The 57671-nt window shown below is 46.2% G+C and carries 61 protein-coding genes (2 of these 61 running past the window's edge); 36 read left to right on the top strand and 25 right to left on the bottom strand.

The annotated features are described in order from the left end of the window. Positions 1–358: the 3' portion of a phosphate-starvation-inducible PsiE family protein gene (locus B2W60_RS04275; protein WP_292362457.1), read on the top strand. Its footprint begins 47 nt before the window's first position; the window shows 358 of its 405 coding nt (coding positions 48–405); its start codon lies beyond the left edge, outside the window; it ends in the stop codon at positions 356–358. Between the two features lie 8 nt (positions 359–366). Here the strand turns inward: B2W60_RS04275 and B2W60_RS04270 are convergent, their stop codons facing one another. Genes B2W60_RS04270 through B2W60_RS04260 form a run of 3 tightly spaced genes read right to left on the bottom strand, consistent with a single transcriptional unit; the run spans position 367 to position 2704 of the window. Continuing rightward, complete coding sequence (locus tag B2W60_RS04270) at positions 367–702, bottom strand: DUF3325 domain-containing protein (RefSeq protein ID WP_292362458.1); 336 nt, start codon at positions 700–702, stop codon at positions 367–369. Beyond that, positions 695–2395, bottom strand: a complete 1701-nt coding sequence (locus tag B2W60_RS04265; protein WP_292362459.1) for a PepSY-associated TM helix domain-containing protein — start codon at positions 2393–2395, stop codon at positions 695–697. Before B2W60_RS04265 ends, B2W60_RS04270 begins: the two co-directional genes overlap by 8 nt. 3 nt (positions 2396–2398) lie before the next feature. Then, positions 2399–2704: an iron uptake protein gene (locus B2W60_RS04260; RefSeq protein ID WP_292362460.1), complete on the bottom strand. Its 306-nt coding sequence runs from the start codon at positions 2702–2704 to the stop codon at positions 2399–2401. A gap of 312 nt (positions 2705–3016) precedes the next feature. Between B2W60_RS04260 and B2W60_RS04255 the strand changes: the two genes are divergently transcribed. The 13 genes from B2W60_RS04255 (at position 3017) to B2W60_RS04195 (ending at position 12256) form a co-directional block, all read left to right on the top strand. Beyond that, the gene (locus B2W60_RS04255) at positions 3017–4072 is read left to right on the top strand and encodes a succinylglutamate desuccinylase/aspartoacylase family protein (RefSeq protein ID WP_292362462.1); all 1056 of its coding nucleotides are present in this window, start codon (positions 3017–3019) and stop codon (positions 4070–4072) included. A 109-nt stretch (positions 4073–4181) separates the two neighbouring features. After that, positions 4182–4649, top strand: coding sequence for a GNAT family N-acetyltransferase (locus B2W60_RS04250; RefSeq protein ID WP_292362463.1), 468 nt, complete (start codon positions 4182–4184; stop codon positions 4647–4649). 157 nt (positions 4650–4806) lie between these two features. After that, positions 4807–5085 (top strand): type II toxin-antitoxin system RelB/DinJ family antitoxin, encoded by a 279-nt coding sequence (locus tag B2W60_RS04245; protein WP_292362464.1) that lies wholly within the window; start codon positions 4807–4809, stop codon positions 5083–5085. Continuing rightward, the gene (locus tag B2W60_RS04240; protein ID WP_292362465.1) at positions 5078–5350 is read left to right on the top strand and encodes a type II toxin-antitoxin system YafQ family toxin; all 273 of its coding nucleotides are present in this window, start codon (positions 5078–5080) and stop codon (positions 5348–5350) included. Before B2W60_RS04245 ends, B2W60_RS04240 begins: the two co-directional genes overlap by 8 nt. Positions 5351–5707: 357 nt before the next feature. Further along, positions 5708–6328 (top strand): DUF7424 family protein, encoded by a 621-nt coding sequence (locus tag B2W60_RS04235; protein ID WP_292362466.1) that lies wholly within the window; start codon positions 5708–5710, stop codon positions 6326–6328. A gap of 185 nt (positions 6329–6513) precedes the next feature. Then, positions 6514–7413 carry a lipid kinase gene (locus tag B2W60_RS04230; RefSeq protein WP_292362467.1) on the top strand — a complete coding sequence of 300 codons (900 nt, stop codon included), beginning with the start codon at positions 6514–6516 and terminating at the stop codon, positions 7411–7413. A gap of 1 nt (position 7414) precedes the next feature. After that, entirely contained in the window at positions 7415–7849 is a 435-nt protein-coding gene (locus B2W60_RS04225) for a hypothetical protein (RefSeq protein ID WP_292362468.1), read from the top strand. Positions 7850–7978: 129 nt separating this feature from the next. After that, the gene (locus tag B2W60_RS04220; protein ID WP_292362469.1) at positions 7979–8911 is read left to right on the top strand and encodes an aldo/keto reductase; all 933 of its coding nucleotides are present in this window, start codon (positions 7979–7981) and stop codon (positions 8909–8911) included. Continuing rightward, the gene (locus B2W60_RS04215) at positions 8908–9579 is read left to right on the top strand and encodes an MFS transporter permease (protein WP_292362470.1); all 672 of its coding nucleotides are present in this window, start codon (positions 8908–8910) and stop codon (positions 9577–9579) included. The genes B2W60_RS04220 and B2W60_RS04215 overlap by 4 nt, the downstream gene beginning before the upstream one ends. 179 nt (positions 9580–9758) lie before the next feature. Beyond that, a complete protein-coding gene (locus B2W60_RS04210) occupies positions 9759–10067 on the top strand; it encodes a hypothetical protein (protein ID WP_292362471.1) in 309 nt (102 codons plus the stop codon). Positions 10068–10154: 87 nt separating this feature from the next. Continuing rightward, positions 10155–10517 carry a DoxX family protein gene (locus tag B2W60_RS04205; RefSeq protein WP_292362472.1) on the top strand — a complete coding sequence of 121 codons (363 nt, stop codon included), beginning with the start codon at positions 10155–10157 and terminating at the stop codon, positions 10515–10517. Positions 10518–10753: 236 nt separating this feature from the next. Continuing rightward, on the top strand, positions 10754–11338 hold the full coding sequence (locus tag B2W60_RS04200) for a GNAT family N-acetyltransferase (RefSeq protein ID WP_292363960.1): 585 nt from the start codon (positions 10754–10756) through the stop codon (positions 11336–11338). A gap of 141 nt (positions 11339–11479) precedes the next feature. Continuing rightward, positions 11480–12256, top strand: a complete 777-nt coding sequence (locus B2W60_RS04195) for a zinc-dependent peptidase (protein WP_292362474.1) — start codon at positions 11480–11482, stop codon at positions 12254–12256. 35 nt (positions 12257–12291) lie between these two features. On the opposite strand, the gene B2W60_RS04190 is transcribed toward B2W60_RS04195, so the two are convergent. Continuing rightward, entirely contained in the window at positions 12292–13614 is a 1323-nt protein-coding gene (locus B2W60_RS04190) for an MFS transporter (protein WP_292362475.1), read from the bottom strand. Positions 13615–13730: 116 nt separating this feature from the next. On the opposite strand from B2W60_RS04190, the gene B2W60_RS04185 reads away from it, so the two are divergent. Then, a complete protein-coding gene (locus B2W60_RS04185; RefSeq protein WP_292362476.1) occupies positions 13731–14150 on the top strand; it encodes a cysteine peptidase family C39 domain-containing protein in 420 nt (139 codons plus the stop codon). 20 nt (positions 14151–14170) lie between these two features. Then, positions 14171–14521, top strand: a complete 351-nt coding sequence (locus B2W60_RS04180; protein ID WP_292362477.1) for a VOC family protein — start codon at positions 14171–14173, stop codon at positions 14519–14521. Positions 14522–14596: 75 nt separating this feature from the next. Here the strand turns inward: B2W60_RS04180 and B2W60_RS04175 are convergent, their stop codons facing one another. The 8 genes from B2W60_RS04175 to B2W60_RS04140 form a co-directional block, all read right to left on the bottom strand. Further along, the gene (locus B2W60_RS04175) at positions 14597–14944 is read right to left on the bottom strand and encodes a hypothetical protein (RefSeq protein WP_292362478.1); all 348 of its coding nucleotides are present in this window, start codon (positions 14942–14944) and stop codon (positions 14597–14599) included. 15 nt (positions 14945–14959) lie between these two features. Beyond that, positions 14960–15295 (bottom strand): ArsR/SmtB family transcription factor, encoded by a 336-nt coding sequence (locus B2W60_RS04170; protein WP_292362479.1) that lies wholly within the window; start codon positions 15293–15295, stop codon positions 14960–14962. A 349-nt stretch (positions 15296–15644) separates the two neighbouring features. Further along, entirely contained in the window at positions 15645–17870 is a 2226-nt protein-coding gene (locus B2W60_RS04165) for a TonB-dependent receptor plug domain-containing protein (protein ID WP_292362480.1), read from the bottom strand. Positions 17871–18046: 176 nt separating this feature from the next. Further along, a complete protein-coding gene (locus tag B2W60_RS04160) occupies positions 18047–21076 on the bottom strand; it encodes an autotransporter outer membrane beta-barrel domain-containing protein (RefSeq protein WP_292362481.1) in 3030 nt (1009 codons plus the stop codon). A 95-nt stretch (positions 21077–21171) separates the two neighbouring features. After that, positions 21172–22149 carry a helix-turn-helix domain-containing protein gene (locus B2W60_RS04155; protein WP_292362482.1) on the bottom strand — a complete coding sequence of 326 codons (978 nt, stop codon included), beginning with the start codon at positions 22147–22149 and terminating at the stop codon, positions 21172–21174. A 187-nt stretch (positions 22150–22336) separates the two neighbouring features. Next, positions 22337–23062, bottom strand: a complete 726-nt coding sequence (locus tag B2W60_RS04150; protein WP_292362483.1) for a copper resistance protein B — start codon at positions 23060–23062, stop codon at positions 22337–22339. After that, a complete protein-coding gene (locus B2W60_RS04145; protein ID WP_292362484.1) occupies positions 23049–24746 on the bottom strand; it encodes a copper resistance system multicopper oxidase in 1698 nt (565 codons plus the stop codon). The genes B2W60_RS04150 and B2W60_RS04145 overlap by 14 nt, the downstream gene beginning before the upstream one ends. 60 nt (positions 24747–24806) lie before the next feature. After that, on the bottom strand, positions 24807–25157 hold the full coding sequence (locus B2W60_RS04140; protein ID WP_292362485.1) for a hypothetical protein: 351 nt from the start codon (positions 25155–25157) through the stop codon (positions 24807–24809). Between the two features lie 257 nt (positions 25158–25414). Between B2W60_RS04140 and B2W60_RS04135 the strand changes: the two genes are divergently transcribed. The 7 genes from B2W60_RS04135 to B2W60_RS04105 all read left to right on the top strand — a co-directional run bounded on the left by B2W60_RS04135 (position 25415) and on the right by B2W60_RS04105 (position 33931). Next, the gene (locus B2W60_RS04135; protein ID WP_292362486.1) at positions 25415–25714 is read left to right on the top strand and encodes a helix-turn-helix domain-containing protein; all 300 of its coding nucleotides are present in this window, start codon (positions 25415–25417) and stop codon (positions 25712–25714) included. Between the two features lie 660 nt (positions 25715–26374). Beyond that, positions 26375–27010 carry a hypothetical protein gene (locus B2W60_RS04130; RefSeq protein WP_292362487.1) on the top strand — a complete coding sequence of 212 codons (636 nt, stop codon included), beginning with the start codon at positions 26375–26377 and terminating at the stop codon, positions 27008–27010. 186 nt (positions 27011–27196) lie between these two features. After that, positions 27197–28288, top strand: a complete 1092-nt coding sequence (locus B2W60_RS04125) for a M23 family metallopeptidase (protein ID WP_292362488.1) — start codon at positions 27197–27199, stop codon at positions 28286–28288. A gap of 195 nt (positions 28289–28483) precedes the next feature. Next, entirely contained in the window at positions 28484–29146 is a 663-nt protein-coding gene (locus B2W60_RS04120) for a TorF family putative porin (RefSeq protein WP_292362489.1), read from the top strand. Positions 29147–29213: 67 nt separating this feature from the next. Then, positions 29214–30053, top strand: a complete 840-nt coding sequence (locus B2W60_RS04115; protein WP_292362490.1) for an alpha/beta hydrolase — start codon at positions 29214–29216, stop codon at positions 30051–30053. A gap of 437 nt (positions 30054–30490) precedes the next feature. Next, the gene (locus tag B2W60_RS04110) at positions 30491–31276 is read left to right on the top strand and encodes a hypothetical protein (RefSeq protein ID WP_292362491.1); all 786 of its coding nucleotides are present in this window, start codon (positions 30491–30493) and stop codon (positions 31274–31276) included. A gap of 225 nt (positions 31277–31501) precedes the next feature. Next, entirely contained in the window at positions 31502–33931 is a 2430-nt protein-coding gene (locus B2W60_RS04105; protein ID WP_292362492.1) for an SIR2 family NAD-dependent protein deacylase, read from the top strand. An 87-nt stretch (positions 33932–34018) separates the two neighbouring features. Here the strand turns inward: B2W60_RS04105 and B2W60_RS04100 are convergent, their stop codons facing one another. Together B2W60_RS04100 and B2W60_RS04095 are read right to left on the bottom strand one after the other, a co-directional pair. After that, entirely contained in the window at positions 34019–34585 is a 567-nt protein-coding gene (locus tag B2W60_RS04100) for a flavodoxin family protein (RefSeq protein WP_292362493.1), read from the bottom strand. Positions 34586–34646: 61 nt separating this feature from the next. Continuing rightward, the gene (locus B2W60_RS04095) at positions 34647–35048 is read right to left on the bottom strand and encodes a VOC family protein (RefSeq protein WP_292362494.1); all 402 of its coding nucleotides are present in this window, start codon (positions 35046–35048) and stop codon (positions 34647–34649) included. Positions 35049–35150: 102 nt separating this feature from the next. On the opposite strand from B2W60_RS04095, the gene soxR reads away from it, so the two are divergent. From soxR to B2W60_RS04075, 4 genes are all read left to right on the top strand, one after another. Continuing rightward, a complete protein-coding gene (gene soxR, locus B2W60_RS04090; protein WP_292362495.1) occupies positions 35151–35657 on the top strand; it encodes a redox-sensitive transcriptional activator SoxR in 507 nt (168 codons plus the stop codon). A gap of 98 nt (positions 35658–35755) precedes the next feature. Next, positions 35756–36460 (top strand): NYN domain-containing protein, encoded by a 705-nt coding sequence (locus tag B2W60_RS04085; protein ID WP_292362496.1) that lies wholly within the window; start codon positions 35756–35758, stop codon positions 36458–36460. 143 nt (positions 36461–36603) lie between these two features. Continuing rightward, positions 36604–38058, top strand: coding sequence for a hypothetical protein (locus B2W60_RS04080; protein ID WP_292362497.1), 1455 nt, complete (start codon positions 36604–36606; stop codon positions 38056–38058). 216 nt (positions 38059–38274) lie between these two features. After that, positions 38275–38850 (top strand): antibiotic biosynthesis monooxygenase, encoded by a 576-nt coding sequence (locus tag B2W60_RS04075; protein WP_292362498.1) that lies wholly within the window; start codon positions 38275–38277, stop codon positions 38848–38850. Positions 38851–38953: 103 nt separating this feature from the next. Here B2W60_RS04075 and B2W60_RS04070 read toward each other — a convergent pair whose 3' ends face one another. Beyond that, the gene (locus tag B2W60_RS04070; protein WP_292362499.1) at positions 38954–40573 is read right to left on the bottom strand and encodes a methyl-accepting chemotaxis protein; all 1620 of its coding nucleotides are present in this window, start codon (positions 40571–40573) and stop codon (positions 38954–38956) included. Positions 40574–40773: 200 nt separating this feature from the next. Here B2W60_RS04070 and B2W60_RS14315 point away from each other — a divergent pair, with 200 nt between their 5' ends. The 3 genes from B2W60_RS14315 (at position 40774) to B2W60_RS04060 (ending at position 42961) form a co-directional block, all read left to right on the top strand. Then, entirely contained in the window at positions 40774–40965 is a 192-nt protein-coding gene (locus B2W60_RS14315; RefSeq protein WP_363105316.1) for a DUF6653 family protein, read from the top strand. A gap of 254 nt (positions 40966–41219) precedes the next feature. Then, positions 41220–41600, top strand: a complete 381-nt coding sequence (locus tag B2W60_RS04065) for a DUF6653 family protein (protein WP_292362500.1) — start codon at positions 41220–41222, stop codon at positions 41598–41600. A gap of 491 nt (positions 41601–42091) precedes the next feature. Next, on the top strand, positions 42092–42961 hold the full coding sequence (locus B2W60_RS04060; protein ID WP_292362501.1) for a phosphoribulokinase: 870 nt from the start codon (positions 42092–42094) through the stop codon (positions 42959–42961). Positions 42962–43046: 85 nt separating this feature from the next. Here B2W60_RS04060 and B2W60_RS04055 read toward each other — a convergent pair whose 3' ends face one another. From B2W60_RS04055 to B2W60_RS04045, 3 genes are read right to left on the bottom strand one after another with little or no spacing between them, the layout of a single operon-like run. Beyond that, complete coding sequence (locus B2W60_RS04055) at positions 43047–43976, bottom strand: biotin-dependent carboxyltransferase family protein (protein WP_136552841.1); 930 nt, start codon at positions 43974–43976, stop codon at positions 43047–43049. After that, positions 43973–44656, bottom strand: coding sequence for a 5-oxoprolinase subunit PxpB (gene pxpB / locus B2W60_RS04050; RefSeq protein ID WP_292362502.1), 684 nt, complete (start codon positions 44654–44656; stop codon positions 43973–43975). The genes B2W60_RS04055 and pxpB overlap by 4 nt, the downstream gene beginning before the upstream one ends. Positions 44657–44658: 2 nt before the next feature. Continuing rightward, positions 44659–45432: a 5-oxoprolinase subunit PxpA gene (locus tag B2W60_RS04045; protein ID WP_136552845.1), complete on the bottom strand. Its 774-nt coding sequence runs from the start codon at positions 45430–45432 to the stop codon at positions 44659–44661. A 313-nt stretch (positions 45433–45745) separates the two neighbouring features. On the opposite strand from B2W60_RS04045, the gene B2W60_RS04040 reads away from it, so the two are divergent. After that, complete coding sequence (locus tag B2W60_RS04040) at positions 45746–46318, top strand: hypothetical protein (RefSeq protein WP_292362503.1); 573 nt, start codon at positions 45746–45748, stop codon at positions 46316–46318. A gap of 30 nt (positions 46319–46348) precedes the next feature. Further along, on the top strand, positions 46349–46891 hold the full coding sequence (locus B2W60_RS04035) for a cytochrome b (RefSeq protein ID WP_136552849.1): 543 nt from the start codon (positions 46349–46351) through the stop codon (positions 46889–46891). A gap of 72 nt (positions 46892–46963) precedes the next feature. On the opposite strand, the gene B2W60_RS04030 is transcribed toward B2W60_RS04035, so the two are convergent. From B2W60_RS04030 to B2W60_RS04020, 3 genes are all read right to left on the bottom strand, one after another. Then, entirely contained in the window at positions 46964–47956 is a 993-nt protein-coding gene (locus tag B2W60_RS04030) for an alpha/beta fold hydrolase (RefSeq protein WP_292362504.1), read from the bottom strand. A 107-nt stretch (positions 47957–48063) separates the two neighbouring features. Further along, positions 48064–48837: a type 1 glutamine amidotransferase domain-containing protein gene (locus tag B2W60_RS04025; RefSeq protein ID WP_292362505.1), complete on the bottom strand. Its 774-nt coding sequence runs from the start codon at positions 48835–48837 to the stop codon at positions 48064–48066. Positions 48838–48942: 105 nt separating this feature from the next. Continuing rightward, positions 48943–49398: a DUF4112 domain-containing protein gene (locus B2W60_RS04020; protein ID WP_136552855.1), complete on the bottom strand. Its 456-nt coding sequence runs from the start codon at positions 49396–49398 to the stop codon at positions 48943–48945. A 239-nt stretch (positions 49399–49637) separates the two neighbouring features. Between B2W60_RS04020 and B2W60_RS04015 the strand changes: the two genes are divergently transcribed. Continuing rightward, a complete protein-coding gene (locus tag B2W60_RS04015) occupies positions 49638–50420 on the top strand; it encodes a hypothetical protein (protein WP_136552857.1) in 783 nt (260 codons plus the stop codon). A gap of 11 nt (positions 50421–50431) precedes the next feature. Beyond that, a complete protein-coding gene (locus B2W60_RS04010) occupies positions 50432–50722 on the top strand; it encodes a hypothetical protein (protein ID WP_292362506.1) in 291 nt (96 codons plus the stop codon). Between the two features lie 179 nt (positions 50723–50901). Here the strand turns inward: B2W60_RS04010 and B2W60_RS04005 are convergent, their stop codons facing one another. Genes B2W60_RS04005 through B2W60_RS03990 form a run of 4 tightly spaced genes read right to left on the bottom strand, consistent with a single transcriptional unit; the run spans position 50902 to position 56658 of the window. Next, the gene (locus tag B2W60_RS04005) at positions 50902–51231 is read right to left on the bottom strand and encodes a DUF3240 family protein (protein ID WP_292362507.1); all 330 of its coding nucleotides are present in this window, start codon (positions 51229–51231) and stop codon (positions 50902–50904) included. Beyond that, positions 51228–54314: an efflux RND transporter permease subunit gene (locus tag B2W60_RS04000; protein WP_292362508.1), complete on the bottom strand. Its 3087-nt coding sequence runs from the start codon at positions 54312–54314 to the stop codon at positions 51228–51230. Before B2W60_RS04000 ends, B2W60_RS04005 begins: the two co-directional genes overlap by 4 nt. Then, complete coding sequence (locus B2W60_RS03995) at positions 54314–55405, bottom strand: efflux RND transporter periplasmic adaptor subunit (RefSeq protein ID WP_292362509.1); 1092 nt, start codon at positions 55403–55405, stop codon at positions 54314–54316. The genes B2W60_RS04000 and B2W60_RS03995 overlap by 1 nt, the downstream gene beginning before the upstream one ends. Continuing rightward, a complete protein-coding gene (locus tag B2W60_RS03990) occupies positions 55402–56658 on the bottom strand; it encodes a TolC family protein (protein ID WP_292362510.1) in 1257 nt (418 codons plus the stop codon). Before B2W60_RS03990 ends, B2W60_RS03995 begins: the two co-directional genes overlap by 4 nt. Positions 56659–56816: 158 nt before the next feature. On the opposite strand from B2W60_RS03990, the gene B2W60_RS03985 reads away from it, so the two are divergent. Both B2W60_RS03985 and B2W60_RS03980 read left to right on the top strand, forming a co-directional pair. Then, positions 56817–57500, top strand: a complete 684-nt coding sequence (locus B2W60_RS03985; protein WP_136552867.1) for a response regulator transcription factor — start codon at positions 56817–56819, stop codon at positions 57498–57500. Next, positions 57497–57671: the beginning of a sensor histidine kinase gene (locus B2W60_RS03980; RefSeq protein ID WP_292362511.1), read on the top strand. 1109 nt of this gene lie beyond the right edge of the window; only the first 175 of its 1284 coding nucleotides appear in the window; its start codon is at positions 57497–57499; its stop codon lies off the right edge, out of view. Before B2W60_RS03985 ends, B2W60_RS03980 begins: the two co-directional genes overlap by 4 nt.

Raw genomic sequence — 57671 nt, 5'->3', positions numbered from 1 at the left:
TCAGGATATCGGGCTGATCATCGTTGCCATCGCCACGCTGGTGGCCGTGGGAATTGAAATCAATTTTATGTTTGAAAACGGTACCGTCTTACTGACCGATTTATTGTTGCTGTTTATCTATCTGGAAGTGCTGACCATGGTGGCGGTTTATTACAAGTCAGGTGAGTTACCCATCAAGTTTCCATTATATATCGCCATTGTGGCTTTAGCGCGTTACCTGATTCTGGATATGAAAAACATTGATACCTGGCGAATTCTGGGTGTTACCGTTGCGATTCTTCTGCTGGGGTTATCAATAATCGTCATTCATTATTGTCAAACCAATCTGTTTGAGAAAAGCCGTGAATCCGTTGATTAGGCCGAACCTTAGTTGAGCCCGTTTCGGCTGAACATCAACAACAATGGTTTAAGCCAATGCTGACGCCAGGTCAGTATGCTGGCAATGCCTTTTCCAGCCAGGCTAAGCAGCATTACCCAGACTAATACCGCCATAGTGGGATGGTCGGCGGCCAGACAAAGTAGTAAACCGGCAACCAGACTGCAATAACCCACAATACGTAAACGAAGTTGTTCGACTGAAGAGGGCAGACTGGTTTCGTTACCAACCACCTGACGCCAGTGATTGGGCAGGCTGAGAGAAAGACAAGCCATACCCAATAGAGTGATAAAAATGGCGGCTAACCAACAAATGACTTCAACCACGGCTGGTCTCCAGTTTTTGTGCTGAAAATTCAATGGCTTTATTCACAGCAACATTCTCACGTTTTTTCAGGAATCTTGCGGCATAAATCGCGACAGCACTGCTGACCAGCAAGCTTAAATCCACCCCGGCAACCGGCCAGTAATGAAATGCTGTTTCCAATAAATGATCGCCTGTCGTCACCCAATTAAGGATCACGGCAGCAACGGCAAGCACAGCAAATAAAATGCTTTGTTCACGCCAGGCGGGTGAAATGTGCAGATGGCGAATCGCAGAACTGCGCCAGAAGGCGTGCAGTAACATCACACTCCAGCTTCCCCAGAACACCACCTGTTCCCAGTAACCTTTACCGATCATTTCAGCGGGTAATAAGCGGTTTGCCACCAACATGCTGACGGTAGCCACCAACATGCCAGTCACAGTCGTGACAGCCAGTGCATCAACTATCTGACTGCCGGAGCTGCCCTGCAATGTATGCTGACGTTTACGTTTTTCGACAAAGAAGATAAAGCCGGTAGCAATACAGATGGCTCCGACCAATCCGCCAAATACATACAACCAACGCAGCAGCCAATGTTCAAAATGCTGTAAATGCAGTCCGGTCAGAAATTCGTTGATTTCAGAAACCGCAGAGCGGGGTGGTTCTTCACGAATTAACTCACCGGTACTGGCATTAAAGTGCATGCCTTCACCTACCAGAGCAACCCGATCACTACCGGCACGATAAATACTGACAAAGCTGTTGGCATCATCCACATGCGTGATTTTCAAAAAGCCGACTTCACCCGGCATCTCTTTCTCAGCCCAGCGTTGTTTGGCATGCGCCACCATGGCATCCACAGAAGCTATCTCAGAGGCCACCCCGGCACGGTCATGCGGTAAACCGGTTTCGCTGGCCTCAACCATTTCATGGTAATCATGTAAGGGCTCCAGCTGAGTATGTGTCACCGGAAAGTAGAAAAAGCTGGCAAAGATCACCAGACCGGTAAAGGTAAAAAAGAAATGAAACGGCAATGCCACCATGCCGGTGAGATTATGCAAATCCAGCACACTGCGCTGCGTTTGTTTGTCTGGACGGAAGGTAAAAAACTCACGGAAACGCTTACGATGAATAATCACCCCACTGACTAAAGCCGCCATCATAATAAAGGCGGCAATACCGACGATATAAATGCCAATGTGATTCCAGTTCCAGTTCAGGCTGTAATGCATCGGATAGAAAAACTTGCTGCCGATTTTCAGCTGGTCATCTGGGAACGCCTTACCAGTACGTGGATCAATGGTGATATTGCCATGAATATGATTATGACCTTCAGGGTCGAGTGGCTGCGGCACCAGAAAGCCAACACCCATAATCAGCACCGGATCACGATGCGTGGTGTAAGCCCAGAATTCATCGGCTGGTAATTCTGTACGAGGAGTCATCGGCCCCTGACTCAAATCATGCAGCAGCGGCATGTTGGTGTTGTAATCCTGCTCATTGGGTTCAACCGAACGCAAAATCGGCAGCAACATCTCATCAAAGGATGGCATCACCTGTGGTTCAAAACGGCTTTCCGGTATTGACCAGCGATCAATTTCACGATCAAAAACGGACAGGCTGCCAAAAAAGAACACCACCATCAGAATAAAACCCAGGGTCAGACCAAACCAGGTATGCAGCCAGGCCATTGATTGTCGAAAGCTACTGAACATGGTTTAAATTCCTTGTAAAAATGACTGTTGCACAACACTGGCCAGCACGGTCATTACCACACCACCCCCAAACAGAATCAGCCATAACCGAATTAACTTATCTGTTGCCATTCCCCATAAAAACAGACTGAGATAGACCAGTAAGCCCAGCATCAACATGCCCATTTCAACATCATGAAATTCCACACCCAACGGAATCAAAGCCGCAATAGTGATGGCAATCAGGCCCCAGGTGAACAGATAGCCGCCCACCAGACTGGCAAAAATCCGGCTGGCAACTGGCCAGGCGGGAGAGGAAAAATTTGGCATGAAAACGGACCTGTCTGAAAAACGAAATGCATCACTGAGAGATAACACTCTGTGAATTGCTAAAATCTAATGCTAAATGATAATAATTAACATTCACATTGTATAGCGGTATGCTTTTTAATTAAAGGGGAAAAATTCATCCACAGCGCTTCTCCCTGGTAATCGAATCGCCACTGTTTGATAAGTACAACCAGCTTTGTAGTTCAATAATTTCAGCCTTTGTAAAACAACACCTATTGACAGCAATGCTATAAATTTAATGGATGCTTTAAAGCCCAACGATTTTTTAAACTTCAGGAAACATGAACCGACATGAATAACAATAAGCGAAGCCATTTCTTTGTAAAACAATGGATGTTGGTGTTATGGCTTTTAGCCAGTAGTTCGGCATTTGCTCAAGCTCCCTTCGAACTTGCCAAAGTGAAGACCGAAGCAGGGCAATCACATTCTTATATCGCCGAAGAACATGATATTAAAGTGCCCGTCACCGTGATACATGGCACACAACCCGGGCCGGTGTTATTACTCACAGCCGGAGTGCACGGGGATGAGTTTCCAGCCATTTTGGCTTTGCAACGTCTGCGCGAAGAGGTCGATGCAAAACAATTAAAAGGCACGTTAATAATGGTGCATCTGGCTAACTTGCCGGGGTTTCATGCCCGCCGGGTTGCTTTGCATCCTGCCGATAATAAAAATCTTAATCGCGAATTTCCCGGTGATAAAAACGGTACCCCCACCGAACAACTGGCCGAGTTTTTTACCCGTGAATTTATCAGCCGCATCGATTTTCTGATTGATATGCATTCCGGCAGCTGGAATCAGCAGTTATGGCCACACGTCTATTCACCGTTTGTCGGTGATCAACAACTGGACGATCTGACCTTTGAATTCGCCAAAGCCATCGGTATGCAACATATCGTAATGTATGGCGAACGTCCACGCGATCCGGCCAATTCGATTTCCTATCCGAATACCGCCATGACACGCGGCAAACCCGGCCTCACCACTGAAATAGGTCATCTTGGTCAACGTGATGAAGCATCAGTTGAAGACACGCTAACGCTGTCGCGAAATGCGCTGTACTTTCTGGAAATGCTGCCCGGCAAACCAATGCCGCATTCAGATCCGATCATCTATGACAAACTCAAATCCGTTGCCAGCCCGGCCGATGGTTTATTCACCCCACGCGTTGAAATCGGCAGTGCCGTAGAAAAGGGCACCATCGTCGGAGATATCAGAGATTATTTTGGCAATATCGTCGCCGAGTTAACCGCACCCGTAAGCGGAACTGTATTGATGATTAACGACACCCCGCCGGTTAAGGCAGGCGAAACACCTGTAACCATTGGAATTGAGCAGGAAAACTAAGAAATTAGCCTGAATACTATTGTCACTCGACAGGCAAATTCATAACTGCTTGCTGTAGCGACGTTATCAGGAATAAAGTTCATCAACAGCGCCTGGGAGCAAAAATGACATGAAGCTCGAGTTTAAATGGTCTCGTTTGGAATCTTTAACTACCATCGAGCTTTACGAGATCATCAAAGCGCGTGAATCGGTTTTTGTTGTCGAGCAACATTGTCCCTATCAGGAAACCGATGATTTGGACGTTCACGCCTGGCATCTATCTGCCCTGGTAAATGGTGAACTGGCCGCTTACGCCAGAGTTATTGAGCCGGGAATTAAAAGCAACCAGCCGTCGATTGGCCGCGTGATGAGCGTTAAAAAATTCAGGGCGCAAGGAATCGGTAGAGCACTGATGGAAGAAGCTATCAAATTCATTGAACTCAAATTTCCAGACAATGACATCAAAATCTCAGCACAGGTTTACTTACAACAGTTCTATACATCACTTGGTTTTCATGCTTCTGGAGAACCGTATGATGAAGATGGTCTACCGCATATCGACATGATTAAGTCAGTAAATCACACAGCTAAATACTGAGCGATTGTGCAAAGAGATTATATCGAATCATCTTTAAATGCTGCCGACAGGTAACCCGTTTTGCACGATCCAAATGGTAGCTCAGCTTGGACTTACTTCATACATTTGATACAATTTTTCAGGCTATGTAATACATAGTTATACAAATGGTGATGATATGAAAACAGAAATGCTGAGTACCCGAATTGACCACGAGACCAAGTTAGCTTTTACGAACGTTTGCGAGGATATGGGACTTAGCCCATCTCAAGCCATAAAGCTTTTTGCCAAGGCGGTAATCAATTATGGCGGTATACCGTTTGAGCTGAGAATGAAACAGCCTAATGCAACAACAGCCGCAGCTATCGCCGAGTTAGAGACGGGCAAGGCAAATTCTGCCAGCGATATTGAAACACTGTTCAAGGAACTGAACATTGGTAAATTGGATAATGCTTAAACTTGAGTACTCGACCCAGTTTAAAAAAGACTTTAAGAAAATAGTGAAACGGCCAATTGCCGATGTAATTGAGGTCGGCCACGTCATTAAACAACTACAACTCGGCGAAACGCTCCCGGAAAAGTATGTTGATCACCCACTGTCTGGCAATTGGCAAAATTATAGAGACTGCCACATAAAACCTGACTTGGTTTTAATTTATAAACTCGACAATACCTCGCTCAAGCTGGCCAGAATAGGCACCCATGCCGACTTGTTTCGATAGCAGGCTGGTGAACGGTATTAAACCTTACCCAACAATAAAATCTGTTAAATGCTTGCTGTAACGTTATAGCCGGGCGTAAAGTCTTTGCGTAGGCCTCACGGATTATGGACGCTAAGCCATGTATCAAAACATTATTTCCATAGTTGCCACCAGAGATATTTAGGAGCAGAGCAAAAACTAACGTGAAAATCAAGGTGTCAGCCAGCTTGATTATGCAAAATCAAGGGAAATCAAGGGGAAATCAAGGTGTCAGCCAGCTTGATTATGAAATCAAATTTATTCAAACAGAATGAAGCAGTGAAAACATAGTGTTAATCTGACCTTAAATTTAAAAACTTTGGGAAGGAAAACGACACAATGAAAAAAACGATTTTATTACCTATTTTTTTAATCCTTTCGGCATGCAAAGTAGACACCGTTATTGATGTTTCAACCGATCAGCTCAGAAATGAAACCCCCGAAAATTTAACAGCCAGCTTGTATCTTGAAATACCATCCTGCAATGATTATGAAGATTCACGCAGAGAATCTGATTCATTAGTCAACGCTAAAGCAAAAACACCGCAATTGTTTAAAGGTGCAGAATACGTTGAATGTTTTACTCAAAAAATGGACACATGGGCTCATTTCAAAATACCCGTTGCAATTATAAAAGACTCTCGCTCGCCTGTTACTGATTTGAATCTTGTAAGCAATGAATTCACTTTAATGGGTATGGCTGCGAAAGAAGATTTTGTTAAAAGGTTGGAAGATGAAAATAGTCGTTCCTATGTTTCTAACGATTATTACATTGAAATAAATTTAAAAACTAATGAAGAATTTGATATTAAAGTTATATCTGCATATTTACAGGATCATCCATACACAATTGGCACAGGTACCTTCAAAAAAGATGCAACTATCAAAATATCCCTTTCTGATGTCTCCATTGATCAGCTACTAACCGATCATCAAGTAGTAATACTTGAGTATCAGTGATATCTAGGTCAAGAATAAAAATTCAAATCAATGAAAATCAAGGGGCCATCCAAGCTGATTACACGCTCCCCTTTGATACCTTGTTAATCTCGATTAATGCTGTCGCTAATTCCATATGGTACTTATTGTTTTCTGACAGCGTTTTATCGTCGTATTAAGCTAAGCTCTTAACAAGAGAAAAATACTTGCAGCACGCATTGTTAATTATTAATCCGCATAGCCGAAATGGGCAAGCTGAGGCATTGGAAGAGGCCGTACAATTGCTTGAAGCCTCAGGCATTGAGGTCTGCGTTTATGAGTCTGAAAGCGAAGCCCATTTGATTTCGCTCATTGAAGCGTATGAACGAGAAGACGGAATCATTATTCTGGCCGGTGGTGATGGAACCATCAGCTCCGCTTTGGATGCTATCTATACCTGTCAACGCACATTGGCTATTTTCCCAATGGGAACGGCAAATGATCTTGCCCGATCCATTGGTGTCCCGGAGGATCTGTTATCCGCTGCACAGGTCATCGTTGATGGCAGGCGCGAACGCATCAGTTTAGGTAAAGTCAATAAACAGGCTTTTATTAATGTGGCTCACGTAGGTTTAGGGGTTGATGTAACACGCGAGCTTACCTCGGATAGCAAGAAGTTCTTTGGTGTGTTCGCGTATCTTGGCGCATTTTTAAGAGCAATTAAGCGTAACAAAAGCTTTAAAGTTCACATCAAAGCAGATGACTGGCAGTGCTCCACCAAGGCCATTCATCTGGCAATAGGCAATGGTCGGTTTTATGGTGGCGGGAATATCGTTGATCAACGATCAACGTTGCTGGATGGACAGCTGAATTTGTTTTTTATCAAGCCACAACGATGGTGGCAGCTTTTGTTGCTCGGACCTCAATTACGTAACGGTGATTTGCATACGACTGACCGCATAGTCCGTAAAACCGCTGAAAAGTTCAGTATTCAGACCACTAAACCAAAAGCGTTGGAAGCCGATGGTGAAGCTAAAACAACAACGCCCGCAGAATTTGACGTTATCCCTAAAGCCATCGAAGCCATTGTTGGCGATATGCCAACAGCCACCTCAGGAACAGTTTGATATGTTGATAATACGTACTGATGACCAGGCCGATGCTCTGGAGATTTTAAAATTAATCATCGAAACAGCCGACTTTTACCGGGCAATGGGTGAGTTATTAACGGAAGAAAATGTGAATCATCCGCTTTTTGACATTGCCAAACAACGGGAGTCGTATATAGAGTCGTTTCGAAAAGTCGTTAAACAGTTGCATGAACTTCCAGCGACACCCGATTCCGATAAAGAATGGGTTGATGAGCTTGGTGGCAGGATGACCAATTTGTTTTCTGCTGATTCCACCCAGGCGATTTTAGATAAATGTCTTAAAAAAGATGAAGTGCTGGCTGAACTAATCAACAATACGGCATTAGCAGAACAGTCGACAGAATTCAAAAAATTACTTGATTCTCTGTACAAGCATCTCGCTGAGACAAAACAACTCATATTAAATAATTAAGCAATATCAGCTGTCCGCCAAATAGATTGTGAATCAACTTTTTACCAAGACGCTTGTCCTCTTTCCTATGATTAAAGTGAAAACTGTCCATCTTTGACCAGCTTAATTGAATTCTAAGGAGCGCTTACCATGAACAAACGCTTCACTCGCAGACAGAGTCTCAAGTTGATCGGTGCCGGTCTGGCCGTTTCCATATTGCCTCCCATGCCGATTTTTGCTGCCGGCAATGAGCTGCTTCAAAAACGCTATTCGGGTGATAAAAAGCTGCCGGTCATTGGTATGGGCACCTGGCGTACTTTTAATGTCGGCAGTGATTCAAAGTTGCTCGATGCCCGGGCCGAAGTGGTAAGAACTTTTTTTGAGCTTGGCGGTGGCATGATTGATTCTTCGCCGATGTATGGTTCTGCACCGGATGTAATGGGCCATGCATTGCAGCAGCTTGGTATTCCTGACAGTTTGTTCTCAGCCGAAAAAGTCTGGAGCCCGGCCGGTGGTTCAGCTCACGAACAGGTTGCTGATTTGAAAGCACGCTGGCAGGTCGGTTATTTCGATCTGGTGCAAGTTCATAATCTGACAGACTGGCGGGAACACCTGGCGGCGCTGCGTGAAATGAAAGCTGAAGGCAGAATTGGCCATATCGGCATTACCACATCGCATGGTCGTCGTCACACAGAGTTCGAACAGATCATGGCTTCTGAAGACATCGACTTTATTCAGCTTACCTACAATATAGCCCAGCGTAAGGCAGAAAAACGGCTGCTGCCTTTGGCAGAAGAAAAAGGCATTGCGGTGATCGCCAACCGACCCTTTAATGGCGGCAGTCTGATTCAGGGTTTGAAGCGCCGTGACGCGCCACTGCCCGAATGGGCAGAGGCGGAATGTGGCTCGACGACCTGGGCAGAGTTTCTGTTGAAGTTTATTGTCAGTCACCCGGCCATGACCTGCGCCATTCCCGCGACAAGCAAGGTAGAGCATCTTCGTGAAAATATGCGTGCCGGTCTTGACCCGATGCCTTCGGCCAGCACCAGACAAAAGATGGCGCGTTATATCGAGGCGCTATGAACAGCTGGACCAGCTACGATCTTCACGATTTTATTCCCTTTACTGCCGATATCTATTTTCGCTTGCTTGAACGCATGAGTGAAAGTTTCTGGCCACTGCATCTGCTGACACTGATGCTAGGGGTGACAGCTGTTTGGCTGGCATTCAAAAATTACTCCCGATTAGTTTGTCTTTTGATCGCGCCTGTCTGGGCGTTTGTAGGGTATGCATTTTTTATACAACATTATGCCGAGCTCAACTGGGCAGGTGGCTATATTGGCTATGTTTTTTTCGCCCAGACCATCCTGTTGTTATTGGTTGCACTCACCGGTCTGGGATTTGACAATGTTTCGCGCAAAAAGCCAGCGGCTGTTATTGGTATAGCGATTGCCTTGGCGGGATTGATTGGCTTGCCGTTTATGGCGCCACTCATGGGTGGATCCTGGCTACAGGCCGAAGTGTTTGGTATCCATGCTGATCCGACTGCCGTAACCACGCTGGGACTTGCATTGATTATGTTCAGGGGATGGGGGTTGTGGCTGATCGCCATCATACCGGCATTCTGGTTATTAATTTCTGGTCTGACCTTATGGGTATTGGGTACGCCGGGAGCTATTGCACTGTTTACCATAGTGGCAACAGGACTGATCGGGCTGATTTGGAAAAGTGCTGAAAGTCGGTTTGTTTAAACTGGCGGATTAATTAAATAGTTTGAAGCGAAAGTCTCAACAGGCTTTCGTTAAATGCCTGTGAGCAGAAAGAAAACGCAAACTTGAGTTGGGTCTGGTCTTGGTGAAAATATCAATCCTCGATGATTGTGGTAATGGATTAATATGACTTTCAAGCTGATGATTGACGGAGCAACAGCATGTATACGAACAACTATCTGCGTAACCGCGGCATTTTTATTTTGATCATCCTGGCTGTGGCATTGTTGTCTGCCTGGCTAATAAGACCACACCCTGAACTTGAAACCTTTTATGTTGATGGGACAGTGGTTGAAATAACTGAAGGCCAACTCACCACCATGCTGGTGGAAATTGAAAATGGTGACAAAACAAGGCTGTTGGTCAGCCAGAAAGTACCCGACCTGGATAGCCCTATTCGTCTGATTGGCAAACGCTATGCTGACGGTAACGTACGTTATCAAATCCCTGCAAATGAAGACCTTGAGTAATTCACGTCTCTGACGTGTTTAACATGTTCTCTGTAACAGTCTGCGATTTCATTTGTCTTTGAGCTATATCTTGCTTAAGGAGTTTTTATGATGAATTTTTTCACTAAATATGGATTTGTGATTCTGGCAGCCATTTTTTTCCTGTCTGGTGCGGCAAAATTAGCTGGTTTGGCGTTTGAGATTCAGGCCTTTGAGCGTTGGGGATATCCACTGTGGTTTATGTACCTTACTGGTTTTATTGAAGTTTCAGGGGCCGTGGTATTACTGATTAAACCCGTGCGGGCACTGGCAGCTGCTGGGCTGAGCCTGTTTATGATTGGACCGGTCGTGACGCATGTTTTGCATGCCGAGTGGGGCATGATGATGGTTGCTTTGGCAATCATGTTGTTGGCAGGCTGGATGGCCTGGCAATGGCGGGAAAGTGTCTCACTGTCATTTTTAATCAAGTGAAATATGCTGACTCTGACGCCAAATATTCAGCCGCCAATGTAGAATTATGGTTCTCCAATTCGTCTATACAGTAAATACTTAAGTAGACGCCCTTGAAAATCGTGATTGTAACTCTGGTATAAGCCAATTTAAGTAACGTAAGGGAAGCATGGTGTAATAGAGTGAATATCCGGGCTAAATAAGCCCGATCAGTGGTTTTCATATTTGTTCGAATTTCTTAACCCACCAGGAATTCTATGATGAACAATACTATACGAACAGCCACACCGGCCGATGAACCTGTCATCATCAACACCATCATTCTGGCATTTGCAATGGACCCGATGGTGCGATGGACATGGCCCGACCCAAGTCTTTATCTTGCCAATATGCCCGAACTTATACATGCATTTGGAGGCGGGGCTTTTGTGCAGCGCAGTGCACATATTACGCATGACCAGCGAGGGGCAGCATTATGGCTACCGCCTGATACACATCCGGATGAAGAAAAATTAGGCTTACTGATTGAAAGCACCGTTGCCGGGCCTCAGCAGCAGGAAGTGTTCATGGTCTTAGAGCAAATGGGCGATTTCCGTCCAGATGTGCCTCACTGGTATTTACCCTTGATAGCTGTCGATCCGACACATCATGGAAAGGGGCATGGCTCATCTTTGATGAAACATGCGCTCGAGCAATGCGATAAGGATGGCTGTCAGGCTTACCTCGAGTCATCAAACCCGAGGAATATTTCGTTGTATCAGCGCCACGGATTTGAAGCTTTGGGTGAAATCCAGTGTGGTTCATCTCCTACGATGATTCCAATGTTGCGGTTACCGCATTGATAGTGCAGATATTTGTCGAATAAAATTCCTCGCCCAATGACAAAGATCAACAGACCCTAGTAATCTGATATCAAATATCCGGGCTTATTTATTGCTGAGCCGAGGGGGAGTCTTGTTGTAATTGGAAATGGTGCGATAAACATGTTTAAGCAATTGCGTGACTGGCGTGAAGCCCGAAAGATTAAAAAGATGGGGTTTACTGCAGAGCAGTGGGAGTCTGCAGTTGCTGACTGGTCGGTTATGGAGCGTTATCATGGTGCGGAGCGTGAGGCGTTGCGAAAGCTGACCTTTCGTTTGCTTGCTCGTAAAACCGTGCTTTCGGGGGCCGAATTTCAATTTACGGATGCGATGTGTCTCAAACTTGCGACTATGGCCTGTGTGCCCATTCTGCATCTTGGGCTTCATTGGTATGACCACTGGCAAACGATTATTCTTTATGAGGGGGATTTTGTGCCGAATCGTCCTTATCGCACAGATGATGGAGTGGTTCATCCAAGAAGCCCCGGCCTGAGTGGCGAAGCCTGGGAACAGGGACCAGTAATTTTATCGTGGCAGGCGATTAGCGAAAGTGGCGGCGATACCCGCCATGGTAAAGCCAGTAATGTGGTGATTCACGAGTTGGCACATAAGCTGGATATGCTGCGTGATGGGGCCAATGGTGCGCCGCCGATGCATCCCGATATGCGACCCGGTAAATGGCACGATATTTTTACAGCGGCGTGGGATAGATTGGAAAATGATCTTCAGCATCATCGCTCGTTACCGATTGATGACTATGCACTGACCAGTCCGGCAGAATTTTTTGCCGTGTGCAGTGAGGCTTTTTTTGAGGCACCCAAAACCATGAAACAGGAAATGCCCAAAGTCTATCGGCTGTTATGCCAGTTTTATCGTCAGCAGCCAGTACCATTGGATTAAGCTGCTCAGGCAAAGCCGCTCTTATCAATTGAACATCAGTCCCGCGGATATTGTCCTGCCTTGATCTGCCCACGTGATAAATTCACTTTAAGGCAGACAAGAAATGCCAGTGCAAAAAACACGGCACACAGCAAAATCGCATTCTGTAAACCGACCAGCGCCTGCATCAGGCCGACACCGACTAGACCAATGATGGCGGCCAGTTTATGAGATAACCCCCAGAAACCAAAGAATTCGGCTGCTCTGGGCAATGGGGTTAATTTGCCAACAATTGCACGGCTGGCCGATTGTGTGGCACCCAGACATAAACCAGCTGCCACTGCGACTACCAGAAAAATATCCTGCCGTTCGGCCTGATACCCCAGCGAATTAATACCGTCAGTTATATTAGGTGTTTGCCAGATCAGCAACACCGCGCCAATCCAGAACAGCAGGGTGAATTGATAGGTAAACTGACTGCCGCGCCGATCTTCGGCCCAGCCAAAAAATATGGCTCCCAGTGTGGCCGTCACTTGCACTGTGATAAAGGTGAGTACCCGCATTTTTTCATCCCACTGCACTACCTGTGCACCGTAGATAAAGGTAAAAGCGATAATGATATAAATGCCTGACATGGCAAACAAAGCCGACAGCAAAAAGATACTCAAGTCCTGATAACCACGCAGATGTTTGAGACTGCCTTCCAGCCGTTGCCAGCCCTGACGCCAGATACTGCTCTCTATCGTGTGACTTGATTTGCCACGTTCTTTCAGTAGCACAAAGGTCGGAATTGCTGCCAGCAGGAAAAAGCCCGCTGCAAAAGGTCCAACCCAGCGTACATTTTGAAAATTTTCCAGGCTGACTTCACCCAGAAACAACAAAGCCAGTCCGGTAGCGACCAAACCGCCTACATAACCCAGGGCCCAACCAAAACCCGAGATTTTGCCCAGATCTTCCGGCGGACCAAGATCCGGTAAAAAGCTGGCAATAAACGATTCACCAATGGAGTAGGCATAATTGGAAATTACTATCAGCAACATGCCGAGCAGAATGTAACCGGGGGCGACAAAATACAGCAGCGCCGTGGCGATGACGGTAACCAGATAGCTGATAAACAAAAACCGTTTGCGCCGGGCGGTCAGATCCATCACCGCGCCGAAAAACGGTGCCGTCAACACCACCAGTAAATAACCCGCTGCCAGTGACAGACTCCACAATAGATTGCCAAGCCGATAGGCATTTTCGGCATCACCGACAATCACCCGGGTAAATAAATCGCCAAACACCACGGTGATAATCAGCAATGTGTAGGCCTGATTGGCAAAATCGAACATTGCCCAGCCGAAAATTTCCTTTTTGTCAGCGCGTGGTTGGCTCATCGTCATTTCGTATGTTGGAAAAAAAGCCGACTATATCATCAATGAACCCGAAGGCGATTTACACAAGCTAAATAGAAATTGATTACACTGCTATAAAAAGCGAGGAGTAATAACGTTTGAAGCCAGTAATACAGGAAGAAACATCAGGATGTGGCATTGCTGCAGTGGCCAATATCTTGGGCAAGACGTATTTAGAAATCAAGGCTATTGCCAACGCAATGGGAATTTATGCTGAAGACCAATCACTTTGGTCTGATACGCAGTATGTCAGGCAGATGTTAAGCCGGAGCGGAGTTGAAACTTCTGCTGATGAAATTCCTTTCGAGGCTTGGGATAAATTGCCGGATTTAGCCTTATTGGCTATCAAATATCATCAGGAAAATGGCAAAAACTTCTGGCACTGGGTGGTTTTCAAACGTGATAATGGCCAAGCCGTGGTACTGGATTCAGCAAGCTACCTACCATGGAATACCAGGAATGACTTTGATGCCATGCAGCCCAAGTGGTTTATTGAGGTAAAGAATACGAGTTCATAATCAATTATCTGGACAAAATCATGAAACAAACCGGAAAAATTAATTACCTTGAAATGCCTTCGCGAAATCTCGACGTGACAAAGCAATTCTTCAGTGACGCATTTGACTGGTCGTTTGTGGATTATGGCCCTGAGTATGTCGCCATTGAGGATGCCGGGCTGGATGGGGGATTTTTTAAATCTGACAAAGTAGCGACAACTGAGAACGGAAGTATATTGGTTGTGTTTTATAGTTCAGAGTTGGAAAACACGGTCGAGAAAGTCAAAAACGCTGGTGGTCAAATTATTCAGGATATCTTTTCATTCCCCGGAGGGCGTCGGTTTCATTTCACCGATCCTAATGGTAATGAATATGCGGTTTGGTCTGAATAGAGTTCTTGCAGCTATTCAGACAGGGGCGTTCCCACGCGGAGCATGGGAACGAGTCATAAAAACACTTGTTTGGATCTAGCTGAGCACCTTAACAGGGCCGTGGTCATCACAATGATCGCCATGTGGATGGTGAAGATGACCATTGACCAGATAATCGGTGTGATCGCCGTGTGGTACAGCTTCATGTCCACAATCCGGGCCGTGAACGTGATCCGGATCGTGACCGGCACATTCATGATGCGGCGTGCAGTCATCCGGGTTTTTCGCTGTCACTTCAATTTTATGCTCATCAATATGCGCTTCGTGCACGTGATGCAAGTGCCCATCATGTAAAAAATCGGTATGGCCATTATGTTCAATTTGGGTATGGCCGCAGTCAGGGCCGTGTTTGTGCGAGTGGTTTTGATGAACGTTACAACTCATGTCAATCTCCTTAAATCAGTTACTTTCGTTGGCATGTGCAAGGGCGTTTTCTATCATTTCAACAACATGCTGATCAGCTAGTCGGTAATAAAGATGTCGGGCATCCCGTCTCCGGGTCACCAGATTCGCATTCAGTAATGTTTGTAAACGGGCTGAGACGGTAGATAGCTTGTTTTCAGTGGTGACCAAATCGCCTACGCAGAGTTCACCTTGCCGTAAACGATACAAAAGAGTCAGTCGCGATGGATCACCTAATGCCTTGAACAATGCAGCAGTGCGTTCCAGTTGCTGAACACTGGGTTCGTTGCTGCTGCAATTGCGTTGCTGATGTTCTTCACTACATGACTGCACTTGATATTCCAATATTCTATGGACTGTCATAACTTTAGGTCGAATAATCTATCAATGCAAGATCTAACCTCCATTTTTCAACAGAGGATGGAGAGTTTTCCCTCATTGAGAAAGTTAGCTTTTTGGGGGGAATTAATTTTAATAGAGCTATGGCAGGAGAGAACGGATACGTTTACATGCAGAGCTTTAGAACGAGCTTTAGCCTGATTCGCATAGTGCTAAATGGCTGAGAGCATAAAAATAAACACAAAGGTGGGGGCAGTGATTGCCCCCTTGTTTTATGGGTGAAAATATTTGTTTAGCAGGTCACATTTTTAGCTTTATTGATCTGCTTCCAGCTTGTTAAAAATCAGAATTTCAACGTCAAACCCGCATAAACTGATCTGCCCATGCCAGGCACCGTCACACCCCATGGAACCGATGTGTTCATGGTGGCACCCTGACCTACATACGCACCGGAAAGTGGGTGACTGTAGAGTCGGTCAAAGACGTTTTCCATACCAAAATCGACGCGCGCCTGTTTCCATTCATAACTGGTTCGCAGATTGACCAGACCATAACCGGCGGTTTCGATTTCGTTGCGTTCGTTGTTGACCTTGTCTTTGCCAGCGACCAGCACCCATTCGACATTATTACGCCAGCCGTTTTTGCTGTGCTCCAGCGATAAGGTGGAGTTCAGCGGCATGATGTTATAAAGATCATCGCCGGTATCACGGTTTTTACCTCTTACATAACTGAGGGTGGCAGTTCCGGTGATTTGTCCCCATTTTTCTGACTGATAAAGCGTTTTGAAACCTGATACATCCATACCATAGAGTTTGGCTGAGACATTCTGGTATTGAAGATAAACAAAATCATTATCGGTTGTGAGATTGGCTGCCGTACAAGCGCCACCGCCTGTGCTGCAGCGTTCTGCATCAATAAAATCATCGACATAGGAAATATAAGGTGTCAGTGACACATGCCAGTCATGTTGTTTCGCATCATGGAAATTGGCGGTGAAGCTCAAGGTATGGGCGATTTCAGGATCCAGATCAACATTGCCCACATAGCCATTGCCATCTCCGACCAGATTGACCATACGCATCGCCATGCCGTTGGTTGACCAGGCAAAGCGCTCGTATAAGTTGGGCGAACGGGTTTTCTGGGCGTAGCCGAATTCATAATCGTGGGTAGCCGAAGGTTTGAATCGCGCCAGCAAGGTCGCATCAATATTATGATCGGTGATATCACGGTCACTGGCATTAAACGCATCCGCCGCCGCCTGATACATCATCATATTGGTGTTGTAGCCTTGTACCTCATCGGTATTCATCTTGACGGTTTCATGGCGTATGCCCGCGACGGTAGTCCACTGGCTGTTCCAGGCGGCTTCCCATTCAGCAAATACACCATAGCGATCCCGCTCACCATTATTGATATTCCAGAAGGTATTCGGAGCCATCATCATGCCACCGGATGCTTCCCAGAAATCATCCAGACGATAGCGTTGTAATTCTGTTCCTACACGGAACAGATCGCGTTGATTGGCATTGATTTCGGCTTTAACCGATAGGCCGCGGTTATCACCTTCGGTTTCCATTGGCATACCATTGGCGATCATCATTCCTGAGCCATAGAGAAACTGTTTGTCATCACCAAACTGCATTTTGTGATGGGTTTTTTCACGGTAAAGCGAGGTTTCCAGTGAGCCCCAGTCAAACATGCCGTTGTAGATCAGGTTGATTTGATTGCTGCGGTTTTCGGTCATATCCATACGTTGATTTGGCCAGCCCTGATAGGGGATATCCTGATGGGCAAATTTAAGCTGCAGTTGGTGATTATCCAGTTTATAAGCGAAATCAATCGCATGATTCCGGCTTTCATAAGCAGAGGATCCGACTTCATCTGCATCCAAAGAACGGCCGTCGGTGGCAGCATTTCCCGCCTGTTTGAAATTGCCACCAGCATTATAGTTATTCGCTTTAGCGGTTGAGCCGGTATAAGTGATACTAAAGTCTTCTGATGCCAGCGTGGTGGAGAGATGACCACCGCGGGCATCGCCATTACTCCGATAGTAACTGCCAATTTCACCTTTGGTGATAGTCTGGCCATCTGCTGCAAATTCCGGTTGTTTTGACTTGGCGATAATGGTGCCACCGATACTGTCACCACCCAAGCTGACCGGGGCAATACCGGAATAAACCTGAATCTCTGAAACACGCGAGGGAGCAAGATAGGAGAGGGGCGGATTCATATGATTGGCACAGGCTGAAATCAAATCCATGCCATCAACCTTTATACGCAGGCGATCATCAGCAAAGCCACGCATAAACGGCAGTCCAGCGACGCCACCACCTGAATACATCGACATGCCCGCCACATCATTGAGAAATGCGGCGGTATCACTTTTATAAGCACGTTGAGCACTGATGTCATTTTCGCTCAATGTTGTGCTGTCCACCGTTGGAACAGAAGCAGCTGTGACCGTCACTCTGTCCAGCATCTCATCATCGTGTTCATGGGCGGCATACAAAGGAGCGCTTGCCAGTCCGGTCAAAATCATCATGGCTAAGGGAGAAAGACGTTTTTTCATGGTGCTGTGGTTCCGGTTTAAAAAGTTAAACCAAGAATAAGCAATATGTCAGCATAAAAAGTGTGGGATTTAGGGCAGGCGTGGGTGAAATCACGCAGTTTTGAATAGTTGAAGATTAGGTCTGGTAAACCGGCGTTCCCACGCGGAGCGTGGGAACGAGGTTTGAGGGGGAGGGGTTACCACACCATTCTGAAAGTTGCTGAGAGATCATGGCGCTGATCGGAACTGGCCCATTCGCCTTGGTACCCCAGTTGTATTGAAGTCAGCTCAGTCATCTGCATATCGAGACCCAGAGCTAGTCTGGCTCGATTACGGTCAAGCTCCGGGCCATCGACCTGAAAGTTAGCTAGCGAAGTAGCTGCAAAACCTGCACGCATCTGCGCTTCGTTATCCATGAGCTCATGCACCCAGGCCAGTTCGGCGGTGGGTTGGATGTGATAGCCTTTTTGTGTTTTCCATTGATGCGTAATACGCGCACCGAGAGCGGAGCGTAAAGAGTCCTGCTGGTCACGGCGTACATTTAGATTGGCTGCGTCGGCCTCTTTTTCAACAAAATCATCCCGATTGACAAGGGCATATTCCAGTCCGGCTAGTGGCGTAACGCTTGTGTTCTCACTAACTTCAATGAGTCGGCCAATTTCTACGGCGAGATTACTGGTCCAGGCATGGTAATCCGCTCGGGCAGTTGTATTGGATAAACCAACCGTCACGCGACGTTTGCTCTCAAAATCATGATAGCCAACACCAGCGATAGCACTCATGTAATAGTTGTCGGTAAATAATCTTTTGCCATACAAAGCAGCCTGATAACTGTCTACATCCAGACTGCCTTGTGACACGCTGGCATCAGTGCGGTTATAGCCAACAGCCAACCCGACCGTGAGTGCATCATCGACATAAATATCCCGGCCCGCGGCGGTACCAGCTGATTTGTAATAGGCACCGCTGGCATTGGATGTACCCTCGATATCAGCATAACTGCCAGTACCACGCAGCCACCAGCCAGGATTATCAGCTCGTTTGTTGCTCGATAAAGACGTTCCTGCATCCGTCATCGTGCCGGTGTCATTGTAGGCCAGCTGGATCTGCCCGTTATCGGCCAAAGTGGAGGAACGGCTTTGTAAGCGCCCAAGCAGCAAACCCTGGAACTGATTCAGTGATTGTAAAGCGATTAGATTGCTGTGGGTATGCTGCACACCACTAAGCGAGTCATAGGCTTGCTGAGCACCTTGGACCGTCAAATTACTCAGGTTATTAAGAATGTCATTGATGCCAGCGCTGTCGTTACCTAGAAAAAGCCTATCGAGTGTTGTACTGACAGCTTTCTGGTTGGCGGTATCCGCAACGGATGCGTAATCAGAAGAGTTACGTTCAAGGTTGAGAAAAACATTATTGGCATCATAAGTCAGTGTCGGCGTGAGAAAAGCGAGATTGGAGCTGATGCTATCAAATGTAGTACCACCTAAGCCGCCGGCTGCAGTGAGAATGGTGTAATCAGTGCTGAGCGAATAGTTGCCCGCCTCAGGTAAAACCAACACTGTGCCGTTAGTGAGGGTGGCCATGCCGGTGGCATTAATCAAGTCGGAATTGCCTGCGGCATCAACTTCCACCTCGTAAACACCGCCACCAGAGAAATCAACACTACCGGAGACGTTCATTGTGCCGATCGAGTTGCCTGGAGCGAGGGAGCCGCCATTCAGTGTGATACTACCGAAAGTACCACTACCACCCAGTGCACCTCCTGAATTAACTGTTATACCGGAGTTGGCAATGGAGCCATTCACGACAAGCAGTCCATCATTAACGATAGTGGCACCGTAATAAGGGTTGTTGCCAGTCATGGTAAGCGTTCCAGTTCCTGTTTTAGTTAAATTACTAAAGTCAATAATTGTGCCGCTAAAAACAGTGGACGTATTATCGCCGCCAACGGTCAGCCTATAACCAATCGAACCGGTATCCATATCAACAATACCATTACCTGCTAACGAGCCAATTGTCAGATCATATAATGATTCAAGCATGGCACCAGAGCCAACGGTCACCGCGCTGTTGTTTCCCAATGTTCCGCCGTTATACAACACTAACTTTCCGCTACTAATATTAGTGCTGCCGGTGTAAGTGTTGTTACCACTTAAATATGTTGTGCCGCTGCCAACAAAATTGACATCGGTGGTTCCAGTTATTCTGATGGTATCCCCACCCGAAGTACTGTCGTCGGTAAAAAAATAATTACTCTCATTATGGTTAAAATTGAGTGTGGCTGAACCTGATCCTCCATTGACCGCCGCTGCATTGAGAATGCCTGCCGCACCACCATTACCGATATTCAATGTGCCGCTGCCGCTACCATATCGTCCTAATAAAACAGTCCGCGAGCCGCTGTCGACATTGACCACCCCATCATTAATGATATTCAGTGTGCCGCTGCCTGACCCGCCTAGATATAATATTTGGATGGTATTATTCCAACTGGATCCAGCGCCATCCACGGTTACTGTTCCCTCACCGCCAGTAGACCCGCCGATAGAACCGAAGACGTTGCTGACCGTACCGCCATTAAGGATATTAAGCGTGCCGTTTCCCGAGTTGCCTACGGTTACACCGGACTGAATATTGGTAAAGTTAGAGCCCGCGCCATCTACGGTCACTGTGCCATTACTGCCAGCATTCTCCCCTATAGTAACGCCCAATGAGGAGTCAGCATTGAGCACTTCACCGCCATTGGTAATCGTAAGAGTACCTTCGCCTGAAGAGCCAACGTTTAAACGAGCAATGGGGCCAGAAAGCTGCCAGCTTGAGCCAATTCCGTCGACAGTCACTGCGCCACTGCTGCCAGCACCACCTCCGATCACATTACCGGCCGAGCTTTCCAATTGACCGCCGCCCAAAATATCGAGTGATCCATTGCTTAGATTAATCTCGAGCGCTGTGGCACCAGGCACCAGAACCTGCGCAGTGCCGCCATTATCGATAAAGACAAAACTATCATCATCTGGAACCATTGAACCGAATCCACTCGACCAGTTGCTGGCGTTTTCCCAGTCGCCAGTGCCAGCGACCCAATTTAAATCAGCAGATACAGCTGGCATTGTTGCTATGAACGTTGCCAAAAAGGTAATGGTTGCTTTATGAACAGATGATGACTTTGGCAATGAAATTAACGTAGTTGAAGCGGTTTTACGTATAAACCAGTAATGGCGAACCATGGATTATTCCTATTGAGCGAACAAATCCAGTTAACTTACGCAGTTGAATGCATTGCGGCTATCCGATTTTCGCAAACCGAAAATTTGCACAGAAATTAACTTAATGCACGACGCAGGGTCGCCGAGGGGAGCTCACCAAAAAGCTGAACATAATCACTGGAGAAACGGCCCAGATGCCAAAAATGCCAGTGAAAAGCGACTTCGGTGACAGTCACATCACTGTCTTTGGGTCTAAGCAATTGGGCACGTACCCGATTGAGTCTCAGCCGATAGAGATAGGCGTTAGGACTAATATCCAATACTTTTTTAAAGCAGTACTGCAAATTACGTTGACTGATTTTCAAGTCGGTACAAATATCGACGATACTAGGGCAAATGTGACTCTCAAGACCTGAATTGACATAGTCTATAGCCTGATTCACCAACTCACAGGCTCGCCGTCGGGCAATCACATCTGGTGATGCCGCTTCGTGTATCTCGGAAGAATCGATGGTTAATAACACCTTTTCCAAAATTAACGATGTGATGTTTTTTCCGTCTAAGAGCAAATTTTCAGTCAGATTAACTGCGGGATTGTCAAAAAGGTAATCGGTAAAATCTTCTAATGGCTTACGGTCAATGGCATCTAAAAGCAGCAGACTGTCGGGGGTGTTTTCCCAGCGTTGGGGGTTAATGATTCTGGCCGATTCCAGCAGGGCGGATTCTTCAAAACGAAAATAGAGGGTTTCCACATCGGCGCCGACCAGAATATCTACTTCGGCCTGACTGGGCAGAAAGAACAAGGCATTTTTAAACGCGTTATATTCAGAAAAACGCAAAGACTCGTTGGAAGATCGAACATAAGAAATAGTGCAGTGTTTTGCATTCATAGTGCCGCGTTTATGAACAGTGCAATTTTGCTGCTCAGAGACGACACTGACACCCTGATTGCCCAGTTCCTGATATCGTCCCTGATAATCACCAGAAGAAATCTGAGCCATCTCAAAAGAGGGTAACCAGTCCTGTGCTGCCAGCTGTTCTGAGACATCGCTTAGGGGCATGTCTCGATAGAAAGCATGTTGTTTTGACAGCATTATTTTTGGTTTCTCAACGTGATGCCTCTACTTGCAGAACAGAATTCATTTAACGATTTTTGAATGAATATACCGTACTTTTATCAAGTTTATGAATATTGGAACTGTTTTTTAGGTGAAAAGCTGCGTTCCCACGCGGAGCATGGGAACGAGTTTTGGATTAAAGCGAGCTTTGATTATGAGCGTTTTAGAAAAGCAGTTTGATGCCGACTGAAGCAATCCAGTCTTCTTCGCTTTCATGGGCATTTCTGGCGATAGACGCCGTTCGACCAAATTTACGTTCGTATTTCAGATCCAGATAAGGCACGATTTTACGGGTGATTTCATAAAACAGTTTGATACCCAATTCGCCCTGGCTTAAACCTCTGCCTAAATCCTGGCGTTCAACGTTCTGAGCAGTGAAGTCCAGTTGATAGTAGGGTTCAAAGCCAAAACGCTGGGTGAACAGCAGATGATTTTTCTGTTTCAACCGGGCAGTGACATCGCCATAATCACTGATAAACAGATGTGCCTGTGTTTCAAACAGATAGGGTGCCAGCCCATTAAAACCCAGCGTTAAATACCGGGTGGATTCAGGTTGGGTATCTACACGCAGACCAAGCTGAGCATCCCAGAAATTATGCACATTCCGGCTATATAACGCCCAGACTTCACTCTCTTCCAGCTTGCCTTTGTGGCCTTCCAGTTCACCTTTCAGCCAGAGTTTGTGGGTATCACCACCGATCCAGCCATCCCATTCAATATGGGTTTTATCACCTTTACTGCCACCGCCATGTTGTGCTTCAAACCATAAGGCATGGAACAACTGAGATTCATGGCCATGATCGCCATGCTGATGTTCTTCGGCATGGCTGGTAGAGATAAGCAGACTTAATACTAGCGTGAAAACCAGTTTGGATTTAGTGATGATCATGATGACCTCCCATGTCGTGATGTGCTGGATGAGAGGCGGGCAAATCGTCATCATCAAATTCGGCGACGACCACCGTAGACATCATACCTGCAGACATGTGATAAAGAAGATGACAATGAAACGCCCATTCGCCGGGTTCATCAGCGGTCAGGAGTACGGAATATTCGGTGCCTGGTGCCACATTTACGGTGTGTTTGTTGGGTAACTTTTCACCCGGTTGACCATTTTCCAGCTGCACAAACATGCCATGCAGATGCATCGGATGCGCCATCATCGTTTCATTTTTAAAGATCAGCCTGACCCGTTCACCATAATTGAGTTTGATCGGCTCAAACCCCGGATCACCGAATTTATGGCCATTTAAGGTCCAGATAAATCGCTCCATGGTGCCGCCCAAGGTCACCACAATTTCCCGTTCCGCAGGACGCAGATCGGTTTGTGTGCCAAGTGCTCTTAAATCACTATATTGCAACGCTTTATGACCTTCTGGCGTACTGGCATCCGCCCAGCCACTTTGCATTTCGGCGGATTTATCTTGCTGCATGGCTTGATGATCACCACCATGCATATCGTGACCGCTATGATCCATCGAATCATTCTGGTTCATCTGATGATCACCATGATCCATATCATGACCCATATCGGCCATGGTTAATAAGGAACGTGGTCGATGTGCAGGAATCAGTCCTTTCATGCCTTCTCGAGGAGCCAGAGTGCCCAAAGCGAAACCAGTTCGATCAATTGATTCAGCAGCGATGGTATAGGCCTGATCCGCCTGCGGCGTGACAATCACATCGTAGGTTTCAGCAACGGCAAAACGAAATTCATCAACCGTAACCGGCTCGATATATTGCCCATCAGCCTGAATAACGGTCATTTGCAGACCGGGTATCCGCACGTCATACATCGACATGGCCGAGGCGTTGATAAAGCGTAATCGAACACGTTCACCTGGTTGGAAAATGCCGGTCCAGTTTTGATCATTGGTTTGACCATTCACCAGAAACGCATCGTACCGAACATCCGCCAGATCGGTTGGTGACATTCGCATCTGTCCCCAGGCGCTTGCATCCTGCCAGGCGGAAGCTAAGCCGTGCTCGCGTACTTCACTGAAAAAATCCCCAACAGTACGTTGTGAATAATTGTAAAAATGCGGGCTTTTTTTCAGATTACCAAGAATTTTCTGACCGGTTTCATTACTGAAATCAGAAAGCAGCACCACATAATCCCGATCAGCTTGAACCACTGGTTCATCTTTGGGGTGAATAATCAGTGCGCCGTAATGACCATCCTGTTCCTGTAACGCACTATGCGCGTGATACCAATAGGTACCATTTTGACGAAGGGTAAACCGATAGGTGAAGGTTGCCCCGGCTTTGATGGCTTCATAACCACCCAGTCCCGGCACACCATCCATTTCAGGAGGCAGCAGTAATCCGTGCCAATGAACCGAAGTTGGCTCATCCAGTTTGTTCACCACATGGATAACCGCTTCATCCCCTTCGGTAAACTCCATAATCGGGCCGGGAATGCCACCATTCACGGTGATGCGTTCTACTGTTTTGCCAGTGATATTGACCAGTTCACGGTCTATGACCAGTGTGTATTCCGTCACGCCAGCAATGGCTGCGGTATGGAATATTGCAGCTGATAACAGCATCAGCCAGCGACTAAATTGTTTCATGAGATCTATCCTCAAAGTGTTTCGATTGGGTATCCGTAGATACCACTTACAACAGGAGGATTAGCTTCGCGGCGGACGTTCGAATTGGGGAGGGTTTTGACTCACAAGCTGCTCAGCAGTAATTGCCAAACGGCTTTGCGAATAAAGGGAGGCCATAAAAATCGGTTGAAAACCTAACACACCAGAAGCATGGCAGTTCGCTGCAGCACACTGACAATTGTCACTGGCGCAATGTGAATTGGTAGCGTGTTTTGCTTGAGGTTCAGCATCGGAATGACAATCATGCTGTTGCTCGCTCATCTCATGATGCACAGCCATATCATTATTTGCTGCATGCGCAGCAGGCATCAGCATCGACAGCATAAACAAGCCGATAAGCAAATAATGAAAAAGAGACTGTGGTTTTGTCATTAAACAATTACCAATAAATAACGTTTGGTTAGACACAGGATAAGCCAAAAGTTTTTGTTATGCCAAAACTCTAGAGATAAAACATTATAGTGAGAAACACATCCTAATACTTATTCAACTCTGCCTATTTTACCTAGCGGTTCAAATCAATTTTTTTCACTCAATAATCTTTTTTGCAATACTACGTCAATGACGTATATTTACCATTAAATTGAACATCCTCGCTCATATCTTGAAATCCACTCGTGAGGTAGAAAATGAGTAACGAAACCTTGAGTGCTGAAGAGCTTGGTAACAAGCTGCTCCAATCAGTCAAAGAAATGAAAGCGGGCAAAGCCGCGCGGGTCAGTCGTGTTAAGCCCAATGAAGTGGCAGAGGCGCGTAGTAAAACGGGCCTGACACAGTTAGAGTTTGCAGAAGTGCTTCATATTTCCCCACGGACTTTGCAGGAATGGGAGCAGGGGCGGCGTAAACCTTCGGGACCAGCAAAGGCGTTGATTGATATTGCATTTCGTCACCCGGAAGTGATCCGTGAAGACCTCGAAATGAGGGGGTAACACGAGTGTGTTGTCTGATTTACCTACATTTCGGTAGGCCTTATGCAGATCATTATTTATGACTGTTATAGACATGCGTGATCATTACGATTTTTCCGATTCAGTTAAGAATCCATACGCCAAGAAACTGTGAGGTAATGACCTCATAAACATGGTGTTTTGCAAGCAGGGAGGTAGCATTTTTGTTTCGTGAAGCTATAGCGAGCATTTTGGCTACGGTGCTTTTTTTCCTTATAAGTGTGCTCGCGTTGCATGCAGCATTGGATTAGGATGCCCATAACTCTTGGCATAGGGGCTTAGTCCTTTTGCCAGTTCTGTTCATTCTGGCTATTGTTATTACATGGGCGTGTGGGCGGTATCTTCTATCAAAGGGCTTAGCTAAACCAATGCACTTTATTGCTGGTGCTTTCGGGCTTACGGCAGGAGTCGTTGCGGTTCTCGTCACGCCAGCAATCGTTGTTGGTAGTGTTATTGGTTTTTTTCCTTTGGGATCGTCTATCCTCACCGATTTAGTCGTCCCCCTCATTGCAGCAGTGGCCAGTCTTCCATCCGCTTTAATCTGGTGGTGGATTGTGGCGCATAACCAGTGAATCAAGCCGACCAATTTTACTGCTGCCGCTCCAAACTTGGCAGGTTATTCAAGCGTAATTGGATATACAAATGCATAAAAGCATGATCTATGTACTACTTTTAGTTGCTGGTTCAAGCGTGGCTGAAGAGTGTCAGATGCGTGAATTTGATGTTTCTTCAGTCAAGCCTGGTCATATTTCAAGTTTAAAACACCTTGGGCACACCACCATTAGGGTGTATCACCGAACTAATGAAAATATTAACGAGCTAAATAAAAGTGCTCATATGGATTTACCTAAAAGTCTAGAGCCCTATAACACTGTTAGTTTTACTTGGCCTCAGAATTTGCCTGCTAGCAGAGCATCATGGGCATCAAAAGGGCTTAGATCGTTTAGTGATGAATATTTCGTTTATTGGGATGATTCACCTCATAATGACTGTGAATTAGGCTTGTTACATTTTCCTCCAAAATCACATCAACATCTTGCAGAATCAGAGCCAGACTATTTCGAGTTCTTGGGTGAGGATTGGCCGGGTGGATTTTTCGATGCTTGTTATGGTGTTGCTTATAATTACGCTGGTATACCCGTTTTTTCAGCTTTTTATGATTCACAAGAGCCTGATGTTCAGTTACAACTCGAAAAACGAGCCCAGTATTCCCTTCTGGTTCCAGAATATACGATTCAGAAAAACAGGCTATATTTGAAGACATGTAAATCTAACTAAGTACAACATCAGAAAGCAGATGCAGTTGCCACAATTAAATGAAATTCATATCGGGCTAATCTGTCTTGTGAATAGTCCTTTTATATAACCATGCAAACATGGCGTTTTAACCTCAATCATTTCGCCTACGACCATTCCACCTTAGAGTTGTCATATCAATAATCTATTAAAGAGATAAATGTTGGTATGAGTGATGAACCGACCAAAACAACTGATAGCGAAGAGGTGTCCGAGCCTGACAATGCCCAGACAGAAAACGAGAGCGTTGAGCAGTCGCCAGTAAATCCAAAGAAACGAATCCTACGACCCTGGTTACTGTTTGGTCTGTTTGCTTTATTAGTTGTTCTTCTGACTGTGCGTGATGACCTGCGGCAGAATGCAGCTGAAAGCAGTGAGAATGCAGTTCGTTATGTTACCTTCGATATTTTTGGTTGGTCACCAAGAGATCTTTTTATCTGGCGTTTGCGAGTGGCAGGATTGTTGGATAGCCCACTGGGGCAACGATGGACAAATGCAGTTGAGCGAGCTGGTGAGCAACCCGTGCAAGCAGCTGGTCAGTACCGTGCAACTGAAGCCTTTTCGAGTGATGAAGTTGAGGCACATGTTTATCAGGTCTCGCTTGAGCGAGGCGAAAAGCTGATATGGCAATTTTTACGTCTGGATACTGCTGATAGTCGACTTTACGCCAGCCTGGAGCGACGCGAACAAAATGCTCAAGAATGGTCAACCGTTACGGAGCTGGAAGAAGAGGACTCAACCAATAGTCAGGTAGTCTCCAAAGCGGGTGATTACCGCATCGTTCTACAACCAGAATTGTTTGCCGAAGTGGAATATTCACTGGCAATGGCCAATGGCGGTTCATTACCGTTTCCCGTAGAGGGAGCAGGGCAACGGGATATCGGCAGCCCTTTCGGTGTGGAGCGCGATGGAGGTGCCCGAAAACATCATGGCGTGGATATCTTTGCAGAAAAGGGAACACCAGTTACTGCAGTGATTGATGGCTATGTTCGAACCGGTACAGGTGCCAGAGGAGGCGAACACGTCTGGCTATCAGGCAGCATGATTGGATTCGGCAGTGCTCGTTATTATTACGCCCACCTGGATTCATTCGCGGTTGAATCCGGCGAAAGGGTTAAAAAAGGCGACATACTCGGGTATGTTGGCAACACTGGCAATGCGATTACCACACCACCGCATCTTCATTTCGGAATTTACTCAGGTGGACCGGTTGATCCAGCACCATTTCTGAAGCCAGAGCCTGTTTTACCTGATTCCTGAGCATCTGAACGGGCAGATCAAGGTGATGCTTAAACAGTATCAGTTGCATGCGGATAATACTGGGGTTGGTGAGCTAACTTTTTAAAGTGAAGCTCCCTGCTACTCGTCACAATTTGGGCGGATATGAAATTGGTTAAAAAACACGGACTACTGAGAGGATTCTGCTTACTCATTATCATGATAAGCGTGCCCGGAATGGCCCTGGCACAAATACAAGCCAACACCATCCTAAAATCGAAGTACATTTGGGGCGGTGTTCTGATGGGCGATGGTGCCGTCGTACAGGGTAATCTCAAATACACTGCTGAAAACGGTCTGTTTGTTGGTGGAATGTTCTCCACGCTGGATTTCAGTCATCTCGGTAATAACCAAATTGATGTTAAGGCGGGATACAGCGGTTCGTACGGTAGGCTTAATTACGAAACCGGGCTCGTCAGGCACGGTTTTACTGGTGATAGCCCCAACGATGAGGACGCTGGCGTGCTTAGAACTTTCTTTTCCGGTTCTCTCGGAAGCATGCATTTCATTGTGTTAAGTCCGCTTAACGATTCTAGTTGGACCTCAGCGGGTGATGTTTATGCCAATATCGGCTTTGTAAAACCCTTGCCAGCCGACTTTCGTGTTGCTGTCAGCGCAGGGGCCTATTATTTTAATGATGATGCGGTCTTTAGCGATGGCAGGGTCGCTTTTGAGAAGACGCAATCATTTGCCTTTCGCGATGCCACATTGAGTATTGAGCGTGCCATTCCTAGATTGCCATTGGATTTGGGGCTCCATTACTCAATCGGTGGCGAGCGCCAGAATGGCTTGGAACTGGACGACCATGTCTGGTTTAGCATTAACATTCGTCTGCCCTGAAACGGTTTATGTCACTTCTATGCTGAAGTGCATCCACTTTGAATGTGACTAACGGAGGATAAATCATATGTTTAACCTCAAAACGTATTTATTTGGTTTATTGGTTGTCCTGCCAAATCTCGCATTTTCAGCCGATCGTGAAGCTACCGTATGTGGATGGTTTAAAGAGCGGATGGTTTTTACAATGTGGAGTTCGATGGCTCCGAATCCAGATGCATCCAGGGTTGCCGGAAACGATCTTATCCAGAGAACAGAATTTACAACCGCTGATGACAAAGTTCTAAGAGGTTACAAATATCAGGCACAAGATGAAAACGGCCTGGCAACGCAACCTGAAGGCTACATTCTGGTGGCGTTGGGTAACGCCATGATAGCCGACCTGATGATTACCGCTTTAGAGCGCTTTTCTCAGCGAGGTTACGATGTCTATATTTATGATTACCGCGGCTACGGCGAGTCTCAAGGCAAACGCAGGATTAACGCCATCATCGAAGATTACAAAGAATTAGTGGCTCATCTGAACACACAGTATGAGAAACAGCTGCTTTATGGGATTTCGCTCGGCGGTGCTGTGATGGCTAATGTAATCGGAAGTGGAGCGCAGTTCGATCGCGCGGTGATTGACTCCAGCCCAAGCAGATTATCGCCTCACGGATGTCCAGAGCGTATCGATCCTTCAGAAAATATTCCAGTTGATGCGAATAATATCTTGGTCATAACAGGCGAAAAGGATTCTGTTCTTGGCCCCGAAATGACATCTGAGTTTAGAGATCGAGCAGAACAAAAAGGGGCTGCTGTTTTTAATGGTTCAAACTATGCACATCCTTTTATGGACAGCAGCTATGAGATACACAATGAGCGGTTAAATCGAGTTATTAATTTTCTGGATGGCAGTGAAGGCAATTGAAAGTTGATTACTTCTCTTCCTGTTTCTTAAACCAGAGTTAATGTTACCTGTTCGATAAGCATCCGAAATGGCAAATAATCTGATTTATCAACTCCTAATAACTTATTGAATTTGCCAGTAATACAAATCTGTGAAATATTCACTCCACTACATCCGCAATGGATTGGAGAAATGGAAATCACGTTATGGAAAACACACTGTCCCAAACAACATCAAATAAATCCAGCTTGATTTATCGAGTGTTATCTGAACAAGCTTCTTTTATTGAGAACATCATCCTAATACATAGAATAAATCACAACAAAACCAACCACCTATGTTGGAAAGTTTTGACTTGTCTCGCATTAAAAGTCCGTCGGCTAATAAGGGTCAACCTCACCATTAGCATGCATCTATGTTTTGGTGAAACTGAAAGTATTACTAAAAAGGGATGAGTTTTGGCTGAGCTAAAAGTTAAATTTCGATATCAACATGGTACTGCTGACACTGGCAGATTGGATTTATATAACGCTTCTGTTGCACTAAGTGGTATCGCTAGAGCAACATCTATAGTTACTCATGCATATTTAAACGGTGAGGTTAGGTCCCACGGTGAAGCAGCCCATGGCGCAGAGTTTTATATCAATACTCCCAAAAGAGGGAGCTTCACATATGAGGCTGTGATTTGGGTTGCAGGAGCAATCTCCGGAGGAGTTTTTTATGATTTTGTTAAATACTCCTTCAATGAGGCAGTGGGCAAAATTTCGCAAAATGATCAAATGTCTAGGCAATTAGCTCGGCGCATAGAGCCAACTATAGAAGAACTACCTGCTGTTCTTGAATCTCCACTATCGGATATGCATAGACCTATTCGAAAAGAACCTGTGATGGTAATGGATGTTACAAAACCACGTGGAGAAAAGATTGTTTCTTTTGATTCTGATACAGCTCTTTATTTACTGCCTCATACGGTACCTGCTCCGCATCAAATTATTGGGAACGTAACCAAATACAACAATATAACGGGCTGGGGTCGTTTTTTTGACAGGTTAGAAGCACGAACCATCTCTTTTAATATCAGCTTAAAGAGTCCAGAGGCTCAACGAGAATTGATAACGTGGTCTCAGCACGAGAATAACAGAGGCAATGAAGGGCTTCTTTATCTAAAAGCAGATGCAGTAATTACGCCGAATGACATAATTAAAAGGTACATAGTAAAAGAGGTGAGTCATACACCAATTTAAAAAACTAACAAGGCGCTCAAATTTGTTCCATGTAGGCCTGAGCATATTTGGAGCGAATGTAAAAACTAACAAGTTTTTAGTTTTTACACTGACACTAAATTACTTAGGGGCATTGTAAAACTAACCAATTTGAGTTTTTAGACTGATTCTAAATTATTTTTTGAAATGGATTAGAGAAATAGAAATCAAGTTGGCTGTCCCCTTGAATTTTAAAATAGGATTTATATGAGCATTTCATTATCAACCATGATTGAAGCGATTGACCCTGTAACTACAGTATTGTTTTTCGGTTCCGGTTCATCAATACCGTCGGGAGCGCCCAGCGTCAAAAAAATTATTGAGCGGGTTGGTCATGATTTTAATATTAATACTGAGGGATTCTCATTAACTGAAATTGCTAGTATCGCCGAAACGAGAAGATCCAGAAAAGAATTAATAGGTTGTTTAAGGACAATGTTTGGCAAAATTAACGTTACAGGCTCTATGTTGAATTTGCCGCTCTACAGTTGGAGAAATATCTACACCACTAACTACGATAAACTGGTTGAGCAGTCATATGAAAAGAAAGGGAAACCTTTATCAGTTATATCCTCAAATTATGATTTTAGAGAACAAAAATACCCTGAGGCAACCAAGTTATATAAATTGCATGGATGTATTGATAAGGATGTTTCAGACGGAAATCAAAGTAGGATAATAATATCCGAAGCTGACTATGATAATACTTCTGAATATAGAGAGTTCTTGTGGGATGCATTTAAGAACGATCTTAATGGTGGAAGTATAGTAATTATTGGCTATTCTCTCGCAGACCCGCATATTAAAGAAATTGTCGATAGAGCTATTTCAAATAACAATAAGTCATACTCTCCGGCCACCATCAACTTATTGTTATACACACAAGATGAAGATAGAGCTCTTCTGCTTGAGCGCAGAGGGGTTAAAGTTGCTTTTGGAAGTGTTGATGACTTTTTTATTGAGTTGCGTAAGAAATCAGCTCCTAGCTCTCTTGTTTATCAATCTACCGGTGACCCTCTTGATAATTACAGTGCTCTTCAGCCAGTAACGCTAAAGGTTGAAGACGAATTAAGAAATATTGATAAAAATGTAAGTGCAATGTTTCAGGGATGGCCAGCGACATATTCAGATATAAAAGCACAATTAACATTTGACCGAACAATTATTAAAAAATTGGAATCTTCAATCAATGATGATTCCAAATTAATAAATTGTCTATTGGGCGCAAGCGGGATGGGTAAAAGTACCTCAGCTAGGATGGTAGTGCTTAGGCTTAAAGATGTTGGGTATCACTGTTGGGAGCACAAGGGAATTCACAAATTACTTTTCGAAGAGTGGCGTTCAGTTGCAAATATTTTAAAGGATAGGAAGGAGCGGGGAATACTGTTTGTTGATGATGCTCATAATCATTTATTTGAAATAAATAATTTAATTGATTTACTGTCTACAGATGAAAATTTTCATCTGAAAATTCTTGTTACATCCACAAGAAATCATTGGTATCCAAGAATTAAAACCCCGAATATGTTTCTCAAAGGTAAGGATTTTATACTAAAGAAATTGGAAGAAGTTGAAGTTGAAGGTCTTTTATCCCTAGTAGAGTCACATGCTGAATTACAACCTTTAATCGAAAACAGTTTCTCAGGATTCTCAAGAACAGAGCGTAAGAGAAGGCTTGTTGCAAAGTGTGAGTCGGACACATTTGTATGTTTAAAGAACATCTTTGCTTCAGAGCAATTTGACGATATTGTTCTGAGGGAATACGCCGAGCTAGATAAAAATTTGCAAAATATATACAGACTAGTATCGGCAATGGAAAGCGCTGGTGTAAATGTTCATAGACAACTAGTAATAAGGCTTCTAGGAATATCGTCTCAGGCGGTATCAGCTTCTCTTGTAAACTTGGTTGACATTATTCACGAATATACGATAAGCGAACGCGAAGGAATATATGGCTGGCGGGGGCGGCATCCCGTAATCACTGACATTATTGCTAAGTACAAAATGTCTGATGAGGCGGAATACTTTAAATTATTTGAACTGGTTATCGACAATATAATTCCAACCTACGATGTTGAGATTAGAACAATAAAACAATTATGCTCATTTGATGTAGGCATAAGCCGTTTCCCAGATAAGCACATGAGAAATAAGCTTTTAAGAAAGATGATTTCAAAAGCTCCAGGAGAGCGTGTTCCAAGGCATCGGCTAATACGTTATTTAATTGATGTAAATGAGCTGGAAAAAGCAGAAACAGAAATTAGATTGTTTGAAAATGATTTCAAAACCGATGGGCCTCTTGAGAGATTTAAAATTGTTCTTTTATTGGCTCGGGCTGAAAAGGCTAGTGGAATACTTAGTGAAGATCGCATAGCTATTCTTGAGATGGCAAGGGAGAAAGCAGTTAAGGCTATTGATAGATATAAAAATAACAAAAATATATTAAAAACTTATTGTGATGTTGGTTTAGAAATATACAAAAAGACTAATGATTCAAGTGTATTTGACGATTCTATGCAGCAACTTAGAGACGCAGAGAAACGTATTGGTGACCCTGAAATTACGAACTCATTAATACAGTTCGAGCGGCAATACTCTTATCTTCAGTCACAAATATCAGAAGATGTTGATGGCTAAAAGGAAATCAAGGGGTCAGCCAACTTGATCTCCGAATTTGAAGTGCATTAGCCAAAAGGCATTAAAAACCCAAGACGTAAACGCCTGCTATCGTTTTGCTGTAAATCGTTTCGCAAGGCTGGCGACCCTTTGACCAAGATAGTGCGCTGTGATCAAATCTGTTTGGTGGACGTTACTATCCATAGAGTGAGCAATTAAGCCCGATTGAGCACCTAGGCGATTACGTTGTTCTGCATCGAAGTTACCAGGAATATCCAAGCTTACCCATAGCATGCCATGCTGACTCGCAAATACTTGCAGGTACTGAATTGTACTCAGTTGATCTCCACTCAAACTTGCCCCAATGGTAAAGCCAGCAGCGAGCTTGTCAGCCCAACGTTTCTCGGCCCACAGATCACCAGTTGCATCTGTGAAGGCCTTAAATTGCGAGGATACGCAGCCCATATACGTTGGTGAGCCAAAAACTATTGCATCTGCGGTGTCTAATTGCTGGAGTAGATGGCTGTTGCGATAACGTCCTTCAACAATGTCTGTACCAACAATCTCTGCCTGAATAACTTCTACATCTGACAGTGTTGACGCACCTGCAGCCACGGCCTGGGCAAGTTGCTTAGTTGTGCCAGTAGCTGAATGAAATACTATGACGATTTTCATCACACCACCTCCTGTTGTTGTTGGGCTTCACGGTTTAAATTTTGCTCGACTTGGATATCACTTAGATACATAACAAACTCCATTGATACTCAACGAATTCCACTTCAAAGCCTGCGGGGTCGATAAAGTAGACATTCTTACGAAATGGTTCGGTGACGCCTGGATTAGAAATGGCATAGCCAGCGTTAGTTAATCGGTCTATCACGGCAGCAAGATCATTGGTGACATAAGCAAAATGTGCCAGTCCCACGCTATGGCCTGTCAGATCACGGTTGGCACCTTCGCCGTTATCGCAGAAGGCAATATAGTGTTCATCGTCACCAAAGTGCAGCCATTTGCGTGGCTTGCCATACCAATCACTAAAGCCTTCATCACGTACATACCAGTGGGGAAATGCCGCGCGGTAAAACTTCAACATGGCATTAATATCAGTGACCACCAGATTTACATGCTCCAAGTACATAAAACATCTCCTTGCAATAATCGAGTCGACAGGTTAAAACCTCAACAAAGGTTGAGGTAAAGCTTTTTTTTCAAATTAAGCGAAAAAATTCAGGAGCAAAAGATGTCAGAGGCAAACTGGAGTGTCGGGGCGGTAGCAAAACGCTGCGGAGTAAAAATCAGTACCTTGCATTTTTATGAGCAACAAGGCCTCATCCAAAGCTGGCGTAATGATGGCAATCAGCGTCGCTATAAACCCGAAGTGCTAAGGCGAATCTCGGTGATAAAAGCTGCACAGAAAGTCGGTGTTAGCCTGGAAGATATTAGACAGGCATTCTTGTCATTACCGAATAAACGCACACCAACGGTTGAGGACTGGCAACAGCTTTCAAAAAACTGGCAACGCATGCTGGATGGCCGAATTGCGTATCTGCAAACATTGCGTAATAACTTGGCTGGTTGTATTGGTTGCGGCTGTCTTAGCATGACTAATTGCCCACTCTATAACCCTGATGACACACTGGCCGCATCAGGTAGCGGCCCCGTCATACTGGATCAGGCAGAGCAGGAGGCAATGACGGATACAACTGCTTTGGATAAATCGCTTGGCGATCTTGAATGTCAGAGCTAAATGAAATTTATCCGGCTATCAGTGATAAAGTCGTCATAAAAAACGAGTATCAATACATCGCTAATCATTAACGAATTTATATTGGCTTGAGGTGCAACATGGATGAACTAAAACAGAAAATTGCATTATTTATTGATGCGGATAACGCGCCCGCGAGTAAGTTTGAAGATGTTCTGAGTGAAGTAGCAAACTATGGTGTGGTGACTATTCGTAAAGCCTATGGTAATTGGAAGTCGCCGACGCTAAAGGCTTGGGAAGATCTGTTGCATGAATATGCCATTCAACCCATCCAGCAATATGATTTAACTAAGGGGAAGAATGCGTCAGATATCGCATTGGTGATTGATGCGATGGATGTGATGTATACCAAGCAAATTGACGTGATGTGTTTTGTGTCATCGGATTGTGATTTTACGCCGATGGTGACCAGAGCCTTAGCTGAAGGAAAGGTTGTATTGGGCTTTGGCGAGCGGAAAACACCGTCAGCATTTGTGAATGCGTGCTCTAAGTTTCTTTTCCTGGATCAAGCTAAGGAAATCACCAAAACAGCGGTTAAACCCAAGAACATAAAATCCGATACCAAATTGATACATTTGCTGCGGCAGGCCATTGAGGCAACCGAAGACGAAGACGGCTGGGCGGCACTGGGTCCTGTTGGTTCAAATATCTCGAATAAGACTTCGTTTGATACCCGAAATTATGGCTTTAAAAATCTTAGCAGCCTGTTTAAAGCCATTGATTTATTTGAATTAAAACGTGGCCCTGGCAATTCGTTTTTAGTGCGGAATGTACGGAATAAATAAGACGGTCTAAATCAATGCAGAGGGCTACCACTTTTCCAGTCTTTGTGGTGAGTTCTAGTTCACATTAATTTCAAAATTAATAGAGTTGTCATAAAAAACCACTACCTTCATTTCTGATATCAATGTTCAGACTTGGAGGTAACGTGAGACATACACACAAATTAATTTTCGCTTCAGCACTGGCTTTGGCCAACGTGCCTGTGATGGCAGCAACCTGTATTCCGGGCGGCACTGCTGATTCACCGACGCTGCTCTGTACCGCCACAGACAGTGGCAATATCAATGACAACCGAAATAATCTGTCAGTAAGCATCGAGAGCGATGCAGAGATTATCCGTGCGAGCGGGCGTCCGGTTCAATTGGAGGGCTCGAATCAATCGGTCAACAATCAGGGCCTGATTGAAAGCGGCAATGATGATGCGATTCGAGGCAAGGGCGCGAATCTGACCATCGATAATTCCGGCACCATTCGCGGTGGTGACCGCGGTATTCGTCTTCAGGATGATGCGGATAATTTCACATTGATTAACCGGGAAAGCGGGAAAATCTTTGCAGAAAATCAGGCTGTCAGGTTAGACAATGACGCTGAACTGGAAAATGCTCATATCACCAACTACGGCCTGATCCAAAGTACTGATGGGCGCGCCATCCAGAGTCGTGGACCGGGTGGTACCGTGATTAACCACGGTACGCTTCGTGGTGGTGAGGAAGTGATTGAAGCACGTGAGGATTTCACGCTTGAAAATCGCGGCACTGTCGCCCTGAACGGGTTGTCTTGGGATGCGGACACAAAGACCTGGACCAATACCGGTGCCACTGACGATGAAGACGGCGTGCAATTCGCCAGCGGAACGGCAGATAACTATGGTGTGATTCTGGGTACCGATGACGGGATCGACATTGATGAGGGCAGAGTGCATAACCATGCCACTGGTGTGATTGTCTCTACTGGGTCTGCAAGTGATCCATTGAATGGCGGTAGCGGCATTGATGTTGACGCACTGTTCGAGCCTACACAGGGTGAGGTTCGCGATGCAGGTCCACTGACCATTATCAACGAAGGTTATATCGAAGGCGTCCGGGCCATTGGTGCAGATGAAGCCAGCACTTCTGAGATCACCATTGAGAACAGCGGCACTTTAGTGGGCCGGGGAGGGAATGCCATCGAGTTTGCACCTAATCAGGGTAACAGCAGCCTGTTACTGACAGGCAACAGCGAGATTATTGGTAATGTTATTTTTGGCAGTGGCGATGACTCGCTTATCGTAGATGGGCTGACCTCGGGCATGCTCAGCACCGGCTTCTTTGATGGGGGGCTGGGTAATAACAGCGTTTTCTTTAACGACTTTTCACTATCCAATATTTTGTCATTTGATATGACTGACGCGCTGATATATATGTCCTTTGGCGTTTCGGGTGATGAACTGTTCTCAGGAAAATTCATCAACTTCTCTTCCTGGACGTTTGGTAATGATGGCACTTTCACCACCGCGGAACTCGCAAGTCAGTTGAATCCGGTGCCATTACCAGCGGCATTGCCGCTTTTCGCTTTCGGTCTTTTTGGACTGTGGGCTGGTCGGGCACGCCTGTTGGGGTAACAATCGACGAAGGACCGAACTAACAGCAGGTCGATTATGACTTAGGGTTTGGTTCCGGCATCAGCTTAATATTTAGGGTCAGTTTAAACACTCAATATGTTTGCACTGGCCCTAAATCATTTTGATATCTACGATAGAATTTTATAAAAAACGCAGGCCTTGATATTTTATGGCTAAAGCGTTTGTCCAGTTTTTTTAATTTTTAGGAAGTGAGTTATGCAACAAAAGCGTGTGGATCCGATAACCGAGGGCGCGACGGCGGTGATTACCCATCAGGTTGATAAGGACAAACACGCCGAGTATGAAGCCTGGCTAAATGAAATTGCCCCGCAATCTAAAAGTGCCCCGGGGCATCTGGATTTGAACGTTATCCGTCCCATTGCGGGGTTGACCGAAACCTACACGATCATTATCCGCTTTGATACGCAGTCACATTTGCGTGGCTGGATGGAGTCGGCCAAACGCAGTGAGTTGATAGCGAAAGTGTCACCATTGCTGGTCAAAGGTGATGATTTTTATATCAATAGCGGGCTGGATTTCTGGTTTACCCCGGAGCAGGCGAATACCAAAGTGCCCATTCGCTGGAAACAGGCTTTGGTCACCTGGTCGGCTATCTATCCGCTGGTATTGATATTGCCGTTTCTGCTACTGCCACTTCACCAGCTGGGGCTGCCTGACAACCATTATCTGGATACCCTTATCATCACCGGCATTGCCGTATTGCTGATGGTCTATGTGGTGATGCCACGCTATACCAAGCTCATTCATGCCTGGCTGTTCCGTGGTTGTTAAATAAGAATTGCGCCACAGGTAAATTTGAGGCCGTGTAAGAATCGAAACGTGTTAGATTTTTACACAGCCTCTCAATAATTAATCTCGTTGCCCGGCCTGTTTTTTAACTATCAAAAGAAGTCCGAAAGCGTGCGGTGAGGTTGTTCATCGAATTCGCTTCGGTTTTCAATGCGATACTGATGGCTCTGCTGCCAGCGATGGTTTCACTGACGGTTGATGCATGATTATCAAGTGTTGCGAATCGCAAACCGACCCGGTCAATCTCTTCTCGTTGCATTGAAAGGGCTTGGTTAATGGTTGTTGTCCGTTGCTCTAAATCGGCAAACCAGTGATTCATGGTGGCAAGCTGTTCTTTAAGTTCGTTTAAAGTGTGGCGATTGCCATCCCCGGCATGTTTCATTTCTGTGATTTGGTCATCAACGGCTTCCACAACCTGAATCAGATCATGTACCCATTGCCGAATTTGTCCCGTAGAGTCGGTGGTGCGTTGCGAAAGGGTTCGCACTTCGTCGGCAACAACGGCAAATCCTCGACCATGTTCGCCAGCTCTGGCGGCTTCAATGGCTGCATTAAGCGCCAGCAGATTGGTTTGTTCAGCTATTTCGGCGATGACGCTAATGACTTTTTCAATTTTTGAGGTTGATTCTGTTAGTTCTTGTATTGAGCTCGTCACTCTTGCAATCACTTCAACGGTATTATCTGCCGCCATTTCGCTTTTTTTGAGGCCTGATTGAATAACAGCATTCGCTGTTACGGCAGATCGAAGGGTCTCAGTTGAGTCATGCGTTGATGTTTCAATTGTAAAAGCCTGTTCGGCCATTGCCTGCATCGACAGGGTGACTTCCTGAATATGATCATGTGTCGTTCGGGATGCGGACTCCAGTTCTCTTGCCTGGCTATCAAGGTGATCGGAACGCTCATTCACGATTTTCGAGGCATTTCTGATATCGCCAATAAATCCCTCAAATCGGCCTACCAGTCGAATCAAAGCGGTCGCCACACCAGCTACTTCGTCGGAACCAGCCAGAGTCGGTGGGGTGGCCAGATCCGAATTTTTATCCATTGCCTGAATATCCTGCTCGATGCGTTGCAGCCGGAAAATAACGGTTTTTCTTAACCAGAAGGTCATCAACACAATTACGGTCAGAAAAAATATGAAGCCGCTGATCAATGAAACCTGTTGCCGGCCAAGATAATTTAGCAGTTCATCTGAGTCCTGGGAGATATGGTTGCGACTGGTTTCCTTGCGGATATTTATTTTTTCCAGCAGGGGGGACAGCACCGGAAAGAGGGAGAAATCCACGGTTTTCCCCGCCTGATAATAGCTCTGCTCGGCGATTCCTGCGCCCAGTTCGTCAAGATAAGCCGCCAGCGGTTCGCGAAGATCGGTGCTTTCGTTGTACCAGTTACGTAGTTGTGGATTTTGCTCAATCGCATGCAATTTGGCAGGAATTGATTGTGAAAGCACTTCAAATTGCTGGTTAATTTCACTCCATAGCAGTAACTGAGCCTTGGTTTTAAATGAGAGATCTTGCAAGTGACGGAGATCCTGTTCCAAATCAGTCAATAACCAGGATTCAGTCAGGCTGTTTTGGATAAGTTGTTCAGCGGAATTTTGCGCCTTTCCAATGATTGACCAGGACAAAAATGCCAGCGCCGAGAGCGCAAAGACAGAGAAAGAGGAAAAGAACAGAATCCTGCTACGAACCGTTTTAAGCATCATACCACCACATACAAATGGGAAATCATGATGCAGATTTGTTATGACATTACGATGACGGCTACCATTAAATTGCTTGTGGTTTACCTGTTTGATTTTTGAAACCGAACATCATACTTCGCACTCTCAAGCGGACGTTTATTCATCTTTCAAGGCAAAGCTAAATCTTAAAAAAACTTTTACTTACCCAGAGGTAATACGACATGACATTGGAACGGAAAATTGCCGGGATTTTTAAGCTTGATGATGAAAACTGGATGCGACACGCCAATCCCGTGAGTGTCTGGACAAGATATTCTGTGCTTCCTTTTATCGTCATTGCGTTCTGGAGCAGGGAGTGGATTGGCTGGTGGTGTCTAGGGCTTGTTGATCTTTCAGAGCCGCCTCTGTTGTGACTTAAAATGCACCAATCAAGGCGCGAGGAGTGTGATTTAGTCGTTCTAAATAAACGACAAGCAACACAGGCCGGCGCGCGCCTCCCTGGCGCGCCGGCATACAGTCCATCCGTGGACATAAGTGGTGCATTTTCAGCCACAACCCGCAGGGCTGGGACTATTTTTCCGCCCCTCGGCGTTGGAAATGACTTATGTAGAACAACTACATCGCATCATTTCCGCCTTGTTGGACGAAAAAATAGCCTCCAGCAGTGGTGGCTCTGAAAGATAAACAAGCCCTAGTGCCAAGTCTGGCATCTTTGTTGTGGTTATTTTTCAATCCTATCTTGTTCAAAAAACCGAAATCTACCAAAAACTGGGCATCAAAAGCCGTTCTGGGCGAGCGCGTTTATTTAAACCGGGATACGGTTCCAATACCGGATCGGCATACCATTCCATTACATGGTTTTCTTAATGGTATTTCCTTCAGAGGCTTGCTGTTAGCGGTCTGGGCTACTGTCTATTTTTCTGTCTGGGGCGCGATTCTGGGTGTGTCTTTGGCCTATCTTGGTAAAAGCTGGTTCCTGGATCGAATGGTCTGGCTTTACGAGGATATGAAGGAAGCGAACGAACTTTATCGCAGCTGGGAGTATTAGCAGAGCCAATAAAAGGTATCCAGCACAAACAAGGTGTCGAGTTCAGGGGAGCCGATCACGCTATCCTGTGTTGCCATGAAAAAGTCGTTACGACTTGAACCATAAATTTTGTTTATGCCGTCCATAAATATTTATGTCTTTTATTTATTGCGTTGCTGGTCTAGATTAAAAAACCATAAATAACGGGTCATCAGTGACACGCTTTTCCGCCGATGGAATTGCAAATCGAAAGGATGAATATTTTGGCATTACTAGATCTGGCAACAGCATGTAAAAACATTTCTTTTACGGTTGATCGAGGCGCCATTACTGGCATGTTGGGCGCCTCGAACTCAACCAATGTAAAGGGTAAACCCCAACTTCAGCGTGATATCATTACTAATGACATCCTGGTCGATTCCTTCTCGTGGACTGGCTACCTAGCCCGGAAATTGTACTCGTAACAAAGTCAAATCCGCCTCCCAATGTTCACCATCAAGGAGAAGGCTTAAATGTCTATTTCCCACCCGATTATTGCCGTTACCGGCTCTTCAGGAGCCGGTACTTCAACCGTAAAACATGCTTTTGAAGATATTTTTCGCCGGGCAAATATCAAACCCGTCGTTATTGAGGGCGATAGCTTTCACAAATACACCCGTGAAGAAATGCGCGCTGAAGTCATCAATGCTGAAGCAGAAGGTCGCTCGCTGACCCACTTTGGGCCGGAGGCAAACTGCCTGGATAGATTGGAAAAACTGTTCCAAACTTACTCTGAAACGGGGCGTGGCGAAAAGCGTCACTACATTCATGATCAGTGTGAAGCCACCAGATATAACCAACCACCAGGCACATTTACCAGGTGGCAAGAAATCGATAATGACAGTGATTTACTGTTTTATGAGGGGTTGCATGGTGGGGTGGTCACCGATGAAGTCAATATTGCCCAGTATGCCGATCTGTTGATTGGTGTGGTCCCGGTTATCAATATCGAATGGATTCAGAAAATCAAACGTGACTGCGCCAATCGTGGCTATTCCCAGGATGCCGTGGTGGACGTCATCCTCAAACGGATGCCGGATTATATTCACCATATAACACCACAATTTTCCCGTACCCATATCAATTTCCAGCGGGTGCCACTCATCGATACTTCTAACCCGTTTGTGATGCGTGAAATCCCGACGGCGGATGAAAGTCTCTGTGTCATCCGTTTCAAAAACCCAGAAGTAGCGGATTTTCCTTATTACCTGTCAATGTTGAAAGACTCATTCATGTCGCGTCCCAACAATATTGTGGTGCCAGGCGTCAAGATGGGCCTGGCGATGGAAATCATTCTGACACCGTTCGTCGATAGGATAATGGAGAAACGCAAGCGTGGTTAAAGTCCTTGTAAAGGTCGATCAAGAGAGCGTTTCAGTCAGGAAGATTTGGATTAAGAAACGTTATGAATTTTTATCGACTTAAAATTTACACACCAAAAAAACGATAGAAATAACGTAGTTTTTCCTGAGCTTCTTCCAGCGAAATCTGTGTAAATCTCACTTCGGTATTGGCTTGCTGTTGCGCCAGTAAAAAAGCATCGAGCACAAACAAGGTACCCAGTTTGGGATAGCCGCCCATGGTCTGGCGATCTTTGAGCAGGATAATTGGCTGACCATCCGGGGGCAGCTGAATAGTGCCATAGGCAATGCCTTCGGAAATAATACCTTGTACATTGGGAATAATCGGTTCGCCTTCAAGCCGGATCCCCATGTTATTACTGTGCATCGAAATGCGATAGGTCCAGTGATAGAGCTTTTCCTGTTCTGCTATATCAAAGTGATCGGTTTGGTCGGTGGGAATCACACTGAGAATTAAAGGTTGTTGATAATCCGGGATAAATAACGGCGGAACATGGGTTTTTAATCTGGGTCGGTTTTGACTGCACGGTAAAAAGTCATCTGCTTTTAAGGGATTACCATCGCCATCAATGCCACCCATTTTTTCGCGCATCACCGTGGCAACAGACCCGAAGCATGGCTCAAACTGAAAACCATCCTGTATCGCCAGATAGCTGCGGATACCTGATTTGGCATGAGCAAAGCTGAGTATATCGCCGGTGCTTATTGGGTGTGTTTGCCAGTTTTCCAAAGGCTCGCCATTAATGCTGGCCTGCATATCAGCGCCGGTGATGGCGATATTGGTATTGGTTAATGCTTCAAGTTGCAAGCCACCAAAGCAAATTTCCAGCGCTGGGTGATTGGGCCGGTTATCCAATAAGCGATTGGCCCATAAAAACGCATGTTCATCAGCTGCACCGCCGGGGGAGAGGCCAATATGTTGATAGGCAAAGCGGCCCAAGTCCTGCACCAGCGTCAGGATGCCGGGTTTGAGGACTTTTAAACCCTGCTGCTTCATTCCAGCTGACCGCCTGCCAGCAGAAATTCAGCCTTACTGACCGGGATAAATTGCACTCGATCACCTGGTAACACAGGGCATAATTTTGGACTTTGCCGATCAAACATTTTCATGGTGGTACGCCCCAGAATGTTCCAACCGCCGGGTGTGTTAATGGGGTATACCGCTGTTTGTTGATCGGCAATCGCTACCGAACCAGCAACGACATTGGGGCGGGGCGTTTTCAGTCTTGGTGTAGCGAGTTGATTGGAGACATTGCCCATATAAGCAAATCCCGGTGCAAAACCGATGGCAAAAATTTGATAGATGGTGTCACTATGGCGTTGAATGACTTCATCAATGCTGATCTGATGAAAGTCGGCCACATGGTGCAAATCAGGTCCGACATCAGGGTGATACCAAACCGGAATTTCAATCAATTTGCCCATTTCAGCATGGTTGGTATTCAAGTTTGAAAGGTGTTGCTGAATTTTATCCTGGATGCCTGGAAAGTCATTTTTCCGTGGGTCGTAACAGAGCATTAACGTAGTATAGCTCGGTACAAGGCCCCGAATTTCTTCCTGTAATTCTTTATGCAGCCGTTTAGTCGCGGCGCGAATCACGGGCACCAGATCGGTGTTTATCTGTTCACCAAAGCGAATCAATACTGCGTCAGGGCCTGCCTGTTCAATCTGAAACATGATCAGCAGCGGTATAGTTTGTTGAACGTATTACGGATATGTCGAACGGCCTTAACGGATTCGGCATTATCGCCATGGACGCATAGCGTATCGGCATCGAGCTTCAATCGCTGACCATTGCGGCTGATGACGCTGCCTTCGGTGGCCAGTAATAACGCCTGTTCAAGGATTTGCTGCTCCGAACGAAACACAGCGCCTTCCTGATTTCGCGGACGTAACAGACCGTTATTTTCATAAGCCCGATCAGCAAAGGCTTCGAATAGTAATTTGATACCAAACTCGGCCGCAATGGATTCGGTTTTGCGATTATCAGTTGATGCCAGAACCATTAAGGGCAGATTGCTATCGTAGGACGCTATCGCCTCCAATACTGCTCGCAGAATATCGGCATCACGCATCATATCGTTGTAGAGCGCACCATGCGGTTTGACGTAACTTACATGGCTGTCATGTGCCCTGCAAATACCATCCAGTGCACCAATCTGATATTGCACCATCGAGATAATTTCCAGAGGTGTGCATTGCATACTGCGACGGCCAAAACCAATCAGATCCGGATAACTTGGATGGGCGCCAATCTGAGTTTGGGATTGTTTTGCTAACAGCACCGTCCGCGTCATGGTAAGCGGATCGGAAGCATGAAAACCACAGGCGATATTGGCCATGTCCACCAAGGGCATCACCTGTTCATCCATCCCCATTGACCACGGTCCAAGACTTTCGCCCATATCACAATTAAGCAGCAGTTTTTTGATTGGGGGCTGGCGTTGGTTCATGGCTTGGCATGTTCAGCAAATTAAACGGTAGGTAAAGGATACACGCTTATTTTAGTGACAGAAATTAAGTCTTGGTTAGAAATAACATTTAATAGGTGGTTTGCTTATTTAGCGAGGTAATTCCTGCGGCATGAACTTATAAAAAAACCGATTTGTCACAGGTTTATTCGCTTGGCGTCAGCATCATAAAAAACTGAACAAGTGTGATTAATATCAAGCCAAGCGTTTGCCAGGAGAGAGTAGCTAACGTCAAAACGATGGGCTGTTTTCTGTTCGAAAATAATTAATTGATAACAATCAAGGGCAGGTGCTTATGGTATCCAACGATCTAAATAATAGTTCGACGCCTAACTGGGCCAGTATTCTTGGCGTAGTGGCGATCATGCTAGGCGTCTTTCTGACGGCGATGCATGGTACAGAGTTAATGAAACAATCTGTTATGACCTCAAATATGCCGGTTTCGGGGGTAATGCCTGAAGCCGATTGTCCTTTAGGTGAGCTTGATGAAGAAGGTATCACGCTAGAGCAGTGTGAATTTCTTGTTGATTATGTTCAAGGTATTGCACAGTCTACCCCCGACTGGTTTCCCGACACGATGATGAAACTGGCTTTAGTCGGTACATTACTTGCGTTTGCCTCAGTCATCATTGGTGGGGCATTAGTGAATTACACCCCGTGGTCTACGACGGCCGCCATCGCAGTGTTTATCGGACTGGCGGCAGTTGATTTGCTGCAGTTTGCTGCTGTGGTGATGACAGGGCCTTTATTGCGGGATATGTACCTGTGGAGCATCCTGCTGTGGTTCCTTCTGCACTTAATGTTACTGGTCGGCGCTATTGCAGGTCGGCATACCGAAGCGGCACGCATCCAACGCGACGTTGCCTGATTCTCACAAATAATTAATTGGAAGATAATTATGCAAAGACAAGGTTTTAACAGAGCGGTCGTTGTCCTTCACTGGTTGCTGGCCGTTTCAATATTTTTTCTCTTTATTTCCAGCTGGTGGATGATGGGCCTGCCATTACCCTCTGAAGAGCTGCAGTTCCGGGCATTCCCGTTCCAATTGCACAAGAACATCGGCTTGACGCTGGTAGTACTGTTGATCGTAATGCTTTACATGCGATTTAAATATCCACCTGCACCACCGTCGGCACAGGATATGACACCGTGGATGCATAAGTCAGCGATACTGGCGCACATTGCCATTTACGGGCTTATCTTTTTTGTCTGTATCAGTGGTTATCTCTCTTCGGCACATACCAAGTGGGATACAACTGTTTGGTGGTTATTTACGCTGCCACGCATTGCTGAAGCCAACGAAGATATGAATGAGTTCTGGGGTGAATTACATACCTATTCAGCATGGATTCTGCTGGCATTGATTGCGGTGCATGTCAGCGGGGCGATTTACCATTCCTACCGGAATGACGGCATTATCAGACGCATGATGCGGTGGTAATAAGCACGACTCGTGAAACAGAAAGGGCCGCTAAGCGGCCCTTTTTTTATCGGACAAGCTCAATCGAAATTTTCAAGGTTGTTGCAAATGTTCAATCAACGCCTGATGAAATCGATCCGGATCCTGGATTTGGGGTGAATGGCCTAAATCCTCAAACGTGACTAAAGTGGCATCCGGAATTCTGTCTGCAACTTCCCGGCTGATTTTAGAATAGTTACCAAGTGCAGATCGCTTATCCTCCGGGGCCAGGTTTTTACCGACCGCCGTATTATCTTTTTCGCCAATCAGCAGCAGAGTGGGCACTGGCAGATTCCCGAATTCATAAAATACCGGCTGAGTCAGTACCATGTCGTAGGTCAGCGCTGAATTCCAAGCGACACTTTCCTGCCCCGGGCCTTGAAATAGTCCGGCCTGCATATTAACCCAGCGATCATATCCCGGTTCCCAGGTTCCGGCGTAATAAGTACTTTTCTGGTATTGGCGAATGCCGTCGGCATTGGTTGTTAATTCACCTTGATACCAGTCATCAATTTCACGGTAGGGCACACCTTTGGCCAGCCAGTCTTCCAGACCGATAGGATTGACCATAACCAATTGTTCAACCTTTTCAGGATTAAGTAATGCATGACGGGTTGCCAGCATGCCACCCATCGAATGGCCCATGATGATGTAGTTGTCAATATCCAGTTGAGCAAGTAAGGCGCTGGTATTGGCAGAGAGTTGATGAAAACTGAACTGATAATGTTCGGGCTTGCTGGATTTACAAAAACCGATCTGATCCGGTGCGATAACACGGTAGCCATTGTCTGTCAGAAAGTGAATAGTCTCTTCCCAGGTGGCGGCGCAGAAGTTTTTACCATGCAGTAACACGACGGTACTTCCACTAGGTTTTTCAGGTTGAATATCCATGTAAGCCATTTCATGTTGCTGGCCCTGAGAGGCCAGTCGAAATATTTTTACCGGAAAAGGATAGTTAAACCCCTCCAGCTGGGGACCGTAGGTTTTCTGTTCAGCCAGAACAGGAAAGGCAACCACGAAAAACACTATGTAAATAAAACGGGACATTGCTGTTTTCTCCCAAAAATTCAATAGACCCTTGTGAGCCCGAGAGTTCGATGCAAATAGCAAAATGCCCGCGAGGCGGGCATTTTAAATGGAAGCTGACTGAGAACTTAGCGTTGTTGCAGTAACTGCACAACCTCACTGCCCATAGTACGGGCTGAGTTCGGGTTTTGGCCTGTTACCAGACGCTCATCAACACTGACTTTTTCCATAAATGGAATCCATGACTTGCTGACATTAGCTCCGCGTTGTTCCAGGCGGGTTTCCAGTAAAAATGGCATATCACTGTAGAGTCTGACGATGCGTTCTTCAATATTGGTAAAGGTGCTGACCTCACGATTGGCAACCAGGTACTCGCCATCCGACAAGGTGACATTCACCAACGCTGCCGGACCATGACAAACCGCTGCCACAACACCATTATTTTCATATATTTCTCTGGTCAGACGTTGAATATCGGCATTGTCCGGAAAGTCCCACATGGTGCCGTGCCCACCGGCAAACACAATCGCAGCATAGTCGTCTGATTTGATCTCTTCCAGTCGCAATGATGTTTCCATTTTGCCCCAGTCTTCGGGCGTTTCCATAAAGCGTTTGTTGTCATCATCCGATAATTTATAGCTACCGGGATCCATTGGCGGTAATCCCCCTTCAGGGCTGGCAATATCAATCTCAAAACCGGCCGCTTTTAATTCGTAATACGGGTGCGTGACTTCAGACAGGAAGTAACCGGTATCCTTTTTACTGGAGGCTTCATCTTCACCAATATAGCCATGGCTGGTGACGACGATAAGTACTTTATCGCTGGCCATGGCTGTCAGAGACAGCATACCTAACACGATAAACAGCAAGGGCTTAAAAAAACGATAGATGGTATTTGTCATGATATGTTCTCTCTCTGGTTGAGTATAAGCCGCTTTATCGTTGTTATTAAATGAAATCAGGTCGCGGCAAAACAGTTACTACTTATAACAAAATACGTTCATGGTTTAGTTATTGATTGCGGATATCAGCAGTCCGATGATCCAGCTGATGAATACAATCAGTAGAACCAGAATGCCCAGTAATAATCCAATAAACAAGATGTTTTGAATCAATGATTTGCGGTAAACCTGTTTGGGTTGTTGCTGATAATCGTCCAGTAAGACGACATTACGCTTGTTGGCTTTCCAGACAAAGTCAAATACATCACCAGCAACAGGAATAGCACCCAATACCGTGTCGATCACCATATTGATAATCATTCTGCCCAATATCATTCGTGGCACACCCAGTTGGTGAGCTTTGTAAATAATGACGCTGGATAACAGTCCACCAATAAAATCGCCGATACCCGGTATCAGACCAATAAAACCATCCAGACCGATTCTATAGCCACCGGGCAGGGGGATACTCTCATCCAGAAACCAACTTAAACGTTCGATAAAGCGACTTTTTGTTTTCATGACCCGCTATCCCTTTCCATTGGCATCACCTCATTCAAGCCTTGACGATAAAACTGATAACGCAATGGTGACTGAGGTTTCCTAATTCACCTTTGAGTGATAGTTAACCATTTTTTACCGGAATGTTTTTTAATTTCAGTCAGCATGAATTTTAATACGATTTAAGTACTTGTCTTTTATGGATAAATACCTTAAAAGTAAATTTGTTTATTCACTAGGAATGGCATGGGGGGCGTGGGATGAAACAGCTCAAAAAAGTAATGTTCGGCTTTTTTTGTTTTAGTTTTATGACAACAGCAATCGCCGACGATTTTGATATTGTAGGTCTTAAATTAGGGATGAGTTTTGATGAAGTGCAACAGACGCTATTAACGCACGGAGCAAAACCGGAAAGTATCCAGCAGCAACATCAATATTTTCAGTACCACGACGGAGCAGAGGTCCATAAAACAGAGTCCTTCCTGCATAGCGTGACGGCCGGAAAAGATGTGATGGGAGAAAAAGGGCGGGACCAGGAGAGTTTCAATGTGTTTTTTTCACCCCCGCCTGAACAGTCAAGAGTCGTGGCGATTATCCGGACCATTAATACGCGTAATAATCCCACCACAAAAGGCCAATACATGACGGCCCTTAATGAGAAATATGGTGAACCCCAGACTATCGGCAGTCGACTGGTCTGGTGGTTTCCAGAGGGAAAACAGAGTTGTTATGCCGCTACCAATCTGGTGATGATGCCGGATATTGATCAGATTATGAATGGTATCTTTTTGTCGAGTGGTAAACGTTATTTTCTGGATCGGTTTCAAAATACCAAGCTCACCAGTATTGATGATTGTGCTGGATATCTGGTCTATGACATGGGCATGTTGCAACCTGATTCACCCGCAAATAGAGTCACTGCCACCATGATAGATGCCCCGACCTGGGTGAAAGCCAACCTGAAATCCATGGAGTGGGTTGAACAGCTGCAAACGGAAGCGACTGAAGCCAGACTTGCTGGCAGTAGTAAACCTACTTTATAAGGAATAAGCAGATGAAAAAAATACTTATTATTAGCCTGTTTTCTCTCTGGCTGACAGCCTGCGGCTCAGGGCTTGAAGGCACTTATACCGATGACCTTGGCATCTATCACTTCACGTTTGAACCGTATGGCAAAGTCATGATTCGTGAAAAAGGTCAGATGCAGGAATATGAATATAGAGTTGATGGTGACGAGGTGTTAATTGAGTTGAGTGAAGAGGACGAAGAGGTCTTGGTCATTAACGAGGATGGTTCTCTGTCACCTAAAGGGTTGAAAAATGTTTATTTGATCAAGCAGGAATGAATTCGGTAATTTAAAATTGCACTTTTGAAAAGGCGCTTTCTGCGCCTTTATCTTTAAATATCAATGAAGTTTATGAATATCACAGTAGTGACATTGCTCGGTTTCATGCTTCTAAGTTGCCCAAATTGATATTGAATTTCAAGGGGACTGACTGACCATTATTTGTTAAATAAACACCATCAGTATTCGATTCTGCCGAAATTACTGACAGGCTGTTGCCAATAGACGATATCACGTCCCACTGCCTCGGCCAGACCGGAGAGAATCAGTGGTATGGTCGACACATTAACAATCAGTTCGTATTGAGAACGCTTGCGCCTCCCCGAGACCTGCTCTGCCACGCTAAGCCCATGCTGCTGACCATGTCCGTACACGGTGTATGAGCTAAAGCCCACAATCTGCTCAATGGAAAGCAGGTATTCAACCAGATCTTCCTCAAGCTCCGGTGCAATGTTGAGCATCAGTATGCAGATTTCCTCGGCGGTTTGTTCATGCGTTGACGTGTTCATACACTGTCTCCAGAGCTGTTGAGGGGACGATGAAATGCCTTATAAATGATCGGAAGCATAAAAAGTGTCAGCAGTGTGGAGCTTATCAGTCCACTGATCACTACGATCGCCAGTGGTCGCTGAATCTCCGATCCTGGGCCGGTAGCCAGTAACAGTGGCACCAGTCCGAACGCACAGATTGTGGCTGTCATCATCACTGGACGCAGCCGACGAAGTGCTCCCTCGGTTACTACTGTGGCAATATCCAGACCTTTGGCTCGTAACTGATTGAAGTAAGTCATCATTACCACGCCGTTCAATACTGCAATACCCAGCAGGGCGATGAATCCCACCGAAGCTGGCACAGATAGAAACTCACCGGTCAGCCACAAACCGATTAGTCCGCCTGTCAGGGCAAAAGGAATGTTAGACAGAATGATTAGCGTCTGTTTAATGGAATGGAACGTCAAAAATAGCAACAGTGCGATCAATGCAAGTGCAAGTGGCACCACGAGCATTAGACGTGCGGCGGCGCGCTGTTGATTTTCGAACTCACCGCCCCATTCCAAACGATATCCATCCGGCATCTCGACATTATCTGCGATCAGCTTCTGTGCCTCTTCTACAAAGCCCACCAGATCACGTTCTGCTACGTCAGTGCGGATCACGCTGAAGCGCTGGCCGGATTCACGGGAGATAATAATTGGGCCTTCGACACGGGCAACGGTTGCTATCTCTGACAGCGGAATCTTGCCACCATCAGGCAAGTCAATAAAGCTGTCGCTAAGATGCGTCAGGCCATCACCTTCAATAGCTTCGTAGCGCAACATCAGGGGAACACGCGCGCTGCCCTCAATTACATTGCCCACGTTGACGCCTTCAATCTCCGCACGCAGACGGGTCTGCAGTGCATCAGCATCCAGTCCCAGCCGCCCGGCCATGATGCGATCGATACTCACTTGCAGATATTGAGCGCCCTCATTAAGTGTTGCAAAGGTATCAATAGCACCGGGAATAGCTTCCACTTGCGTGGCGATCTGCTGTGCGATGGAGTTTAGGGTGTCCAGGTCTGGACCGAACAGTTTGATAGCAACATCACCACGCGAGCCGGTGAGCATCTCCGATACACGCATGTCGATCGGCTGTGTAAATCCATAGTTAAGCCCAACGAAACGATCCATGACCTCGCGAAGATGCTGTTCAAGTTCTGTCTTGGTCGCGACACGCCATTCTTCGACGGGACGCAACTGCAGGAAAATATCAGTCTCGTTTAGTCCCATCGGATCCATGCCCATCTCATCTGAACCGATACGTGAGACGATGCGTGCTACTTCCGGAACCTCATCAAGAATCGCACGTTCTACCTGAAGCACGATACGAGTGTTTGCCTCGAGACTGATCGAAGGAATTGTTTCCAGCTGGATGAGAATGTCACCCTCATCCATAGTAGGCATGAAGGTCTTGCCAACCAGTGGAAACACCACAAAGCTGGCAGCCAGCAATACTCCTGCGGCTCCTAAAACCAGGGCAGGATGCAGCAATGCCTTGCGCAGCAAAGGTTCATAAGTTTTTGCCAGGGTCCGGCTCAGCCATGGTTCGGCATGAGCATCGGAGCGGACAAGGAATGACGCAATGACGGGAATCAATGTCAGGGATAACAGCAGCGATCCCAGCAGTGCGAAGACGATGGTTAACGTTACCGGGCCGAAAAGCTTGCCTTCAAGCCCTTCCAGTGTCAGTAGCGGCAGGAACACGATGACGATGATAATGATGCCGGAGGTCACAGGTGCTGCCACATCACGCACCGCACGGTAGATAATATGCAGATGTGGCAATCGTCGTATGCCGCGCTGGTGCGCAAGTGAGGAGACAATGTTTTCGACGATTACGATAGACGAATCCACCAGCATACCGATGGCGATAACCAAGCCCCCCAGGCTCATCAAATTGGCCGACATCCCCATATTTCCCATCATGAGAAATGTGAACAAGGCTGATAAGGGCAGGATGATAGCCACAGTGAGTGCGGCACGCACATTGCCAAGGAACAGACCAAGCAGAATAATAACCAAAACCACAGCTTCCAGAAGGGCAGAGGATACCGTACCTACGGCACTTTCAATTAGTACCGTACGGTCATAAAAAACTCTGATCTGTGTGCCTTCTGGTAAGGTGTCTTGCAACGCCTGAAGCCTGGATTTAACGCCTTGCACAACTTCACGGGAATTGGCGCCACGCAGCCCGATCACCAGGCCCTGCACTGCTTCTGCTCCACCATCCGCCGTAACTGCGCCGTAGCGCTCCATACTCCCCGTGGTGATATGTGCCACTTCGGCTAGCGGAATGCGATCACCCTCAGCGTTTACGACATAGGTATTGCTGATGTCTTCAAAGCCGTTAATCGCACCTTCTACGCGAACCAGAATGACTTCCTCTCCCTGATCAATCCGTCCAGCACCATCATTTTTGTTGTTGGCGCTGAGTGCGTCGGCGATATCCTGCAAGTTAACGCCCATTGCCCTCATGGCTTCACGAAGAGGTTTGACTTCATAGGTGCGAACAAAGCCGCCGAGCGAGTTCACATCAGCAACCCCAGGCACGTTACGCAGCGCCGGACGAATGGTCCAGTCCAGCAGGAAGCGCTTTTCCTCCAGGGTCATGGATGGATTGTCGATGGTGAACATAAACATGTCGCCCAGTGGTGTGCTCATCGGCGCTAGTCCACCGCTGATGCCGCCGGGTAGATTGTCCCAGACATTGCTGAGTCGTTCGGTGACCTGTTGGCGAGCCCAGTAGATGTCGGTACCGTCCTCAAAATCCAATGTGATGGAGGTCAGTGCGTACTTGGAGATGGAGCGCAGCATGGTTTGGAACGGGATGCCCAGCAATTCCACTTCAACAGGTTGCGTAATAAGCGATTCTACTTCTTCCGGGGTCATTCCCGGCGCCTTGATGATGATCTTTACTTGTGTCGGCGAAATATCGGGGAAGGCATCAATAGGTATATTGAGCAGTGCTCGACCACCAAAACCAATCAACAATATTGACAGCAATAAGACCAGCAGACGCTGGCTGAGGGACCATTGAATCAGTGAAGACAGCATTACTCAGTCCCACCCAATCCGAGTTGAATACCCTTGAGAACAGCCGTGCCCTGAATGGCGATCTCCTCGCCAACCGCAATGCCTTCGGAGGCCAGATAGTCATCCCCGATAGATTGCAGTTCCAGAGCACGTGCTTCAATCCCTGCGGCCGTTCGCACATAAATTATCGTCTCACCGCCAGTATGCACGACCGCACGGTCAGGGATGAGCACACCCTTACCGACCGGTGGCAGCACAATAGATAAGACCTGCCCCGTGGTGAAGGAAGTATCGGCGTTAAACTCCGCCAGCAACTTAATTGTCTGATTACTGCTGTCGATGACCAGATCCTTCTGGCGCAAGGTCAACGTCTCGCCACTGTTAGCAATACTCAGCTGATGGCCAATCTCCAATGCGTCTGCTGCTTTGGCAGGAATATGAGTGCTGGCCCAACGGCGAGTGCCTGCATTCAGCCTAGCGATGATTTGCCCAGCCTCTACATAGCTGCCGATGTTATACATGCGCTGTGACAGGACGCCATCCTCCTGCGCAACCAAATAGAATTCTCCCAGGCCTGATCCATGCTTTCGCAGCACCTCGAGTTTTGCTGTATCGAAACCGCCTTGTGCCAGATGTGATCGCGCAGTGCGTTCAGCGAACACCGCCTGTTGTTTTAGCAGACGGGTTTTTGTCAGACGCTGTTTCGAGATAACGCCCTCAGTGTATAGAGACTCGTCTTTGCGCAGTTCGAAGTCGGCTCCTTCCAGAGCAGAGACGGCATCGATCCAGGTGTTTTGCAGTGGCAAGATGGAAGGGCTACTGAAAGTGGCGAGAATAGTGCCCGCACTTGCACTCTGTCCGGGTATAAGAGCCCATGAAACCAGTGTACCTGCCCAGGGCGTTGTCACACTTGCGGCGCTGTCTGGTGAGTTGACGACTGTCGCGGCATATCGTGCGCCGGTGCTTGTGTCTACTGGGATAGCCGGAGCAAAGACAATCCCCATCCTGGTTACATCTTCGCTGTTAATGGGCACGATTTCCTGAGCATTGAGGGATGCGGAAAAAATTGCCAAAACAGCCACAACGAATTTCTTGCGGGAAAAAAAGCTCATGGCAGGACTCCAACGATTTGGTTAAATTCAGTAATCAGGCGGGTTTGTCGCAGAGTAATCACTTCAAGATCACGGGCGCTCCGGCGCTTCTGCTGCAAGGCGATGACTACCTGACTTATATCGGTCTCGCCGGAAACGAAAGCGGTTTTTGCCATCTCCCACTGCTGACGTGCCAGCTGGGCCTGCTCCTTGCTGAGTGGCAGAGATTCATTCAAGGTGAAAAGCTCGTGTGCAACTTCGTGAAGTTGCAGGTTCAATTCACGGTAAGTATTGAGGTAGCGCACATCAGCGTCGACCTTATTGCGGCGCGCCGAACTGGTGGATGCATTGACATGAGCGCGACCACCAAAGGGGATGGTTACTGAGAGTGCCAAGGCATCTTGATAATCGTTCTGATTACCCGCTCTTTGTCGACGTGAGCCAATGCTGATAGTGGGGTTACCTAGTGCCTCCAATTCTGTCTTGTTGATTTCGGCGGCTGCCAGATCGATATCGCTTCTTAACAGTCGCAATAGAGGATGTTCTGGGCTAACCTCTTCAGTCGTTTGAAGGGTTTCGATATGCGGCTTTTCTGGTCGGATATTCAGACCAGTCAGCATCTGGTATTTACGTTCAGCATCAACACGGGCTGCCTCTGCTGCCAGTTCATTTCGTTGCTGGGCCAGCAGCAATGTTTGAGCCTGCAAAACATCACGCCGTGCAGTTTCGCCCGCAGAGTGCAAGGACTCAGCAATTGACAGTAATTGCCGGGCATCTGCTGTAGCGTGTTGTTCTGTTGCCAACAGAGAATCTGCATCCTGCATGTCTGCCAGTACCTGGCGTAGTCGTCCTGCCATCGTCAGAGTAAAAGCTTCTTGCCACGCTGCTACCTGGACATTGTATTGTTGTCCCCGGGCTTGCATGGTGTTCCTCTCACCAGATCGCCACAGGGGTAAAGTGATGCCATAAGTGAGCTCGCGTTCACCGAGGTTACTGAGCATTTGATCGTCGATATAGTCTAGTTGCGCGCTTGGCCGGCCAGCAATCCAGCTTTCACCAACATCTACCATGGCCTGCGCCTGCTCTGTCCGTACTTCGGTTTCCAAAGCTTCAGGGGCATGTGCCAACGTCTGTTCCAGCAGGGTAGTAAAATTTAAATCTTGAGTCGTGATAAGTGGTGCATGATCGAGTTCCTGAGCGTGGAGATTTGGCGTGGCCAAGAACGCAACTAAAATGGTTAGGGTTGTAAGGCGTTGTATGTGTGTTTTTTTCACTTTGTAAAGTTTCCCTTTATCAGTTGGGATAGGGTGAAAGCTTTTACGTCAGCCTAAGTCAGAAGTTGTAAATAAATTGTCAACCCGTTGAGTTGACTTTTTTTTGACATGGGCCGATTGACACTGACAAAGTTATTGATTGGTGTAAGGAGGTGGCAGTGAAAGTGCTGGTAATCGAAGACAATCGCGACATCGCAGCAAACATTGCTGACTATCTGGAGCCCAAGGGGCATGTGCTCGATTTTGCTGCGACTGGACCACATGGTTTGAAGCTCGCGCTGAGCGAGCGTTATGACGTGATTGTCCTTGACATTATGTTGCCAGGACTTAATGGAATGGAGGTATGCAGACGTCTGCGGAATGAAGGCAGCAACGATGTGCCGGTGCTGATGCTGACAGCGCGTGATCAGCTTGACGATAAATTAGAGGGATTTCAGGCGGGGGCCGATGATTATCTTGTGAAACCTTTTTCCGTGAAGGAGCTCGAAGTGCGGCTGCAGGCACTCATAAAACGTGGCAGCTCTCACACACCACGGACATTGATAGTGGGCGATTTACACTACGATCCCCAGACTCTTGCTGCTACAAGAGCTGGTCAGCTGTTGGAACTCAATCCAGTGCAACGCAAAGTGCTGGAGCTGTTGATGAGAAATACGCATCGTGTTGTCACCCGTGAAGAACTGGAGCAGCACATCTGGGGAGATATGCTGCCCGATAATGATGTGTTGCGCATGCATATCTATAGCCTGCGCAATGTGGTTGATAAACCGTTCGCCACCAAACTGATTCACACTATTCATGGAGCGGGCTACCGACTGGTTGCCGAGCCATCACTTCCATGAATTCTAAAGCATCCCTTAAATTTCGAATACTCACTGCACTTGTACTCATCGTCAGCGTCACTAGTTTTTTGTTTGCAGGAGGCGTGTTGCTCATCAAGTCACAACTGGAGGCAAGAGTTTTCGGTGACATGGTCGCTGAGCAGTTGCGGGTGCTAACGGCGCAACTGGATG

The sequence above is a fragment of the Methylophaga sp. UBA2496 genome (assembly GCF_002341635.1).
Classification (GTDB): Bacteria; Pseudomonadota; Gammaproteobacteria; order Nitrosococcales; family Methylophagaceae; genus Methylophaga.
Note: the sequence above shows the minus strand (reverse complement) of the source record. Positions and strands in the feature narration are given on the sequence as shown.

Excerpts from the sequence above, each read along its gene's own strand:
- B2W60_RS04265 (WP_292362459.1), bottom strand. The coding sequence starts at position 2,395 with ATGTTCAGTAGCTTTCGACAATCAATGGCCTGGCTGCATACCTGGTTT.
- B2W60_RS04260 (WP_292362460.1), bottom strand. The coding sequence starts at position 2,704 with ATGCCAAATTTTTCCTCTCCCGCCTGGCCAGTTGCCAGCCGGATTTTT.
- B2W60_RS04255 (WP_292362462.1), top strand. The coding sequence starts at position 3,017 with ATGAATAACAATAAGCGAAGCCATTTCTTTGTAAAACAATGGATGTTG.
- B2W60_RS04250 (WP_292362463.1), top strand. The coding sequence starts at position 4,182 with ATGAAGCTCGAGTTTAAATGGTCTCGTTTGGAATCTTTAACTACCATC.
- B2W60_RS04245 (WP_292362464.1), top strand. The coding sequence starts at position 4,807 with ATGAAAACAGAAATGCTGAGTACCCGAATTGACCACGAGACCAAGTTA.
- B2W60_RS04240 (WP_292362465.1), top strand. The coding sequence starts at position 5,078 with ATGCTTAAACTTGAGTACTCGACCCAGTTTAAAAAAGACTTTAAGAAA.
- B2W60_RS04235 (WP_292362466.1), top strand. The coding sequence starts at position 5,708 with ATGAAAAAAACGATTTTATTACCTATTTTTTTAATCCTTTCGGCATGC.
- B2W60_RS04225 (WP_292362468.1), top strand. The coding sequence starts at position 7,415 with ATGTTGATAATACGTACTGATGACCAGGCCGATGCTCTGGAGATTTTA.
- B2W60_RS04220 (WP_292362469.1), top strand. The coding sequence starts at position 7,979 with ATGAACAAACGCTTCACTCGCAGACAGAGTCTCAAGTTGATCGGTGCC.
- B2W60_RS04215 (WP_292362470.1), top strand. The coding sequence starts at position 8,908 with ATGAACAGCTGGACCAGCTACGATCTTCACGATTTTATTCCCTTTACT.
- B2W60_RS04210 (WP_292362471.1), top strand. The coding sequence starts at position 9,759 with ATGTATACGAACAACTATCTGCGTAACCGCGGCATTTTTATTTTGATC.
- B2W60_RS04205 (WP_292362472.1), top strand. The coding sequence starts at position 10,155 with ATGATGAATTTTTTCACTAAATATGGATTTGTGATTCTGGCAGCCATT.
- B2W60_RS04200 (WP_292363960.1), top strand. The coding sequence starts at position 10,754 with ATGATGAACAATACTATACGAACAGCCACACCGGCCGATGAACCTGTC.
- B2W60_RS04195 (WP_292362474.1), top strand. The coding sequence starts at position 11,480 with ATGTTTAAGCAATTGCGTGACTGGCGTGAAGCCCGAAAGATTAAAAAG.
- B2W60_RS04190 (WP_292362475.1), bottom strand. The coding sequence starts at position 13,614 with ATGAGCCAACCACGCGCTGACAAAAAGGAAATTTTCGGCTGGGCAATG.
- B2W60_RS04180 (WP_292362477.1), top strand. The coding sequence starts at position 14,171 with ATGAAACAAACCGGAAAAATTAATTACCTTGAAATGCCTTCGCGAAAT.
- B2W60_RS04175 (WP_292362478.1), bottom strand. The coding sequence starts at position 14,944 with ATGAGTTGTAACGTTCATCAAAACCACTCGCACAAACACGGCCCTGAC.
- B2W60_RS04165 (WP_292362480.1), bottom strand. The coding sequence starts at position 17,870 with ATGAAAAAACGTCTTTCTCCCTTAGCCATGATGATTTTGACCGGACTG.
- B2W60_RS04160 (WP_292362481.1), bottom strand. The coding sequence starts at position 21,076 with ATGGTTCGCCATTACTGGTTTATACGTAAAACCGCTTCAACTACGTTA.
- B2W60_RS04155 (WP_292362482.1), bottom strand. The coding sequence starts at position 22,149 with ATGCTGTCAAAACAACATGCTTTCTATCGAGACATGCCCCTAAGCGAT.
- B2W60_RS04150 (WP_292362483.1), bottom strand. The coding sequence starts at position 23,062 with ATGATCATCACTAAATCCAAACTGGTTTTCACGCTAGTATTAAGTCTG.
- B2W60_RS04145 (WP_292362484.1), bottom strand. The coding sequence starts at position 24,746 with ATGAAACAATTTAGTCGCTGGCTGATGCTGTTATCAGCTGCAATATTC.
- B2W60_RS04140 (WP_292362485.1), bottom strand. The coding sequence starts at position 25,157 with ATGACAAAACCACAGTCTCTTTTTCATTATTTGCTTATCGGCTTGTTT.
- B2W60_RS04135 (WP_292362486.1), top strand. The coding sequence starts at position 25,415 with ATGAGTAACGAAACCTTGAGTGCTGAAGAGCTTGGTAACAAGCTGCTC.
- B2W60_RS04130 (WP_292362487.1), top strand. The coding sequence starts at position 26,375 with ATGCATAAAAGCATGATCTATGTACTACTTTTAGTTGCTGGTTCAAGC.
- B2W60_RS04125 (WP_292362488.1), top strand. The coding sequence starts at position 27,197 with ATGAGTGATGAACCGACCAAAACAACTGATAGCGAAGAGGTGTCCGAG.
- B2W60_RS04120 (WP_292362489.1), top strand. The coding sequence starts at position 28,484 with ATGGCCCTGGCACAAATACAAGCCAACACCATCCTAAAATCGAAGTAC.
- B2W60_RS04115 (WP_292362490.1), top strand. The coding sequence starts at position 29,214 with ATGTTTAACCTCAAAACGTATTTATTTGGTTTATTGGTTGTCCTGCCA.
- B2W60_RS04105 (WP_292362492.1), top strand. The coding sequence starts at position 31,502 with ATGAGCATTTCATTATCAACCATGATTGAAGCGATTGACCCTGTAACT.
- B2W60_RS04100 (WP_292362493.1), bottom strand. The coding sequence starts at position 34,585 with ATGAAAATCGTCATAGTATTTCATTCAGCTACTGGCACAACTAAGCAA.
- B2W60_RS04095 (WP_292362494.1), bottom strand. The coding sequence starts at position 35,048 with ATGTACTTGGAGCATGTAAATCTGGTGGTCACTGATATTAATGCCATG.
- soxR (WP_292362495.1), top strand. The coding sequence starts at position 35,151 with ATGTCAGAGGCAAACTGGAGTGTCGGGGCGGTAGCAAAACGCTGCGGA.
- B2W60_RS04085 (WP_292362496.1), top strand. The coding sequence starts at position 35,756 with ATGGATGAACTAAAACAGAAAATTGCATTATTTATTGATGCGGATAAC.
- B2W60_RS04075 (WP_292362498.1), top strand. The coding sequence starts at position 38,275 with ATGCAACAAAAGCGTGTGGATCCGATAACCGAGGGCGCGACGGCGGTG.
- B2W60_RS04070 (WP_292362499.1), bottom strand. The coding sequence starts at position 40,573 with ATGATGCTTAAAACGGTTCGTAGCAGGATTCTGTTCTTTTCCTCTTTC.
- B2W60_RS14315 (WP_363105316.1), top strand. The coding sequence starts at position 40,774 with ATGACATTGGAACGGAAAATTGCCGGGATTTTTAAGCTTGATGATGAA.
- B2W60_RS04060 (WP_292362501.1), top strand. The coding sequence starts at position 42,092 with ATGTCTATTTCCCACCCGATTATTGCCGTTACCGGCTCTTCAGGAGCC.
- B2W60_RS04055 (WP_136552841.1), bottom strand. The coding sequence starts at position 43,976 with ATGAAGCAGCAGGGTTTAAAAGTCCTCAAACCCGGCATCCTGACGCTG.
- pxpB (WP_292362502.1), bottom strand. The coding sequence starts at position 44,656 with ATGTTTCAGATTGAACAGGCAGGCCCTGACGCAGTATTGATTCGCTTT.
- B2W60_RS04045 (WP_136552845.1), bottom strand. The coding sequence starts at position 45,432 with ATGAACCAACGCCAGCCCCCAATCAAAAAACTGCTGCTTAATTGTGAT.
- B2W60_RS04040 (WP_292362503.1), top strand. The coding sequence starts at position 45,746 with ATGGTATCCAACGATCTAAATAATAGTTCGACGCCTAACTGGGCCAGT.
- B2W60_RS04035 (WP_136552849.1), top strand. The coding sequence starts at position 46,349 with ATGCAAAGACAAGGTTTTAACAGAGCGGTCGTTGTCCTTCACTGGTTG.
- B2W60_RS04030 (WP_292362504.1), bottom strand. The coding sequence starts at position 47,956 with ATGTCCCGTTTTATTTACATAGTGTTTTTCGTGGTTGCCTTTCCTGTT.
- B2W60_RS04025 (WP_292362505.1), bottom strand. The coding sequence starts at position 48,837 with ATGACAAATACCATCTATCGTTTTTTTAAGCCCTTGCTGTTTATCGTG.
- B2W60_RS04020 (WP_136552855.1), bottom strand. The coding sequence starts at position 49,398 with ATGAAAACAAAAAGTCGCTTTATCGAACGTTTAAGTTGGTTTCTGGAT.
- B2W60_RS04015 (WP_136552857.1), top strand. The coding sequence starts at position 49,638 with ATGAAACAGCTCAAAAAAGTAATGTTCGGCTTTTTTTGTTTTAGTTTT.
- B2W60_RS04010 (WP_292362506.1), top strand. The coding sequence starts at position 50,432 with ATGAAAAAAATACTTATTATTAGCCTGTTTTCTCTCTGGCTGACAGCC.
- B2W60_RS04005 (WP_292362507.1), bottom strand. The coding sequence starts at position 51,231 with ATGAACACGTCAACGCATGAACAAACCGCCGAGGAAATCTGCATACTG.
- B2W60_RS04000 (WP_292362508.1), bottom strand. The coding sequence starts at position 54,314 with ATGCTGTCTTCACTGATTCAATGGTCCCTCAGCCAGCGTCTGCTGGTC.
- B2W60_RS03995 (WP_292362509.1), bottom strand. The coding sequence starts at position 55,405 with ATGAGCTTTTTTTCCCGCAAGAAATTCGTTGTGGCTGTTTTGGCAATT.